The organism is Nocardia sp. NBC_01388 (assembly GCF_045040085.1).
Lineage (GTDB): Bacteria > Actinomycetota > Actinomycetes > Mycobacteriales > Mycobacteriaceae > Nocardia.
In genome coordinates this window covers 4,154,037-4,210,166 of record NZ_CP109553.1, presented here as the reverse complement: position 1 = coordinate 4,210,166, position 56,130 = coordinate 4,154,037, and the positions used below count along the sequence as shown (strand labels likewise).

General features: G+C 65.5%; 54 protein-coding genes and 4 pseudogenes (2 of these 58 running past the window's edge). 26 read left to right on the top strand and 32 right to left on the bottom strand.

Annotated features, from left to right (window positions below; all coding sequences use genetic code 11):
* From tsf to OG716_RS20785, 4 genes are all read left to right on the top strand, one after another.
* Window positions 1–518, top strand: partial view of a translation elongation factor Ts gene (gene tsf / locus OG716_RS20800; RefSeq protein ID WP_327144815.1) — the 3' portion only. It extends 307 nt beyond the left edge of the window; only the last 518 of its 825 coding nucleotides appear in the window; the start codon falls outside the window, past its left edge; it ends in the stop codon at window positions 516–518.
* Between the two features lie 442 nt (window positions 519–960).
* A complete protein-coding gene (gene pyrH / locus OG716_RS20795; RefSeq protein WP_327144820.1) occupies window positions 961–1,695 on the top strand; it encodes a UMP kinase in 735 nt (244 codons plus the stop codon).
* Between the two features lie 37 nt (window positions 1,696–1,732).
* Window positions 1,733–2,290, top strand: coding sequence for a ribosome recycling factor (gene frr, locus OG716_RS20790; RefSeq protein ID WP_355129894.1), 558 nt, complete (start codon window positions 1,733–1,735; stop codon window positions 2,288–2,290).
* Between the two features lie 112 nt (window positions 2,291–2,402).
* Window positions 2,403–3,335: a phosphatidate cytidylyltransferase gene (locus OG716_RS20785; RefSeq protein ID WP_405139807.1), complete on the top strand. Its 933-nt coding sequence runs from the start codon at window positions 2,403–2,405 to the stop codon at window positions 3,333–3,335.
* Between the two features lie 11 nt (window positions 3,336–3,346).
* On the opposite strand, the gene OG716_RS20780 is transcribed toward OG716_RS20785, so the two are convergent.
* The gene (locus tag OG716_RS20780) at window positions 3,347–3,796 is read right to left on the bottom strand and encodes a pyridoxamine 5'-phosphate oxidase family protein (protein ID WP_405139149.1); all 450 of its coding nucleotides are present in this window, start codon (window positions 3,794–3,796) and stop codon (window positions 3,347–3,349) included.
* A 123-nt stretch (window positions 3,797–3,919) separates the two neighbouring features.
* Here OG716_RS20780 and OG716_RS20775 point away from each other — a divergent pair, with 123 nt between their 5' ends.
* Window positions 3,920–4,834: an AraC family transcriptional regulator gene (locus OG716_RS20775; protein ID WP_405139148.1), complete on the top strand. Its 915-nt coding sequence runs from the start codon at window positions 3,920–3,922 to the stop codon at window positions 4,832–4,834.
* Here the strand turns inward: OG716_RS20775 and OG716_RS20770 are convergent.
* Window positions 4,761–5,096 carry an ester cyclase gene (locus tag OG716_RS20770; RefSeq protein ID WP_405139147.1) on the bottom strand — a complete coding sequence of 112 codons (336 nt, stop codon included), beginning with the start codon at window positions 5,094–5,096 and terminating at the stop codon, window positions 4,761–4,763. The genes OG716_RS20775 and OG716_RS20770 overlap by 74 nt on opposite strands.
* 134 nt (window positions 5,097–5,230) lie before the next feature.
* Complete coding sequence (locus tag OG716_RS20765; protein WP_355129890.1) at window positions 5,231–5,542, bottom strand: lipopolysaccharide assembly protein LapA domain-containing protein; 312 nt, start codon at window positions 5,540–5,542, stop codon at window positions 5,231–5,233.
* Between the two features lie 175 nt (window positions 5,543–5,717).
* Here OG716_RS20765 and rlmN point away from each other — a divergent pair, with 175 nt between their 5' ends.
* Entirely contained in the window at window positions 5,718–6,830 is a 1,113-nt protein-coding gene (rlmN, locus tag OG716_RS20760) for a 23S rRNA (adenine(2503)-C(2))-methyltransferase RlmN (RefSeq protein WP_405139146.1), read from the top strand.
* Between the two features lie 335 nt (window positions 6,831–7,165).
* On the opposite strand, the gene OG716_RS20755 is transcribed toward rlmN, so the two are convergent.
* The 5 genes from OG716_RS20755 to OG716_RS20735 all read right to left on the bottom strand — a co-directional run bounded on the left by OG716_RS20755 (window position 7,166) and on the right by OG716_RS20735 (window position 14,409).
* Window positions 7,166–9,943 carry an AAA domain-containing protein gene (locus OG716_RS20755; protein ID WP_405139145.1) on the bottom strand — a complete coding sequence of 926 codons (2,778 nt, stop codon included), beginning with the start codon at window positions 9,941–9,943 and terminating at the stop codon, window positions 7,166–7,168.
* Between the two features lie 73 nt (window positions 9,944–10,016).
* On the bottom strand, window positions 10,017–12,158 hold the full coding sequence (locus OG716_RS20750) for a hypothetical protein (protein ID WP_405139144.1): 2,142 nt from the start codon (window positions 12,156–12,158) through the stop codon (window positions 10,017–10,019).
* A 5-nt stretch (window positions 12,159–12,163) separates the two neighbouring features.
* Complete coding sequence (locus OG716_RS20745; RefSeq protein ID WP_405139143.1) at window positions 12,164–12,982, bottom strand: hypothetical protein; 819 nt, start codon at window positions 12,980–12,982, stop codon at window positions 12,164–12,166.
* Window positions 12,982–13,818 carry a vWA domain-containing protein gene (locus tag OG716_RS20740; protein ID WP_405139142.1) on the bottom strand — a complete coding sequence of 279 codons (837 nt, stop codon included), beginning with the start codon at window positions 13,816–13,818 and terminating at the stop codon, window positions 12,982–12,984. Before OG716_RS20740 ends, OG716_RS20745 begins: the two co-directional genes overlap by 1 nt.
* A 144-nt stretch (window positions 13,819–13,962) precedes the next feature.
* Entirely contained in the window at window positions 13,963–14,409 is a 447-nt protein-coding gene (locus OG716_RS20735; RefSeq protein WP_405139141.1) for a DUF4236 domain-containing protein, read from the bottom strand.
* Between the two features lie 238 nt (window positions 14,410–14,647).
* Here OG716_RS20735 and OG716_RS20730 point away from each other — a divergent pair.
* Window positions 14,648–14,838, top strand: a pseudogene (locus OG716_RS20730) (23S rRNA (adenine(2503)-C(2))-methyltransferase RlmN); the annotation flags it as partial.
* Window positions 14,839–15,082: 244 nt separating this feature from the next.
* Here the strand turns inward: OG716_RS20730 and OG716_RS20725 are convergent.
* A complete protein-coding gene (locus OG716_RS20725; protein ID WP_405139140.1) occupies window positions 15,083–16,354 on the bottom strand; it encodes an ATP-binding protein in 1,272 nt (423 codons plus the stop codon).
* A 277-nt stretch (window positions 16,355–16,631) separates the two neighbouring features.
* Here OG716_RS20725 and OG716_RS20720 point away from each other — a divergent pair.
* Window positions 16,632–17,207 (top strand): annotated as a pseudogene (locus tag OG716_RS20720) (23S rRNA (adenine(2503)-C(2))-methyltransferase RlmN); the annotation flags it as partial.
* 181 nt (window positions 17,208–17,388) lie between these two features.
* On the opposite strand, the gene OG716_RS20715 reads toward OG716_RS20720, so the two are convergent.
* Window positions 17,389–17,679, bottom strand: coding sequence for a hypothetical protein (locus OG716_RS20715; RefSeq protein ID WP_405139139.1), 291 nt, complete (start codon window positions 17,677–17,679; stop codon window positions 17,389–17,391).
* 88 nt (window positions 17,680–17,767) lie between these two features.
* Between OG716_RS20715 and OG716_RS20710 the strand changes: the two genes are divergently transcribed.
* The gene (locus OG716_RS20710) at window positions 17,768–18,652 is read left to right on the top strand and encodes a LysR family transcriptional regulator (protein WP_405139138.1); all 885 of its coding nucleotides are present in this window, start codon (window positions 17,768–17,770) and stop codon (window positions 18,650–18,652) included.
* A gap of 195 nt (window positions 18,653–18,847) precedes the next feature.
* On the opposite strand, the gene OG716_RS20705 is transcribed toward OG716_RS20710, so the two are convergent.
* Together OG716_RS20705 and OG716_RS20700 are read right to left on the bottom strand one after the other, a co-directional pair.
* Entirely contained in the window at window positions 18,848–19,252 is a 405-nt protein-coding gene (locus OG716_RS20705) for a type II toxin-antitoxin system VapC family toxin (protein ID WP_405139137.1), read from the bottom strand.
* Window positions 19,237–19,485 (bottom strand): type II toxin-antitoxin system Phd/YefM family antitoxin, encoded by a 249-nt coding sequence (locus OG716_RS20700; protein ID WP_405139136.1) that lies wholly within the window; start codon window positions 19,483–19,485, stop codon window positions 19,237–19,239. The genes OG716_RS20705 and OG716_RS20700 overlap by 16 nt, the downstream gene beginning before the upstream one ends.
* Window positions 19,486–19,542: 57 nt before the next feature.
* Between OG716_RS20700 and OG716_RS20695 the strand changes: the two are divergent.
* A pseudogene (locus tag OG716_RS20695) lies at window positions 19,543–20,115 on the top strand (23S rRNA (adenine(2503)-C(2))-methyltransferase RlmN); the annotation flags it as partial.
* A gap of 39 nt (window positions 20,116–20,154) precedes the next feature.
* Here the strand turns inward: OG716_RS20695 and OG716_RS20690 are convergent.
* From OG716_RS20690 to OG716_RS20680, 3 genes and pseudogenes are all read right to left on the bottom strand, one after another.
* Window positions 20,155–20,433, bottom strand: a pseudogene (locus OG716_RS20690) (DUF2397 family protein); the annotation flags it as partial.
* Between the two features lie 96 nt (window positions 20,434–20,529).
* Window positions 20,530–20,937 carry a hypothetical protein gene (locus OG716_RS20685; RefSeq protein WP_405139135.1) on the bottom strand — a complete coding sequence of 136 codons (408 nt, stop codon included), beginning with the start codon at window positions 20,935–20,937 and terminating at the stop codon, window positions 20,530–20,532.
* Window positions 20,938–21,175: 238 nt separating this feature from the next.
* A complete protein-coding gene (locus OG716_RS20680; RefSeq protein WP_405139134.1) occupies window positions 21,176–21,745 on the bottom strand; it encodes a TetR/AcrR family transcriptional regulator in 570 nt (189 codons plus the stop codon).
* 167 nt (window positions 21,746–21,912) lie between these two features.
* Here OG716_RS20680 and OG716_RS20675 point away from each other — a divergent pair, with 167 nt between their 5' ends.
* A complete protein-coding gene (locus tag OG716_RS20675) occupies window positions 21,913–22,740 on the top strand; it encodes a class I SAM-dependent methyltransferase (RefSeq protein ID WP_405139133.1) in 828 nt (275 codons plus the stop codon).
* On the opposite strand, the gene OG716_RS20670 is transcribed toward OG716_RS20675, so the two are convergent.
* From OG716_RS20670 to OG716_RS20650, 5 genes are read right to left on the bottom strand one after another with little or no spacing between them, the layout of a single operon-like run.
* Window positions 22,725–23,294, bottom strand: coding sequence for a YbhB/YbcL family Raf kinase inhibitor-like protein (locus OG716_RS20670; protein ID WP_405139132.1), 570 nt, complete (start codon window positions 23,292–23,294; stop codon window positions 22,725–22,727). The genes OG716_RS20675 and OG716_RS20670 overlap by 16 nt on opposite strands.
* Before the next feature lie 19 nt (window positions 23,295–23,313).
* Window positions 23,314–23,859 carry a 3-isopropylmalate dehydratase gene (locus tag OG716_RS20665; RefSeq protein ID WP_405139805.1) on the bottom strand — a complete coding sequence of 182 codons (546 nt, stop codon included), beginning with the start codon at window positions 23,857–23,859 and terminating at the stop codon, window positions 23,314–23,316.
* 8 nt (window positions 23,860–23,867) lie between these two features.
* Window positions 23,868–25,115, bottom strand: coding sequence for an aconitase/3-isopropylmalate dehydratase large subunit family protein (locus tag OG716_RS20660; RefSeq protein ID WP_405139131.1), 1,248 nt, complete (start codon window positions 25,113–25,115; stop codon window positions 23,868–23,870).
* Between the two features lie 3 nt (window positions 25,116–25,118).
* On the bottom strand, window positions 25,119–25,994 hold the full coding sequence (locus tag OG716_RS20655; protein WP_405139130.1) for an oxaloacetate decarboxylase: 876 nt from the start codon (window positions 25,992–25,994) through the stop codon (window positions 25,119–25,121).
* A 3-nt stretch (window positions 25,995–25,997) separates the two neighbouring features.
* Window positions 25,998–27,422 (bottom strand): MmgE/PrpD family protein, encoded by a 1,425-nt coding sequence (locus OG716_RS20650; RefSeq protein WP_405139129.1) that lies wholly within the window; start codon window positions 27,420–27,422, stop codon window positions 25,998–26,000.
* A 163-nt stretch (window positions 27,423–27,585) separates the two neighbouring features.
* Between OG716_RS20650 and OG716_RS20645 the strand changes: the two genes are divergently transcribed.
* Complete coding sequence (locus OG716_RS20645; RefSeq protein ID WP_405139128.1) at window positions 27,586–28,656, top strand: Lrp/AsnC family transcriptional regulator; 1,071 nt, start codon at window positions 27,586–27,588, stop codon at window positions 28,654–28,656.
* Here the strand turns inward: OG716_RS20645 and OG716_RS20640 are convergent.
* Entirely contained in the window at window positions 28,619–29,152 is a 534-nt protein-coding gene (locus OG716_RS20640) for a helix-turn-helix domain-containing protein (RefSeq protein ID WP_405139127.1), read from the bottom strand. The genes OG716_RS20645 and OG716_RS20640 overlap by 38 nt on opposite strands.
* A 59-nt stretch (window positions 29,153–29,211) precedes the next feature.
* On the opposite strand from OG716_RS20640, the gene OG716_RS20635 reads away from it, so the two are divergent.
* The gene (locus OG716_RS20635) at window positions 29,212–30,519 is read left to right on the top strand and encodes an alpha/beta fold hydrolase (RefSeq protein ID WP_405139126.1); all 1,308 of its coding nucleotides are present in this window, start codon (window positions 29,212–29,214) and stop codon (window positions 30,517–30,519) included.
* Between the two features lie 7 nt (window positions 30,520–30,526).
* On the opposite strand, the gene OG716_RS20630 is transcribed toward OG716_RS20635, so the two are convergent.
* From OG716_RS20630 to OG716_RS20595, 8 genes are all read right to left on the bottom strand, one after another.
* Entirely contained in the window at window positions 30,527–31,438 is a 912-nt protein-coding gene (locus tag OG716_RS20630; RefSeq protein ID WP_405139125.1) for an SDR family NAD(P)-dependent oxidoreductase, read from the bottom strand.
* Between the two features lie 57 nt (window positions 31,439–31,495).
* Window positions 31,496–32,497, bottom strand: coding sequence for a Gfo/Idh/MocA family protein (locus OG716_RS20625; RefSeq protein WP_405139124.1), 1,002 nt, complete (start codon window positions 32,495–32,497; stop codon window positions 31,496–31,498).
* 96 nt (window positions 32,498–32,593) lie between these two features.
* A complete protein-coding gene (locus OG716_RS20620; RefSeq protein WP_405139123.1) occupies window positions 32,594–35,749 on the bottom strand; it encodes an ATP-binding protein in 3,156 nt (1,051 codons plus the stop codon).
* Complete coding sequence (locus tag OG716_RS20615; RefSeq protein ID WP_405139122.1) at window positions 35,746–36,354, bottom strand: hypothetical protein; 609 nt, start codon at window positions 36,352–36,354, stop codon at window positions 35,746–35,748. The genes OG716_RS20620 and OG716_RS20615 overlap by 4 nt, the downstream gene beginning before the upstream one ends.
* Window positions 36,330–37,436, bottom strand: a complete 1,107-nt coding sequence (locus OG716_RS20610; protein WP_405139121.1) for a hypothetical protein — start codon at window positions 37,434–37,436, stop codon at window positions 36,330–36,332. The genes OG716_RS20615 and OG716_RS20610 overlap by 25 nt, the downstream gene beginning before the upstream one ends.
* A gap of 7 nt (window positions 37,437–37,443) precedes the next feature.
* Window positions 37,444–38,061, bottom strand: a complete 618-nt coding sequence (locus OG716_RS20605) for a DUF4365 domain-containing protein (RefSeq protein WP_405139120.1) — start codon at window positions 38,059–38,061, stop codon at window positions 37,444–37,446.
* 62 nt (window positions 38,062–38,123) lie between these two features.
* Window positions 38,124–39,776: a sulfatase-like hydrolase/transferase gene (locus OG716_RS20600; protein WP_405139119.1), complete on the bottom strand. Its 1,653-nt coding sequence runs from the start codon at window positions 39,774–39,776 to the stop codon at window positions 38,124–38,126.
* A gap of 93 nt (window positions 39,777–39,869) precedes the next feature.
* Complete coding sequence (locus OG716_RS20595; protein WP_405139118.1) at window positions 39,870–41,312, bottom strand: MFS transporter; 1,443 nt, start codon at window positions 41,310–41,312, stop codon at window positions 39,870–39,872.
* Between the two features lie 65 nt (window positions 41,313–41,377).
* Here OG716_RS20595 and OG716_RS20590 point away from each other — a divergent pair, with 65 nt between their 5' ends.
* Window positions 41,378–42,142 carry an ArsR/SmtB family transcription factor gene (locus tag OG716_RS20590; protein ID WP_405139117.1) on the top strand — a complete coding sequence of 255 codons (765 nt, stop codon included), beginning with the start codon at window positions 41,378–41,380 and terminating at the stop codon, window positions 42,140–42,142.
* Between the two features lie 335 nt (window positions 42,143–42,477).
* Here OG716_RS20590 and OG716_RS20585 read toward each other — a convergent pair whose 3' ends face one another.
* Window positions 42,478–42,816, bottom strand: coding sequence for a DUF1707 domain-containing protein (locus OG716_RS20585; protein ID WP_405139116.1), 339 nt, complete (start codon window positions 42,814–42,816; stop codon window positions 42,478–42,480).
* 145 nt (window positions 42,817–42,961) lie between these two features.
* Complete coding sequence (locus OG716_RS20580; RefSeq protein WP_405139115.1) at window positions 42,962–43,426, bottom strand: heavy metal-responsive transcriptional regulator; 465 nt, start codon at window positions 43,424–43,426, stop codon at window positions 42,962–42,964.
* 83 nt (window positions 43,427–43,509) lie between these two features.
* Here OG716_RS20580 and OG716_RS20575 point away from each other — a divergent pair, with 83 nt between their 5' ends.
* The 8 genes from OG716_RS20575 to OG716_RS20540 all read left to right on the top strand — a co-directional run bounded on the left by OG716_RS20575 (window position 43,510) and on the right by OG716_RS20540 (window position 51,789).
* Window positions 43,510–43,716 (top strand): heavy-metal-associated domain-containing protein, encoded by a 207-nt coding sequence (locus OG716_RS20575; protein ID WP_405139114.1) that lies wholly within the window; start codon window positions 43,510–43,512, stop codon window positions 43,714–43,716.
* A gap of 751 nt (window positions 43,717–44,467) precedes the next feature.
* The gene (locus tag OG716_RS20570; protein WP_405139113.1) at window positions 44,468–46,936 is read left to right on the top strand and encodes a heavy metal translocating P-type ATPase; all 2,469 of its coding nucleotides are present in this window, start codon (window positions 44,468–44,470) and stop codon (window positions 46,934–46,936) included.
* A gap of 236 nt (window positions 46,937–47,172) precedes the next feature.
* Window positions 47,173–47,502, top strand: coding sequence for a hypothetical protein (locus tag OG716_RS20565; protein WP_405139112.1), 330 nt, complete (start codon window positions 47,173–47,175; stop codon window positions 47,500–47,502).
* A gap of 59 nt (window positions 47,503–47,561) precedes the next feature.
* Window positions 47,562–48,053, top strand: a complete 492-nt coding sequence (locus OG716_RS20560) for a hypothetical protein (RefSeq protein WP_405139111.1) — start codon at window positions 47,562–47,564, stop codon at window positions 48,051–48,053.
* Window positions 48,054–48,177: 124 nt separating this feature from the next.
* The gene (locus tag OG716_RS20555; protein WP_405139110.1) at window positions 48,178–49,263 is read left to right on the top strand and encodes a sulfite exporter TauE/SafE family protein; all 1,086 of its coding nucleotides are present in this window, start codon (window positions 48,178–48,180) and stop codon (window positions 49,261–49,263) included.
* Between the two features lie 14 nt (window positions 49,264–49,277).
* The gene (locus tag OG716_RS20550) at window positions 49,278–49,490 is read left to right on the top strand and encodes a heavy-metal-associated domain-containing protein (RefSeq protein WP_405139109.1); all 213 of its coding nucleotides are present in this window, start codon (window positions 49,278–49,280) and stop codon (window positions 49,488–49,490) included.
* Window positions 49,491–49,581: 91 nt separating this feature from the next.
* Window positions 49,582–49,911 (top strand): DUF1707 domain-containing protein, encoded by a 330-nt coding sequence (locus OG716_RS20545; RefSeq protein WP_405139108.1) that lies wholly within the window; start codon window positions 49,582–49,584, stop codon window positions 49,909–49,911.
* A gap of 216 nt (window positions 49,912–50,127) precedes the next feature.
* Window positions 50,128–51,789: an amidohydrolase gene (locus tag OG716_RS20540; protein ID WP_405139107.1), complete on the top strand. Its 1,662-nt coding sequence runs from the start codon at window positions 50,128–50,130 to the stop codon at window positions 51,787–51,789.
* Between the two features lie 320 nt (window positions 51,790–52,109).
* Here the strand turns inward: OG716_RS20540 and OG716_RS20535 are convergent, their stop codons facing one another.
* Entirely contained in the window at window positions 52,110–53,654 is a 1,545-nt protein-coding gene (locus tag OG716_RS20535) for an acyl-CoA synthetase (protein ID WP_405139106.1), read from the bottom strand.
* Window positions 53,655–53,870: 216 nt separating this feature from the next.
* On the opposite strand from OG716_RS20535, the gene OG716_RS20530 reads away from it, so the two are divergent.
* The 4 genes in view from OG716_RS20530 to OG716_RS20515 are tightly spaced (at most 33 nt apart) and all read left to right on the top strand, a layout consistent with a single transcriptional unit that may run on beyond the window.
* Window positions 53,871–55,055, top strand: coding sequence for a lipid-transfer protein (locus OG716_RS20530; protein ID WP_405139105.1), 1,185 nt, complete (start codon window positions 53,871–53,873; stop codon window positions 55,053–55,055).
* 2 nt (window positions 55,056–55,057) lie between these two features.
* Window positions 55,058–55,516, top strand: a complete 459-nt coding sequence (locus tag OG716_RS20525) for a MaoC family dehydratase N-terminal domain-containing protein (RefSeq protein WP_405139104.1) — start codon at window positions 55,058–55,060, stop codon at window positions 55,514–55,516.
* A complete protein-coding gene (locus OG716_RS20520; RefSeq protein ID WP_405139103.1) occupies window positions 55,513–55,923 on the top strand; it encodes a MaoC/PaaZ C-terminal domain-containing protein in 411 nt (136 codons plus the stop codon). Before OG716_RS20525 ends, OG716_RS20520 begins: the two co-directional genes overlap by 4 nt.
* 33 nt (window positions 55,924–55,956) lie before the next feature.
* On the top strand, window positions 55,957–56,130 hold the start of the coding sequence (locus tag OG716_RS20515) for an SDR family NAD(P)-dependent oxidoreductase (RefSeq protein WP_405139102.1). 657 nt of this gene lie beyond the right edge of the window; only the first 174 of its 831 coding nucleotides appear in the window; its start codon is at window positions 55,957–55,959; its stop codon lies off the right edge, out of view.

The following is a 56,130-nucleotide window of genomic DNA, read 5'->3' as shown; positions in this document are numbered from 1 at the left end:
ACCTGGATGCGCTCAAGGCTGTCGACCTGGGCGGCAAGACCGCCGACCAGGCCGTGCAGGAGCTGGCCGCCCGTATCGGCGAGAAGCTCGAGCTGCGCCGCGCCGTCGCTTTCGACGGCCCGGTCGCGACCTACCTGCACAAGCGCGCCACCGACCTGCCGCCCGCCGTCGGCGTGCTGGTCCAGTACACCGGTGACAGCGAAGCTGCCGCCGAGGCCGCCCGCGCCGCCGCCATGCAGGTCGCCGCGCTCAAGGCCAAGTACGTCACCCGCGACCAGGTCCCCGCCGACCTCGTCGAGAAGGAGCGTTCGATCGCCGAGGCGACCGCGCGCGAAGAGGGCAAGCCCGAGGCCGCCCTCGCCAAGATCACCGAAGGCCGCGTCAACGGCTTCTACAAGGACGTTGTCCTGCTGGAGCAGTCGTCGGTCACCGACAGCAAGAAGACCGTGAAGCAGCAGCTCGACGAGGCCGGTGCCACCATCACCGCCTTCGCTCGCTTCGAGGTCGGCCAGGCCTGATCGCCTGACACACCCCAAAGGGCCTCTTGCTCATCGATATTCGATGAGCAAGAGGCCCTTGTTGTGGTGATGGGTGGGCACGTTCTCAGGCCGGGCCGCCGGAGGCGGTCTCGCAACCGGCTGCGGTCCGTCCGGGCGGTGCCGCCTTGCGAGGAACCTGTTACGCGGATCCTGCTTCCGCTTGCCTATTTCCACGGTCGCCGGGGTCTGGTCGCGGTGCTGCCACCTGATCAGGTCGCTGCCGGCCGGTTTGCCGTAGTGTTGACCCGCGCGCGGCATGCGCCGGATATCGCGAAATCGGGCGCCGTATAGAGGGTCGCCGCACTGTCGTGACCGCCCGTGGTGCAGGATAGAACAAGTTTGTTGCCGTCCCGTGCGATGCATGCGCCGGGGTGGCCTTTTCATGTGCGTGGCTGCGCGACTGCCGAGGACAAGGAGACCGATGACGGACCCCGATACGGCCCCCGACCGCAAGGGCTATCGCCGAGTGCTCCTCAAGCTGGGCGGCGAGATGTTCGGCGGTGGCCGGGTCGGTCTCGACCCGGATGTGGTGCAGGCGGTCGCCGAGCAGATCGCGGAGGTCGTCGAGGACGGTGTCCAGGTGGCCGTGGTCATCGGCGGCGGCAATTTCTTCCGTGGCGCCGAGCTCGAGGAGCGCGGTATGGAACGCGCCCGCTCCGATTACATGGGCATGCTCGGTACCGTGATGAACAGCCTTGCGCTGCAAGACTTTCTACAGAAGCAGGGCATCGACACCCGGGTGCAGACCGCCATCACCATGGGCCAGGTCGCCGAACCGTATCTCCCATTGCGCGCCAAGCGGCATCTGGAGAAGGGCCGGGTCGTGATCTTCGGCGCCGGAATGGGCATGCCGTACTTCTCCACCGACACCACTGCCGCGCAGCGCGCGCTGGAGATCGGTGCGGAGGTCGTGCTGATGGCCAAGGGCGTCGACGGTGTCTTCAATGCGGACCCGCGCGAGGACCCGGACGCCGTGATGTTCACCGAGATCACGCATAAAGAGGTCCTGGAACGTGGCCTGAAGGTGGCCGACGCCACCGCGTTCAGCCTGTGTATGGACAACCAGATGCCGATGCTGGTGTTCAATTTGTTGACGAAGGGCAATATTGCCCGTGCCGTCGCCGGTGAGAAGATCGGCACGCTGGTCCGTTCGTGACCAGTGGAAAGAACGATGACGCTGTGGAGGAAACGCCGTGATTGAAGAAGCGCTCTTCGACGCCGAGGAAAAGATGGAGAAGGCAGTCTCGGTGGCGAAGGACGATCTGGGTTCCATTCGGACCGGTCGCGCGAATCCGGGCATGTTCTCCCGGGTTGTCGTGGACTACTACGGGTCGCCCACGCCTATCACCCAGATCGCCGGAATCAGCACGCCCGAGCCGCGCATGCTGATCATCAAGCCGTACGAGCAGAGCCAGTTGCAGCCGATCGAGACCGCGATCCGCAATTCGGATCTGGGTGTGAACCCGACCAACAATGGCGACATCATCCGCGTGTCCGTCCCGCAGCTGACCGAGGAGCGGCGCCGCGAGATGGTCAAGCAGGCCAAGTCCAAGGGTGAGGACGCCAAGATCTCCATCCGCAATGTGCGGCGCAAGACCATGGAAGAGCTCGGCCGCATCCAGAAGGACGGTGAGGCCGGCGAGGACGAGGTCGGTCGCGCCGAGAAGGAATTGGACAAGACCACCGCGCGGTACGTCAGCTCCATCGACGAACTGGTGAAGCACAAGGAATCTGAGCTGCTCGAGGTCTGAGTCGCTCGAATCTGACACGGACGGCCGGCACTGCCGGCCGGGGGTAGGGACGAACGGACGACAAGTGAGCGACAGGACAATCGTGGCCGAAGAAACTGCCGCCTCCGGCGCGGTGACGCCGCCCGGCGAGGACACCGCGGGGGCGGTGCCGTCGCCTCCCGAGTGGGTTCCGCCGGCTCCCGAGCCGGAGTCACCGGCGGCAGAACAGTCGGCTCCGGCCGCGCCCGCCTCGAAGGCCGGGCGCAATCTGCCTGCCGCACTGGCGGTCGGCATGGGTCTGGGCCTGTCGCTCATCGCGATCCTGCTGTTCGCGCCCAAGGTGCTCGTCGGCGTGATCGCCGCGGCCATCGCGGTCGCCACCTGGGAGGTGGCCAAGCGACTGCGTGAGGCCGATGTCCTGGTGCCGCGGATTCCGCTGCTGGCAGGTGGTCAGGCGATCGTCTGGCTGGCGTGGCCGTGGGGTCCGCAGGGCGTGCTCGGGGCCTTCGGCGCGACGGCGCTGGCGATCATGGTGTGGCGGCTGTTCGATCACGGTCTGCGGGCGACGCCCCGAAACTATCTGCGCGACACCGCGATCAGCGTTTTCGTACTGGCCTGGATCCCACTGCTGGCGTCCTTCGCGGTGCTGATGCTGCAGCAGGACGACGGCAATCTGCGGGTGCTGACCTTCATGATTCTGGTGGTCTGCTCGGATGTCGGCGGTTATGTCGCCGGTGTGCTTTTCGGTAAGCATCCGATGGTTCCGCACATCAGCCCGAAGAAGTCCTGGGAGGGTTTCGGCGGTTCGCTGGTCTTCTGCGTCATCGGCGGCCTGCTGACCGTGACCCTGCTGCTGCAGGCCAATTCGATGATCGGTGTACTGCTCGGTGTCGGCCTGGTGCTGATCGCCACCACCGGCGACCTCATCGAATCCCAGGTCAAGCGCGAACTCGGCATCAAGGACATGGGCACCCTGCTCCCCGGCCACGGCGGCATCATGGATCGCCTGGACTCCATGCTCCCCTCCGCCTTCGTAGCCTGGCTGGTGCTGACCGCCCTGCTCTGACCTGCTGCGGTTCACGAAACATCAAGTGCGGTGCCGTAAATCCGCGCCACTTCTATGGTGATCACCACTCGCCCCTCGGCCCGCTGCTCGGCCAGGAACGCCGCCGCATCTTCCGGGTACCCCGCGTGGGCGGCGGGATACCCGGCGTAGGCGAGCAGTTCCTCGGGACGATCCGATACCTCGGCATCGCCTTCGGCGACCGCGAACGACCACACGTCGGGTCCGCTGACATGCAATGCGACCCGGGAATTGGTGCGCACCTGTTTGGCTTTGAGCCGCTCGGCCGTCGTCGAGATGCGGATGACGCGCTCGGTGGGAACCCAGCGGTACAGGACGGTGGACATCGCCGGATGCCCGGAGCGCTGCACGGTCGCCAGCACGCCGAACTGCTGCGCAGCGATCAGCGCGCCGAGTTCCTGTTCGGTCAGTGAGCGCGGAGCGGGACCCTGGTTCTTGCTCATATGGAATCTCCTGTGAGGGGCGATCTCGGTGTTGAAGTCACTGTATGAGCAGAGGCGAAGACGATAAATCATCGAGAATCTTTTCTCGATGTCCAATCGTCTTGCCGACATATCCTTTTCGGCATGGACGTTCTCAGTGAGGTGCTGGCCACCGCGCGCACCGGCAGTCCGGCGTCGGGCCTGTTCGTGCGGCATGCGCCGTGGGGCCGGGCGTATCCGAAAATCGAGGGGGCCGGATTTCATATCGTGCTGCAGGGCACCTGCCGGCTGACCCGTCCGGACACCGATCCGATCGCACTGGGGGTGGGTGATGTGGTGTTCATGCTGCGTGGTGTCGCGCACGGTCTGGTCGATCAGCCCGGCACCCCGCTCACCGAAACTGCCGGTCCCGCAGACCTTCGTGTCATCGAGGGTCCGGGCCCGGCGGCGACCCTGCTGTGCGGCTCGTACCAGCTGGCCGCGGATCGCACCCACCCACTGCTGACCGAACTGCCTGAGGTCGTGCACATTCCGGCTCGTCTGGGTACGCACGCCGCTCTGCGCGCCGCCGTCGATCTGCTCGCCGCCGAACTCGACGACCCGCGTCCCGGCGGTGATGCTGCGGTGCCCGCGCTGCTGGACCTCCTGCTGCTCTACATCCTGCGCGCCTGGTTCACCGAGGCCGAGGCCGAAATCTCCGGTTGGGCAGCGGCTTTCGCCGATCCCGGTATCTCCGCCGCATTGCGTGGCATTCACGAGAACCCGGAACACGGCTGGACGGTGGAGTCGCTGGGGGAGCGGGCCGGTCTGAGCCGCGCGGCCTTCGCGAAGCGCTTCACCCTCATGCTCGGTGAGCCGCCGCTGGCCTATCTGACGCGCTGGCGCATGATCACCGCCGCAAGACTGTTGCGCGAGACCGATTCTCCGTTGTCGAGCGTGGCCCGCCGCGCTGGATACGGCTCGGAGTACGCCTTCGGCAAAGCCTTCAAACGTGAATACGGCACCGCGCCCGGTCAATATCGCAAGGCAGGGGCCGATCCGGTGCTGGCGGGTGTCTGACGGAATCGCTCTGATCCGCAGCTGCTGTCTTACCGGACGTCGCCCGATCGGCCGAACGGAAGGGTTCCGCGAGCATCCGGTGCTCGGCAAGCCGGCCGTCGCGTACGCGAATCATGTCCATGCCCACGGTTTCGAACGGCGGACCGGTCGGCGGAAGCCCGAGGAAGTCGCCGATATGCGTGCCGCGCACTGGGAATCGGTGTGCGACCCACTCGCCACTTTCGATGGGTCGTTTCGGTGACAACCTGTAGGTCCGGTGCACCGGACCACATCGATTGCCATTTTCGCCGCCAGGCTCGCAGCCTGCTCAACCGCACACTCGAGGGCCTCACTTCGGCGAGATGATCAAGCTAGTGGCGAGTCCGGCCGCATCGCCTATCGACGGCTGGTGACCCGCTAGACGTGCTTCTTGGCGGCGCGGCGCAGCTGCAGGATGCGGTAGCCGCCGACCAGCGCTGTGACCAGCGCGCCGGAGATTACCGAGAGCAGGACGAGCACGCCGATGGGCAGGTTCCAATTCCACCCGAACATGGAGACCTGGGCCTGGTCCAGGTTCTGCAGGATGAAGATCAGCAGGATGATTCCCAGGATGGCGGCGATGACGAGGCCGATCCACGCGTAACCGGCGCGGGTCTTGAGGACGCGCGGGTTCTGGCCTGTGCTGGGGGTCGGTTCCGACCCGGCGGTCGGTACGGCGTCGGTGGTCATTGCTTGATCATTGCCGATTGCTATGAGCGGTGCACGCATATAGCCCCTTATCTGCGGTATGTCGTCTGTGCCCGGTATTAACTGGGTCACTGTCGGCGAGCTCACGGCGACTGTGACGAGCGCATCGCACCCCGCACGCCCGAAACAGCGGCTCGGATGGAACACTGGAAGGGTTATGACTGCCACCCCCTTGCCCCTCGTGTTCGACGCCCCTCGCCGTGGCCTGCCGCCGAGGCATCTCGCCGACCTCGATCCGCAGGAACGCCGGGCGGCCGTCGAGGAGCTCGGCCTCCCCAAATTCCGCGCCGATCAGATCGCCCGCCAGTACTACGGCCGCCTGGTGGCCGACCCGGCGCTGATGACCGATCTGCCGGAGGCCATGCGCGCGAAGGTGGGCGAGGCGCTCTTCCCGCCGCTGCTCACCGAGGTCCGCAATGTGGTCTGCGATGACGGCAGCACCCGCAAGACGCTGTGGCGCGCCGGCGACGGCACGCTGCTCGAGAGCGTGCTCATGCGGTACACCGACCGCAATACCCTCTGCATCTCCAGTCAGGCCGGCTGCGGTATGGCCTGCCCGTTCTGCGCGACCGGCCAGGCGGGCCTGACCCGCAATCTGTCGACCGCTGAAATCGTCGACCAGGTGCGCGCCGCTGCGGCCGCCCTGCGTGACGGTGAGGTCGCCGGTGGTCCCGGCCGCCTCTCGAACATCGTCTTCATGGGTATGGGCGAGCCGCTGGCCAATTACAAGCGCGTCGTCGCCGCGGTCCGCCGCATCACCTCTCCCGCCCCGGACGGCCTGGGCATTTCTCAGCGCAGCGTTGTGGTCTCCACAGTCGGCCTGGCCCCCGCCATCCGCAAGCTCGCCGACGAGGACATGTCGGTGACCCTCGCGGTCTCCCTGCACACCCCCGACGACGAACTCCGCGACACCCTGGTCCCGGTCAACAATCGCTGGCCCATCGCCGAAGTCCTCGATGCCGCAAGGTATTACGCCGACAAGTCCGGCCGCCGTGTCTCGATCGAGTACGCCCTGATCCGCGATATCAACGACCAGCCCTGGCGCGCAGACCTTCTCGGTAAGAAGCTGCACAAGGCCCTCGGCTCCCGCGTCCATGTGAATCTCATCCCGCTGAACCCGACCCCGGGCAGCAAATGGGACGCGAGCCCGAAAGCCGTTCAGTACGAATTCGTTCGCCGCGTAGTGGCCCAGGGCGTCCCCTGCACCGTCCGCGACACCCGAGGCCAGGAAATCGCCGCCGCCTGCGGCCAACTCGCCGCCGAAGGCTGATAGGTCGAAGGGGCATCGCCGTTACCGTCGGCGGGTCTGCAGCGCGTCCGGCGATCGCAGTCGTGCTGGCGGACGGAATCGCCGAGGCTGCTCTGCTGCTCATGCAGTCCGCGACGGTCATCTCGGAGCGGGTCGAGCAGCGACTGCGCGATCGCCGGCGTCACCTCCAACCTCGTCGACGGCCGAACCAAGCTGGACAGCGTATTCGGCAATATCGGCGAGCTCGCGGTGCAGGATGTCTTGGGCGAGAGCTGATCTGTCACGCCGATCACAGAGCCTGGAACACCCAACGGGTGCCAAGTTTCACCCCCGGCACCAGCGCTGCGGTATGTGTGTCAGCGAATCAGTGCGGCGAGTTCGGTGCGGAGGCGGCCGAGTTCTGCGCTTCCGGTGGTGGGGAAGCGCAGGATGGGGATGCTGTAGGCGGCGCAGATGGCGTTCTTGACGGCGTCGAGGGCGAGTTGGTGTGGTTTGTTTTCGTGATGGTTGAAACCGTCGACCTCTATCACGCACAGGCGTTGCTTTGTGATCCGGTTGTAGAGGTCGAAATCCACTGAGGCGGAACGAGACTGGGTGAATTGTTTTTGCCGCTGGTCGAGCCGGTCGGTGTCGGGCAGGAGGTGCTTGATGTGGACCTGCTCGTTGTACCAGAATCCCTGGAAGTCGGATTCGCCCAGAATCTGTTCCAGGGCGGCTCGCATGATGTTCTCCGAGGGATGTTCCGACTCATCCCGTACGTGCCTGGCGAGCGTTCGTAGAACCGCTGAATAGTCTTTGTACAGCAGATCGAAAATTGACACGACGGGGCTGTCGAAGAACTCTTTGTCCGGAAACTGGTAGCGGATGTAGCCGATCAGATCACGCAGGTTCCGACTCTTCGGCAGCATGTCGTGGTGGGTGACCAGGATGAAGCGCTTCCGCGCACGGGATACGGCCACATTGATCAGTTCCGGGGAGTCTGCGAATTTCAGCGCCTTGTCGATGCCCGGTCTATTGTCCAACACCGTGGTCATGATGATCGCCTCCTTCTCCCGGCCCTGAAATTTGTGGACGGTATCGGACTCGATGCTCAAGATCAGGGCGTCGGTGACCCGGTCCGCCTGCGGTCGGTACGGCGTGGTGACACCGACCTGATCAGTGGGGAATTCGGCACAGTACCGCGGTAGGACGTCCTGCTGGATGATATCGATCTCGCGCTGATTGACTCGCCCGCCGGGCTTGCCTGTTCTTTCCTCGAGCCAGCGCATGTGGTCGCCGGGTGGCGTACGAACAACCACCATGGACTGGTAGCCCGGGGTGCTGCGAGTGAAGGGAATGAGATTGTCCTGGTAGAACTTCTGGTTGCAGAAGCCGATGATAGCGGGGTCGGAACGGTAGTGCTCGCGCAGCAGGACGCGTGGCAGCGCGGTTCTGTAGATATCGGTCAGCGACGAGAGAATGCTTTGCCGCTGATAGTCGTACGCGGGATCGGGGGCGGATCCGGTGGCTGATTCCGGAATTGTCACGACGGGCTGCAGCTGCCGGAGATCGCCGACGACGATCAGATTGCGGCAGCATGCCAGTGCCACGGCTGCGGCGACCAGGTCGACCTGCGAGGCCTCATCGATAATGAGGTAGTCGACGAGTCGCCCTGTGCCGATGCTGCTTTCGAGTGAATGGCAGGTGCTCAGGATGACAGGGTAGTCGCGGGCGAAGTCCTGCCAGTGCTGCCGATATCGGAAGTCGTACAACTGCGTGGCGCGTCCCGCATAGCGCTGACGCATGCTCTCGATGAGCCAGGCCACCGAGAGCTGTTGTTGCTGGGCGGCGAGGTCGTCGAAGTTCGATTTGTCCAACGACTTTCGCGCCTGTTCGATCTTGCGCTCGAGTTCGGCGATCTTGGTGTCGTAATAGAGCTGATGCAGCCGGAACACGATATCGATATCCTGTGCGTCGGCATGGCGCATAGATCGGTATTTGAAGTATTTGCTGATCCGGTCCACCACGCCCGCGATTCCGGTGGCCCGCGCAAGTTCCGGATCGGTATCGGCGATGAAGGCGAGGATCTTGGCCGGCCGCCACCGCAGTACGGGTAGCTTTTCCTGGTCGGGCAGTTCGTGCCGATCCAGGTAGGCTCGGAAGTGCACGCGTTCCAACTCGTAGGCGGCATGCTCGGTATATAGGTCCGCGAGGTCGCGTTCCGTTTCACGCAGCCTCAGCAGACGCTGATCCCGCGCGGTCATTTCCTCGGCACGGGGTAGGGTCACCGGAGTTGTCGAGCCCAGTTGCTCGACAATCAGATTCCGACCCCCTTGTTCCTGAAAGAACCTTTCCTTCTTCGCCTTCCGGCCGAGATTCGCGGTGACATAACCGAATCCGGCTTTGACGAGTTTGGTGTGCACATTGTCCACGGCTGCATTGTTCGAGGAGACGACCGCTACCGTTTTGGTTTCATCGACAATGATATTGGCGATCAGATTGAGGATGGTCTGTGTTTTGCCGGTACCGGGCGGGCCGTCGATCACTGAAATCGGGTGGCGCAGAGAGTTATCGATGGCGGCGCGCTGGCTGAGATTTGTGTCGAAGGGGTATAGCGGCGGCGACGCCGGACGCTCGACCTGCTCGATCGGCGATCGATGGAGATAGCGATGCAGGGCGCTGTCCGGATGAACGAACAACGGCCGCTCGTGTGCCTCACGGAGTGCACGCCCTTCCTCCGGTAGCCGCCTCGCGGCGGCGCACCAGTAGGCCAGCACCCGGGCGACCTTCGGATGCGGCGCCCCGGTCCGTACGACCTCGACCCGGTCCCCGTGATACGCCGAGAAGTCGTGACCATCGCCGGGAAAGATATGCCACCAGTCCTGACCCATCTCGCAGAAGCGGTAGGCCCCGGTCAGATCGTCGCGAGGTCTGCCATCGACCAAGATGCGCTGCTGTGGACCGAAGGGCACGGCTTGCGGATGCCGCAATACGAGCACCCGCTGATGGCCGTAGGGAAAGGTGCTGCCTGTGCGGAAGGTGACATTCATGCGAGTCGCCGTGGGCTGCACCGCCGCAACCTCCGCGGTGAGATCCTGATACGGCCCATCTGCGGGATTTCGAATCAGCACGGCCAGCTGACGTGGATCAACCATCGGGCCCCCTCTCGATTACCGGCACATCGAGGTTACCGTGAGGAAAACCGTTGTGCCGCAGTATTTCTGGTTGCTAGCGGCCGATCAGGGCGAAACGTATATAGTTGAGGTGGGATAGGCGCCTGCGATGGCCGATCGCCGCCGCGATCCGCTGATCGAGTGCGGCGAGTGAGGCCGGGGCGTTCTGCAATGCCAGTAGGCGTTGGGCGAATTCCTGCCGCTTGTTCGCGGCGAACGCCGTCGCGTTGGCGGCATGGGACGACAGCTGAGCTGATTCAGCCTCAGACCGCTGTTTGGCCCGATCCTGTTTCGGCCCGACTTCACTTTCCGTCGTTCGCTGCTGCTGAGTCAGCCTGCTCATCTCACGCTCGTAGTCGGATCGTATGGCGGCGGCGTTGGACGGATCGGTGCGCGTGAATCGCGCTTGGATCCTGGCGACGCGTGTGCCGCGCCAGTTCTCCAACGCGGTGGCCTTGACCTCGCCGATACCCTTGACGTAGATCGGTCCCCGGGCGGTGTGAATGTAGGCGGTCACCGAATTGTAGGCACCGCCGCGCGCACTCAGGCCGATACCGGTGAAGTCGGCTGCTGTTCGAATTCCTTGTGCGGCAAGGTCATTCGTGAGATGGAGGCCGATACCAGAGATACCCGCCTCCGAAATCTGGAATCGCACCAGCTGCTGTTGGACGAAGGCGGCCCGCTCTGCGGCCAAGGCCTGATCGAGCCGATCCCGCAGCTTTTGCCGAAGATCGTTTCGTTCTCCGTCGATGGCGGCGAGCGTGCGGAGTTTGTGTTGCTCGATCGCCGCGAGTTCCGTTTTGTACCTGTCCTGCAGGTACTTTCGCTGGATGGGGAGTTGCTGTAGTCGCTGGTACTCGGACTGATCCAGCTGTGTTTGTTCACCGCGCACCACCACCGCGGCCCCGGCGACGTCTGCGGCTTCATCACGCCGCTCCCGGAGTTCGCCGAGATGTCGGCGCAACTCGGCGGTTTCGGGTCTGGCGCGCCGTGCTGTCGATACCATGACCGCGGTCACCAGCAGCGGAAGCAATGCCAGAGGGGGAACGATGACGATGAGGGCGGGCAGCGCGATGACGATCAGCAGGATCAGCAGGATCGCGGTCGCGACATCCCGGGCCCCGCGTCCGGCGAATCGCGGTAGCGTCGCGGGCGCGGATATGGCTGGATGCGGCGGTGATAGCGCCCCTGGCACCCGCCCCGTCATCCAGCCCGGCAGCCCCTGGGCGGTGGTAGTCGCGGATGTCGCGATCGGGGCGGCAACCGCGCCGCTCATGGCGGTCGCCAATGCGGGCAGGGCGGCCAGCGGCTGTGTGGCGAGCGAGCGCAGCTGATCCGCCAACTGCCGGACCTCCCGGTCGGCGTGCGCGAGCAATGCCGGAAAACGTTGCGAGAAATGGGGATTCGTGAAATCGTCCTCGGCGAGCAAGAGATACTCGCCTTGCGGTTCGTGTAACTGCCGCCACAGGCCCGGATCGATGGCGACGGCCTTGAGCGCCCCATAGATGACCCAGGCGGAGAAGCGATCCAGGTCGGTGCCGAAGTCATTGTTTCCGCGGTGTGGCGACTGATAATTGCGGTGCCCGCGTTCGGTTCCGCCCGTTCCGCCCAACGTGGGTACGTACATTCCGTCGTAGTCCAGTAGTCGGAGCGTGCCGTCCCCTGTGACCAGGAGATTGCCGTGCTGCAGATCACCGTGCGCGATACTGTGCGCTTCGAGATCGGACATCAGGCCCGCGAATCGTTCGGCGAGGCGATTGACGCCCGACCGGTCGCCATGATGGATGTCCAGCCACGCCGACAGGGTCAGGCCCTGCGCCCACTCCATTTTCAGGATGGGATATCTGGTCCCGCCGACCAGGACCGCGTCGGGTAGGTACTCGAAACCGATTTTCCACGGCTGGGACAGGTCGGCGGGCGAAAGTGTGGCCAACTGATCGCTGATCGCGCCGTATCGAGCTTGCTGATCGGGGATGTAGCGGGTGAAACATTTGATGGCGTACCGGGTTCCGGTGGCCTGATGGGTAACCGGGAAGACGCTGGCGAAGGCACCGGAGATCGCACGGGGTTGACGTAGTTTGGTGAGCTCGGGGACCGAGGTTCTCAGCTCGGCGTCGGTGAAACAGATACCCGGATGCTGAAGGGCTTCCTGATAGGCGCCGGCGGTCGGGAACTCTCGGGGTGTGGTCGTGACCATTGGCGCTACCGCCCCTCGAAATCGATTCGAATCAGGGCGACATCGTCGTTTCGCAGTTCTTGTCGGTCTCGGCGGGCATCCAGCCAATCGGTGAATCGGCTCGAGTCGTGCGGACCGCCGAACTCCAAGAGTTCGTGTAGCGCGGCAGTGGGATCGGATGCCGCCAGGAACCAGGCCGCCAATGCGTCGGACACGAGTAGTAGCCGGTCACCGGGAATGCATACGCCCTCGGTGAATTCGGTGCGCTCCGACAGCAGCGCGGTGTCATGATTGCGGCTGCCGAAGAGGTTCGGATTCGTCCCGAACTCCTCGGCGCTCTGTATCGGAAACGCGCTGAGTGGCAGTTCATCGCGGATGTGAAATACGCAGGTGTCGCCCAAAGCGGCGGCTTGCCAGCGCCATTCGGAGACGCGGTCCGGCGTGACCAGCACACAGAGCATGGTCGCGAAAGTGCTGCCCGCCAGTTTCGACTGCTCATACCACGCCAGCGGACGGCCTGCCGCGGCCCGGTCGGACGAGTACTCGGCCAGCCACGGATCCCATCGGGCCACCACCTCGGCGGCGAAGTCCTCGAATGCCGCGCCGGTTCCGAAGAACTTCGGATCAGACAGGGCTCTTGTGGCCGACGCGGCGGCGAGCAGCGCGGCCCAATCCTTCGACAGCACACTCTCGGTCGCTCCGTCGCAAACACTCGCGGCGACCGGACCCGAGGCGAGTTCGTCGAAGGGTGTCTGTGGCAGTACGCACACCGCGTCCTCGCACTCCGTCGCGGTGGAGCCGCGTTTGGGCACGACCAGATGGGTGACGTACAGGCCCGGTGTCATCACCGCAGTTCGGTCGCGCGGGTCCCGATGTCCAGGAATTGGACGACCGAGGTGATATCCGCGTTGTAGACGAATCCCCTTGTGGTGTCGCCGATCTGGTGTCCCTGCCCCGCGGCGTAGGCCCGCATGTGGCTGGGCAGCACACTGGACATCGCGAACAGTGTTTGCGCGTAGGCGTCGGGCAGGCGGGCGTCGGAGTTGGGGAAGGTCACCGGTGAGCCGCCCGTTGCGGAGACATGCAGGTTGAACAGCAGGACGGCACCGTCGGCGGTTGCCTGCGAGGTGATGGCGGTGGCGGCTTCGGTGGGGACGCCGTCGGTCGATTCGCCATCGGTGAGATTGATGACGATGGGTGGAAAGCCGCCGGGGTGTTGCGCGATCCAGCCTCGCACCAGGGTCTCGGCGTATCGGAGCGCTCGATTCATGAGTGTGGCGCCGCCGATGACGGGGTCCATCCACACGGGGAAATGCACCGTGGACTCGACCAGTCCGCCCGCGCCGTCGGGGATCTTCTTCGACCGTTCCTCCACGCGCGCCGGGTTATCGGCAACTTCGCTCAGCGGCACCAGGTCACGGCCGGTGAGCGCGCCGGAGAAGGCCGATCCGACCGTCGCGCCGTACCCGATCACCGCGACGTGGAAGTAGTCCCGGACCCCTTCCTCCTTGGCGCATTTGACGGCCAGTTCGGTCAATAGTCGGTTGATCGCGTCGGCGACGACATCGGCCTTCTTCTGCGGGACTTCGCCGCCGATCAGGTCACCCATGGAGGTCGACTGATCGACGAGAAAGATGAAGCAGGTCGGATTGGTGCGGCTGATCTCCGTTGTGTACGGCATGTGTGCTCCCCAGTGTGTGAACCCCGGACACGCCTGGCGTGCCCCGAAACCTCAGCGATCGTAATGAAATCGAACCGCTGGGATGGTGTCGATCGGACTGCTCTCGGCCCCTGGTAGCGACTCAGTTGCCAACCTATGATTTGATCAATGACGTTGTGCGTGGACGACTTTCGCGAACCGTAGCGCGATCGCCAGCAGCGGTACCAAGACGATGACGCCGTGGGCCGCTGCCGCTATCGCGGCGATCGAGCACAGGATGGCCAACAGCACCAGCAGCACCTCACCGCCGACGGGCCCGGCGCTGGGTGGGGGCGGTTGTGCGAGTGCAGGTTTGGGCGCCACCGCAGGGCCGAAAGTCTGCGGCGATGAGTAGGAAGGAGGCACCTGTGCCGGCATGGGACGGTCCGGTGGCCGCCGACCGCCGATCACCTTGGTGTCGTAGATGCCGGTGCCGGGTATTCGCATTGTTCGTTGCACGTGGCCGTCGGCGCGCTTGGTGACGCGGAACGGACCGCCGCCCGCGCTGTAGCCGACGCCTGATTTGGAGACCGTAATCCGTACCGGGCCGAATCTCTTGTGTATTCGAACCATCGCAGGTCCTAACGGGGTCGGAATTTCGGTGCTCACTTCAGTAGAGCACCGGGCACCGACAGGCTGGGTGCGAATCACGATCGTGGTAGTGCGGTTACGGGAACCTCAGGGGTGGGCGGGCGCTGCCCATCGGGTGTTCTTGGTGCACAAGCTCTTCGGGCAAACGGCATTAGGTTCTCAAATTGCCTGGTTCGGTTGTAGCCCTCGCTGGTGCGACTGGGTTGGGAGGAGGCCTGCCCTGGGCTCCCGAGTCCACGTCAATCTCATCCCCTGAACTCGACCCCGGGCAGCAAGTGGGATGCTTCCCCGAAACCCGTTGAGCGCGAATTCGTTCGCCGCGTCGAGGCCCAAGGCGTCACCTGCACCGTCCGCGACGCCCATGGCCAGGAAATCGCCGCCGCCTGCGGTCAGCTCGCCGCCGAGGGGTAGTCGCGCCCGATTTTTCGATGCGCGGCTCGGAGGGATTCAACCCACGACGAGTGTTCCCTGGCAGCCGGCACCAGCGTTGCCGGTAGTGTTCACCGTGACACCCTGTGTCACATGGATGTTGCGCCTGGGTGGAAGGCCCGGCGACCATCCAGCCACTTGGTTTGCTGTCGATTTCCCCCTCGACGATGCACTTCGCCAGCTCGCTCCGGGACCGCCCGAGAAGTAGATCCACAGCGCTCCAGGTTCATTCGTTCGGCTGCCAGCCTTGGAGTAGATCTGCGGGGGTGAATGCGGCGTCGAGGCCTTCGGTAGCTATTCCGGATCGGGTGACGGCAATCAGGGGGATCGGTTGGTCGGTGACGCGGTGGCGGTGGCGCTGGAGGGCGCTCAGGTCGTGGTTGTCGAAGGGGGAGTTTTCCAGCCATTTGATCGATCCGAGGAAGGCCAGTTCGTGCGCGATGGGCTCGCGGTCCGCGCCGACTATGTCGATTTCGACGTCGTTGCTGCGAGTCCAGTAGCCGCCGATCGCTGGGACGGCAGGGATGCCGTGTTCGGGCAGCAGGCGTGCCAATGATTCTCGGACGAGTGGCTCCACGGCGCGTCCGCGCCAGCTGGTCCATCCACGGTGAATTCGTTCAAGTGTGAGGTCGGAGCGCATTCGGTCCAACTCGGCGAGGTTCGGGCCGAGAAAGGTAAGCCAGAAGCGGAGATACGGGTCGGTGATCCGGTACCGGCGTTCCTTGGATGGTGCGAGGCTGATCGGCAGTTCGGCGGCCACGATGCCCTTATCCGTCAAGCGCTCCGTAGCGCGCGACAGGGTGGAGTGCGAGATTCCCCCTGCGGCCCGGGCGATATTGATGAAAGTACGTTCGCCGCTGCCGATCGCCGTCAGGACCTGGCGGGCTTGGGTTTGATCCGGAAACTCGGCGGCGAGCGACAGTTGTGCCGAAACGACCAGTGGGCTCACCGGATCTGCCAGTTCTCGGGTGAGGAATGCAGGCAGGTCCTCGCCGCGGTGCCATCGTGCGCAGATGATGGGCAATCCGCCCGTCACCAGTGTCGCGTCGAAGGCCGCAGCTGGATTCAGGCCGGTCATCGTGGCGACATCGGCAGGGTTGAGGGGTCCGAGGCGCATCTCGGTGCCGCGCTGGTGGAACGGCCGCCCGTAGGAGGTGAGTGCCTGCATCATGGCGAGGTCGGAGCCGATGAGGATCAGCAGCACTGGTTTACGTGACAGCTCGCGATCCCAGGCTCGCTGCAGAACGCTCTCGAACGCTCCGGCGGGATCCATGAGATAAGGCAGTTCGTCGAGCACCACGACGCTCGGCTGGTCCTCGGGCAGGATGCTTGCGAGCTGGCGGAACGCCGCTGTCCAGTTGCCGGGCACAGCATCAGTGAAGATGTCGGCCTCGGGTAGGGATGAGCTGCGTACCGCATCGATGAACTCGGTCAGTGGATCTGTGCCGAAGCCGATCTCACTGGTATGAAAGACGTTCGGCACCTGGCTCCGGTGCACGAACTCCTCGACGAGCGCAGATTTACCGATCCTGCGTCGCCCGCGCAGGATCAGACAACGTCCCGGCCTCGCTGTTCCGATTTCAGTCTGTACCCCGCCCAGCGCAGCCTCGAGCGTGTTCAGTTCGCGCTGTCGGCCGATAAAGTCGACCAAGTCATACCTCCCATATCGAAATACAGATACTGTCGAAAGCGATACTATCTCTCAAGATAGTATCCCATCTGGTACCGTATTGCAGTTAGCTTGGCGTGTATGCGCTGGTCGCGGCGTTTGTAAGTGGGTAGCGATCGGCGAGCCGCTGGCCAATTACAAGCGCGTGGTGAATGCGGTGCGCCGCATCGCTTCTCCGGCTCCCGACGGCCTGGGCATCTCCCAGCGCAGCGTGGTGGTCTCCACGGTCGGCCTGGCTCCGGCGATCCGTAAGCTCGCCGATGAGGATATGTCGGTGACCCTCGCGGTCTCCCTGCATACCTCCGACGACGAGTTGCGCGACACCCTGGTCCCGGTCAACAACCGCTGGCCGATCGCCGAAGTCCTCGATGCCGCAAGGTATTACGCTGACAAGTCCGGCCGCCGCGTCTCCATCGAGTACGCCCTGATCCGCGATATCAACGACCAGCCCTGGCGCGCCGATCTGCTCGGCAAGAAGCTGCACAAGGCTTTGGGTTCGCGGGTCCATGTGAATCTCATCCCTCTGAACCCGACCCCGGGCAGCAAGTGGGACGCTTCCCCGAAACCCGCTGAGCGCGAATTCGTTCGGCGAGTAGAGGCCCAAGGCGTCCCCTGCACCGTCCGCGATACCCGCGGCCAGGAAATCGCCGCAGCCTGCGGCCAGCTCGCCGCCGAAGGTTAAGCGGAAGACCGCTCTGAGAGTCTCGCGCACGCGTTCGTAACTGTGGCTGCCGAGTTGAAGCGGGCTTCGGCTGCGGTGCAACGGATTATGTCGCCGCCTGATGGGGTCGGGATCTTCCTCGGCCGAGGTAAGATCCGCCGGCGACGTCGTCTGCGTGTCCGGTCGGGTGGCGTAGCTGAATTCATTTGCTGTCTCGGTGCTTTTTGAGGGAGTGCAGCCAGCGGCCGGCATGCCGGTGCATGGTGGGGGTAACGAGGTAGGTCATGATCGGCACCACAAGGACGATCACCAGCAGGGTACGCGCCGGCAATGCCCATTGCGGCACGGTGCGTGCGACCGCCCAAGAGGCGAGGGTGACCAACGGGTAAAGCCCCGCGAAGGCCGATACGGCCAACTTCCATTTCGCCGGACCGGCGGGTTGTGTGATGGAAATAGACTGTGTGGCAACGGGTTCTCGTTCTACGGCGCTCAATCTTCCTCCTCGTAGCCGAGGTCGATGGTAGGTGCGGAAGGGGTCTGGGGGGAAAGACCAAACATCGAGGATTTAGTAACCTGCCGTTATGAATCTCGAGCTGCGTCATCTGCGCTACGTCATGGCGGTGGCTGACACGCTCAACTTCACCCGCGCCGCCCAGCAACTGCACATGTCCCAACCGGCATTGTCGGCGCGGATCAGGTCGATCGAGCGGCATCTGGGTGCAGCACTGTTCCGGCGCACGACCCGCGCGGTAGCGCTGACCGAGTCCGGTGTCGAGTTCACCGAGCGGGCCCGGGAGATTCTGCGACTGCTCGAAGAAGCCGAAAGTGAAGTGCGGAAGTCGGTGCACGGCACGGTACTTCGCATCGGCTTCTATGGAGCCGCGGCCCGCGAGTCCACCACGGCCATCATCGACCGTTTCCGCGCGAGCCACCCGCAGGTGGAAGTCGAGCTTTGTCGTTACGGCTGGGAAGACCCCACCGCCGGACTTCGCGTCCGCGCAGTGCCGCTGGCATTCGTGCGACCGCCATTCGACGAGCATGGGCTGAAACTGCTGCCCCTCCATGCCGAACCGCGGCTGGCAGGTTTGCCTGCCAGCCACCCGCTCGCCACCAGAACGACGATCGAGGTTGCCGAATTGCTCGGCGATCCTGTCGTTTACCGGGTGACATCCGATCAGCGGTGGGCCGACTTCTGGTACGGAGCCGAGGCTCGTACGAATACCCCGCCTCCGCGCCGGGTCGAGGTCCGCAATCTGGACGACGAGCTACAGGCCGTCGCCGCGGGCCGTGCGATCACCATGACCACCGCCGCCGCCGCGGCCTACTTCCCGCGCCCCGGAGTTGTCTACGTGCCGCTCACCGGTTTGCCGCGCAGTCGAATCGCATTGGCCTGGAACACCGACGAGAGCGATCCGCTCTGCCATGCCTTCATCGACGCCGCGCGCGCCCACATCGAGAGGGAATGACCCACACCGGAATCGCGGTGCGGTGGATCTTCTCCGTCTTCACCAGCGATTCTTTTCATTGGGATGGCCTGCGATCGGTGAACGGCTCCTCCTACGACCTTTGTGCAGGCGATGACTGCAGGGGAGGCGGTGGGGATGGGCGGCTGCCGCACGCGGGATGCCGCGCCGAGTCCGGTTCGCGGAATCGGGCGCAGCTCAGATGGGTACTACTTCGACGAGATCTTCGAGTCCGAGAAAGTCATCGACGTTGCGGGTGTAGAGGCGCGCATTGTGGGCGTGTGCGGTTGCGGCGATGATGAGGTCCATGGTGCGGGCCCGTGGTTGGCGCCCGACTTTCACCACGGCTGCGGCCAGCAGGCCGTAGCTTGCCGCGACAGCGTCGTCGAGGGGAAGAGGGTCGAATCGTCGTTGAAGAGCCGAGAGTCGGCGCAGTCGTTCTGCTCGGATCGAGTCTGTACGGGCGACGAGGACACCGAAATGGAGTTCGGCGACTGTGGCCGCGCTGATGGTCAGCAGCCCTGGTATGGGTGTGATGTGATCTGCGATGACGACGTTGGTGTCGAGTATTGCTCGACCTTCGTCGGTCACGTCGTCGCCCATGGGTCGCGGAACTCCTGGTCGATGAGGTTGCGGTCGTGCTCCCAGTCTGGATCGGCTTTGCCGGACCATAGGTCGGATATTTCATCGAAACGCCGCCAGGTTTTGGGGCTGACAGGCACTAGGCGGGCGCTCGGACGGCCGGCGACGGTGATGGTCACCTCTTCGCCGGCCTCTGCGCGGCGGACCAGTTCAGACGCCTGTTGCCGCAGTTCACGTAGACCGACTGTGCTCATGCCCTATGGTAGCACTTGTGCTACAGCCCGTGAGCTGGTTGTAGTCTTTGTAAAACAGTAGCGATCGGCGAGCCGCTGGCCAATTACAAGCGCGTGGTGAATGCGGTGCGCCGCATCGCTTCTCCGGCTCCCGACGGCCTGGGCATCTCCCAGCGCAGCGTGGTGGTCTCCACGGTCGGCCTGGCTCCGGCGATCCGTAAGCTCGCCGATGAGGATATGTCGGTGACCCTCGCGGTCTCCCTGCATACCTCCGACGACGAGTTGCGCGACACCCTGGTCCCGGTCAACAACCGCTGGCCGATCGCCGAAGTCCTCGATGCCGCAAGGTATTACGCTGACAAGTCCGGCCGCCGCGTCTCCATCGAGTACGCCCTGATCCGCGATATCAACGACCAGCCCTGGCGCGCCGATCTGCTCGGCAAGAAGCTGCACAAGGCTTTGGGTTCGCGGGTCCATGTGAATCTCATCCCTCTGAACCCGACCCCGGGCAGCAAGTGGGATGCCTCCCCGAAACCTGTTGAGCGCGAATTCGTTCGGCGAGTAGAGGCCCAAGGTGTCCCCTGCACGGTCCGCGATACCCGCGGCCAGGAAATCGCCGCCGCCTGCGGACAACTCGCGGCCGAAGGATAGATTTCCTTTCATATGTTCAGGCCAGGTGCGCGTCGCACCCCGGACACATGCCCGCCACACTGATTCGGTGAGCTGAGGTTCCAGCTCGGTGATGACCTGCGCGACCGCGGGAGTGTAGATGTCGACCTGTTCGCCCCACATCCCCACATAGGACTGCAAGGTGAGCCACAGGATCTCTTGCTTATCCGGGTCGGGGCCGCCAGAGAGCGCATGCGCCAGACTGCGCTGCCACGACCGTGCCGCTACCGCCATACCGTGGTGGAGCGCGATGATCTGCTGATATTCCGAGGCCGCGACAGGAAACCGACGCTCGTCGATCGCGCCGGATGCGTCGGAGACGATTGTCGAGAATCAGACGCAGCGGTGGGTGCGTAAGCCGTTGCCGGTCGAGTGGCCGCCGGTCGCTTTCCTGGCTCAGCAGGACCCAGGTGTTGTCGCGGCACCGACCTGAACGGTGACCGGGCCGTTGTGCCCGGCCGCGTCGGTGGAGCCGATCATGTACACGCCGTACACCGAATGTGTGCCGACGACGGTCGGCGTCCAGTTCGCGGTGACCTTCCCGGTGGCGGACGCGCTGCTGATGCCGAGGATCGGCACGATCGAGGTGAGCCGGCCGGTGCTGTTGGGGTCCGCCGGATCGGTGAATTCGACGAGGTTCGACGGTCCGGACAGGGTGTACGTGCAGCCGGCCTTGTAGTTGGATCCGCTGATGGTGACGCCGTCCGCGGTGGTGTCCGCGGCGGCGATAGTTCCGGTAGCGGCGACGGCGGCGACCGCGGCCCCCAGTGTGGTGAGCCCCAGTGTGCGAGCGGTGAAAGCCATTGTCGGCCTCTCGGTTACGTGTATCGACAAGTCTGTGAAACGCTAGCGCTTCTGACTTGCGGTGGCAATGAGCTTCACCCGCTAAAGGGGCAGACTCCGCGATTCGTGGAGTAGGAACGCGTCGCCGTGCGTATCGAACACCGCGCACTCCGTGCACTGGCCACACAGCCGTGGTGCGGACTGTGCGGCCGGGAGGCAGGCTGTGTGATTCGCCGCGGGTCGGGCGACCTCGCAACGGTCAGGTTTGGGTTCCGCGGGTGGCCAGGTGGCGGAAGTCGCTGGTCAGGTGCGTGGGTGCGCGGGCGAAGTCGGTGTCGATCCACCAGGCCAGGAGACCGACTGTGGCGGCGGCGTAGAACTCGGCGATGACCTCGGGAGGTGGGGTATGGCCGTGGTCGGCGTCGGGGTGTTGCGGCAGGTGGTTCGAGAGGAGTTGGACGATGAAGTCGTGCAGGTGGCGGGTGACGACGGTGCCGCCCTGTTTGCCGCAGAGGGCGCGGTAGACGCGCTGGTTGCGGTGGGCGTGGTCGAAGAGGAGGGCGGCGGGGCGGTCCACCTCGATGGGGAGGCCGGCGGAGTTCATCTGGTCGAAGTCGGCTTCGAGTTGTGCGCGCATACTGTCGAAGGTGGCGGTGAGCAGCGCTTCTTTATCGCGGTAGTGGACGTAGAAGGTGGAGCGGCCGATATCGGCGCGGTCGAGGATGTCCTGCACGGTCATCTGTTCGTAGCCCTTGTCCAGGACGAGGGCGATGAAGGCTTCGTGCAGGGTTTTTCGCGTGCGGCGAACCCGGCGGTCCTGCTCGGCCACGGCTGCCTCCTCGACTTTCCGGACAACCTCCCGGGTGCTGTCCGGTAGTGAACGAATGCCCGGAACTGGTTGTTGACCAGCGGCTCCTCTCCGACAGCATAATCGAACATGTTGTTCAGAAACATATTCGGTGTTCGGCAGGCCGGTCGGGGCGAAGGAGCTCGGGCATGAAAGACACAGTGATCGATACCCAGTACTCGACCGGCGTCTCGCGGCGCAATATCGAGCGGGCCCTGCTGGCCGCGGGCAAGGATCTCGACCACCTCCGGCCCGAGGATCTCGCGCTGCTCGAGGACTTCCATACGATGGGGCGTTATGCCACAGGGCAATTGGTCGATATGGCCGGGATCACCGCGGCGGACGACGTGCTGGACGCGGGCAGCGGCATCGGCGGCACCGCCCGTTTCGTCGCCGACCACTGCCGGTGCCGGGTGACCGCAGTGGACCTGACCGAGGAGTACTGCGATACGGCGCGCTGGCTCAATCAGCTTGTCGGACTGGATGATCGGATCTCGGTGCAGCGCGCCGACGTCACCGAACTGCCGTTCGCCGACGCCACCTTCCAGGTTGCCTTCAGTCAGCACGTGCAGATGAACGTGGCCGACAAGCCGCGCCTCTACCGGGAAGCACGCCGGGTTCTGATGGATGGCGGCCGACTTGCCATGTGGGACATCACCTCTGGCGAGCACGGCGAGCTGGACTATCCACTGCCGTGGGCCGATCGCCCCGACCTCGGCCACCTGGTCGGCTCCGGCGAGCTGCGCGCCATCGTCGAATCCGCGGGATTCGAGATCGACCATTGGAGCGATCTGACCGACCAGGCAGCCACGCTGATGCAGGCGATACTGGCACTGCCGCCCACGCCACTCGGGCTGCATGCCTTCGTCACCGACTTCGCGCAGAAAGCGGCGAACCTGACCCGCGCCCTCACCGACGGACGCCTTCGAGTCATCCAGGGCGTGGCGCGAGCAGTCGCCCCTCAGTCGCGTTCGTAGGTGCCCGTCAGCTTTCCGCGCGCGATGACATGCCCATCGATGGCCGCGAGTGTCTCGGCGAGCGTCGCCGCGCCGCCGAGTCCACTCGGGGCATCGAGCGCGAAGAGCTGAAAGATGTACCGGTGCGGCCCATGACCGGGAATCGGACGCGGCCCGGCATATCCACGCCGGGTGAACGAGCCGACGCCGATAGTGAACCCGGGGCCAGCCGAATACTCCAGTGCGAGAGCGCCTTCGGGAATCCCTCCGGCGCTGGGATCAATGCCGGAGAAGAGGCCGTGCACAATCGGCCGCGGCAGCGGTGCATCGGGATCCTCGATGATGAGGACGAGCTCCACCGCCGCAGCGGGCACACCGGACCAGTGCAGCGCCGGTGAAACATCCGCACCGACCCCCTTGCCGGCATGCCGCCGCGGTATGGCCGCCCCCTCGGCGAAGGTGCTCGTCACCGTAATCAGCTCCGGCGCAACAGCGTTGGCGCTGTGATGCCAGGCGATCTTGCTGATACCCGCGCGCACCGGCCGCAGCAGCCGAGCAATCGGATGCTTGATCATCAGAACTCCATCGCTGTCGTCATGCGCTGGTCCCGCTGTCGACCGGGACGGCGCCCGAGCGGAATACGTCGAGTAGTTCGATCGGCAGGAATCCCTGCTCGGCCAGCCTCGCCAGAACACCGCCGCTGGCCAGGATTTCCAGGATGAGCGGCGGCAGTGCGGGCGCCTGGCCCGAAGCACCTGTGGTGTCGTTTCCGAAAGCGCCGCTGGCGAAGTCGAAGCTGCCGCGGTCACCGTCTGAGAACATCGCGGTGACCCCGGGCACGGTCAGAGCGGGCAGGCCCGCATTGATGGCATTGCGGAAGAACAGCGAATTGAATTCCTCCGCGATGAGTGCCGCCACGCCCAGGTTGCGGAACAACGAGGCCACCGGTCGCGAGGATCCGACACCGAAGTTCTTGCCCGCGAGGACAATATCGCCCGGTGCGACGAGATCGGTCCAGCCCGGCCGGATTTGATGGAAGACATGTTTCGCCGCTTCGGGGATATCCACCTTCATGGCGAACGCCGGATACATGGCATCGGTGTCGAGCGAGTCGCCGAATACCCAGACTCGGCCGGAAATGCTGGTGCTCATGCGGTCACGCTCCGGGGATCGGTGATGTAGCCGGCCACCGCCGAGGCGGCCACGGTGGCGGGGGAGGCCATATAGATCTCGGCCTCGGTACTGCCCATCCGGCCGGTGAAATTGCGGGTGCTGGAGGTGAGGCAGACTTCGCCGGCGCCGATGACGCCCATGTGGTACCCGAAGCAGGCCCCGCAGGTCGAATTGGTCACCACGCCACCGGCATCGGCGATGTCCTGCAGATAGCCCAGGCGCATGGCGTCGCGATACACCTGCTGCGAAGCCGGTGTCACCAGCAGCCGCACCCCGGGCGCGACGGCGTTGCCCCGCAGGATCTGCGCGGTTATGCGCAGATCCTCGAGCTGACCATTGGCGCAGGACCCGATGAAGGCCTGATCAATCGTGCGCCGCTCGATCTGCGATACGGGTAATCCATTGCGGCTCACCGTGCCCGGCCGCGCGATATAGGGTTCGAGACCGCTCAGATCGACCTCGCGAACCGCGAAGTACTCGGCATCCGCATCGGCGTCGGCGGGCTCGAAATCGTGGACGCCGCGCTCGTGCAGGAACTCCCGCAGCATCTCGTCGACACCGAAAGTCGCGAAATCAGCGGAGATTTCGGCCGCCTGCGTGGCGATGGTGCGCCGGTCGTTGAGTGGAATGCTCGCCATGCCGGACCCGCCGAACTCCAGATTCATATTGGTGGCGTCACCGTAGGCATCGGCGATGTAGAGGAACACGTCCTTGCCGCTGATCCCTTCGGGCAGTTCACCATTGAGCTCGTAGCGAATGGTGGGCGCGACCTGGAACCAGGTGGACCCGGTGCACATGATGGAGTACAGCTCGGCGGGTCCGAGACCCCGCGCGGCGGTGTTGTACGCACCACCCGCGCAGGTGTGCGAGTCGGTACAGGCCAGCACTTCACCGGGCCGGGCCAGACCGTTCTCCGCGATCACCTGATGGCAGATGCCGTGCCGCCCGACGTCGAAGAACTTCTCGATGCCGAAGTCCGCGACGAACTTTCGCGCCTTCGGGCCACCCTCGGCATCCTTGAGCGTCGGCGCCGGGACCGCGTGGTCCATGATGACGGCCACCTTGTCCGGATCGTGGATCCGGCTGGGCGGGATCCACAGCGTCGCGAACTGCAGGTCGATCATGACGCACATATCGACGTCGACGGTGACGATGTCACCCGGGCGCACCTGTGCGACACCGGCTTTGCGGGCCAGCAGATTCTCGATCATGGTCATGCCCATGGTTCAGGCTCCTTCGAAACGGTAGCGCTCGCCGAGCTCGGACCATTCGGCCGAGCCGACGAGAGTGAAGAATTCGCCGGGACTGCCCGGCAGCAGGGGCGCGGGATCACGCCCGAGCAGCCCGGTGAGACCGGTCAGCATGGCGAATGCGGCCGCCCCCAGGGGATTCGAAGGGTGAATGATGATCGAGTAGCCCAGCTCCTGCAGGCGCGCGGTCGATTCGATCGGTGTCAGGCCGCCGATCACGAGATTGATCAGGAGCGGCGCGGACACCTCCTTCGCGATCCGCTCGATCTCGTCGATGCCCTGTGGCGCTTCGACGAAGAGGACATCGGCGCCTGCCTCGGCGTACGCATTGGCGCGTTCGATCGCGGCATCGATCCCCAGCGGCCCGCGCGCGTCGGTGCGGGCGATCACCACGAGTTCGGGATCGGTGCGCGCGTCGATCGCTGCCTGGAGTTTGACCACGAACTCACCGGTGCTGACGAGTTCCTTATCCGGCAGATGCCCGCACTTCTTCGGAAAAGCCTGATCCTCCAACTGAATTGCGGCAACCCCGGCGGCCTCGTACTCGCGGACCGTTCGAATGACATTCAGGGGTGCGCCGTATCCCGTGTCGGCATCGGCGATGAGCGGGATATCGCCGAGCACACCGACCAGAACCCTGGCGCGTTCGACCATTTCGGTCTGGGTGACCAGCCCGATATCCGGCAGCCCGAATCCGGAGGCGGCGACACCGGCGCCGGTCAGATAGGCCGCGGTGAACCCGATCCGGCTCACCAGCGATGCCGATATGCCGTCGAAAACGCCTGGTGCGATGACGATCTCGTCGCCGGCGATGGCCGCGCGCAGGCGGGTCCGGGCCTCGTGTGGACTCATGACCTATTCCTCTCCGTCGAGAGCGCCCGCGACCGGCGCGGCCAGCAGTGCGGCCAGCACGCGAATATCGTCGAGTTCATCGATGTGCAGGACCGCGTCCTGAATGGCATCGAGCCGGTCGGCGTCGAGCAACGGCTCGGCCAGCGACCGGTATTTGGCAATCAGTTCGTCATTGGTCACCGGGTCGGCGGGCCCGCCGTGCGGCTGCTCGATCCGCTTGTGCAGTGCGGTGCCGTCCTGCAGCGTGATTGTCAGCTCGGTGGCGAAACGTCCTGTGATCGGCCCGCTCTGGATCTTCTCGTCCAGCTCGACCTGTACCTTGCCGAGCAGATCCCACACATCGTCGGCATCCAGGCGTGCCTCGGTGAACTGCGCGGTCAGCGCGGCGCCGTCGAGTAGCGCCACTGCTGCGGCATAACCCAGATTCATCTGCGCGCCGATCGGCGTCAGCGGGCGCTCGAGCTTCCACCAGCCGTGGTGGTAGACGGTGTGGCCGACCCGAATCTCTATGTGCGCGATGGACTTCGGATCGATGTCGTATTCGGCGCGCAATTCCAGCGCGGCCTGGATCGTCCCGTGCAGCCCACCCTGTGCGGCATAGGATTTCACCATGATCACTTCGGTGTGCCACCCCTCGCCGAGTCCCGCGATGACCTGCGCGGGGTCGGGATGGTGGCCCTCGCCGAACACCGACAGATAGCCGCCGTACGGGCGATCGAAGACCCGCTTGATCCCGGTGTAGCCGCCCGCTGCCAGCCCGGCCGCGTAATAGCCGTTGCGCGCGGCGAATCCGTGCTGCATGCGCTTGGACATCGCCTCGTACTGCGCGGCCATCAGCCCGGCCGACTGCGTACCCGCCATACCGAGGGCGTCCTCGAGTTGCGCGGTGTCGAGGCCGCGCAGCTTGCCCGCGGTCATAGCGGCGGTGTGCGTGCCGAAGACCGGCCCGCTGTGCCAGCCCCGCGAGAGCATCTCGGATCCGTGCAGCGCCAACCCGACTCGCGGTCCGACCTCGAAGCCGGCAATGGCCGCCGTGAGGGCATCCGCACCGGAGACTCCGCCGAACTGCTGCGCCGCGGCCAGAAGTACCGGCAGCACCAGCGAATTGCTGTGCAGCGGTGCCAGCGGATGGAAATCGTCCAGCTCGAAACCCTGAATGAAGGTGCTGTTCAACAGCACTGCCGCCGGACCGCTGGTGGTCGCGCCGGTGCCGATCACCGTCACCTCGCCCGTGCCCTCGAGTCTCAGCACCGAGTCCGTCGCCACCCGCGACCAGGGCAGCTGCGCGCCGACCAGCGCACAGGCCACCCCGTCGAGCAGCAGATGCCTGGCGCGGGTGCGCACCCGTTCCGGAATCGAGTCGAGCGTCAGCTGCTCGACCCAGGTGGCAAGCGGAACGGTGACATCGGAGATTGTCGTATCGCTCATGCAGATAGTGAACAGCCGGTATTGCGGGTGCTCGCAGATCTGAAGGTAAATGCCTGTTCGAGGCGTTTGATTGGTGGAAAACGTGTGCCAGAGCTGCTTCATGTAGGAAATGTGCGATATCGTCCGTACTCGGTACCTGCTGAATTCGACACTCCGGAACGGGGTGACCGTGCCCGAGAACCGCTCGCGCAAGTCCGGTGTGGACGAGCTCGACGTGACCCTGCTCGATGCGCTGCACGTGAATCCCCGGGTCAGCTTCGAGCGGCTCGGCGCCGCCCTGAATATCTCCGCCGTGACCGCGGCCCGCCGCTGGCAGCGACTCTCGGATTCCGGCCGCGCCTGGGTTTCCGCCGTGCCCGGTGCGCGGCTGGCACTGTCCGCGGCGGTCTTCGAGGTCGAAGCCGAGCCCGGCCGGCTGCTCGAGGTGGGGCAGACGCTGGCCGGCATCCCTCAGGTCGGCAGTGTGTACTTCACCGCCGGTGAGTTCGATGTGCTCGCCCTGGTATTCGCCGCGGATATGAAGTCGCTCACCGCCCTGCTGCTGGAGCGCCTGGCGCAGCTTCCGGGAATCGCCCGCACCCGAGCCCATATCGGGCTGCGCTGGCACAGCGGAGTCCAGTGGCGGCTGGGCGCGATCGACATCGGTCAGCAGCGCTCGGTGATCGACGAGTCCGAGTCCGGAACTCGGCGCACCGCCCGCGACAGCTCCCTCGACCCCGCCGATCGCGCCCTGTTCCTGGCGCTGCAGCGCGACGGCCGGGCCCGATACCGGGACCTCGCAAGGGATCTCGGTGCAACGGAGGCGCAGGTTCGGCGGCAGCTCGCCGCACTCACCCGCCGCGGCATGCTGAACTTCCGCACCGATTTCACGCGCAGCGAAGGCGGCTGGCCCGCCGAACTCGTGCTCTGGCTTACTGTTCCGCATCATGAGCTCGACACTGCCGGTGCGGATATCGCACTCTGGCCGGAGACGAGAATCTGTGTCTCCACTATCGGAGCCGCCAACCTGCTGGTGATGGCCCAGGTTCACCAAATCACCGACCTGTCGGAGATTTTGGACCGAATCCACCGCGCATTTCCCACGGTGGTGGTGGCCGATCAGCGACTCGTGCTGCGCCCCTGCAAATCCTGGGGCCGCATGCTCGACAGTGACGGGCACGGGCACGCGGTCATCCCGGTCGACCCGTGGGCGCCGATCACCGATCGTCCTCGATCGGAAACAGCACCGGACTGAGCAGGTACTGGGCGCGATCGGGGGTCGGCGTATTGGCCAACTGCGGTGCGATCGCGGCGCGCATGCCGTCGATCATCGTCTCGAGTTCACTCGGGCTGAGCCAGAGTGCGTGCTGACGGTAGCCGACCAGATCCGTCAGCGGATTCGCCCGGTCCCGATCGAGATAGGCATTGAACTCGGCCAGCAGTGCCGCCATGGCCACGGCGAACGCCCGCCGATGATCGTCGGCCGATGCCGCCGCGAGCGTGTCCGCATCGATCGAGGCGTGTTCCTGGCGCAGCACGTAGCGGCGCTCCACCGCGCCGCGCACCCGCTGCTCATCGGCCACCTCCAGGATTCCACCTTCGGCGAGCACGTCGACCTGCCGATAGACGGTGGCCTTCGACGCATCCGGAATCCGGGCGCACAGCTGCGAGGTTGTCAGCGTCCGGCCGCCGCGCAGGGCGTGGACGATGCGCAACCGCACCGGATGCGCCAGGAGTTCGAGGGTGTCCATGGTTCAACGATCTCATATGTGCTACCTTTCTCATAAATGAGAAAGGTTAGGGGATTCCGATGAGCGTCGAACCGGGTGCGATCGCTACCGCAGTTGTCGAGATGGCCCGCGAGGGCCGATTCGCCGAGATCGAGAAGTTGTTCGCGCCGAGGCTTCGCGCGGTGGTCTCCGCGGAGTCGTTGCGGGTGGCGTGGGTGGCCGAGGCCGAACGGTTCGGAGCGATCCGCGGCGTCGGTGAGCCGTCCAGCGAGCCGATCGATGCGGCGCTGGTGCGCGTGAGTGTTCCGGTGACCGGGGAACGCGGCGGAATGACCGTGGTCATGTCGGTCGACGCGGCCGGACTGCTCAACGGTTTTCGGCTCGCGCCGCCACCCGGCTCGACATGGGAAGCGCCCTCCTACGCCGAATCCGGACGGTTCACCGAATATGAGATCACCCTCGGGGAAGACCTGCTCGCGGTGTCCGGCACGGTCAGCGTGCCGCGCGGGCGCGGGGCCAAGCCCGGTGTCGTATTGCTCAGTGGCGGTGGGCCTTTCGATCGTGACGAGACCAGCGGGCCGAACAAGCCGCTGAAGGATCTGGCCTGGGGGCTGGCGAGCCGCGGCATTGCGGTGGTGCGGTTCGACCTCGTCACCCATACGCATCCGGGCCTCGTCGCCGATCTGCCCGAGTTCACCATGACCGACGAATATGTGCCGTATGCGGTCGCCGCTATCCAACTGCTGCAACAGCATCCGGCTGTCGATCCGGCCCGGGTCTTCGTGCTCGGGCACAGTATGGGAGGCAAAGTCGCCCCACGGGTCGCCGCCGCCGAACCGTCGGTCGCCGGGTTGGTGCTGCTGGCCGCCGACGCCTCTCCCATGCAGCGTTCGGCCGTCCGCGTGGCGCGCTACCTGGCGGCGCTGAATCCCGGTGCGGCAACCGAATCGGCCGTCGCGACGATTTCCGAACAGGCCGAGCGCGTGGACAGTCCCGGGCTGTCGGCCTCGACGCCCGCGGCCGACCTACCATTCGGCCTGCCCGGCGCGTACTGGCTGGATCTGCGCGGCTACGACCCGGTTTCGACGGCGGCGGCGCTGAACAAACCGATGCTCATCCTCCAGGGGGCTCGCGACTACCAGGTGACGGTCGAAGACGACCTCGCCCTGTGGCAGGCCGGTCTCGGCGAGCGGCCGGAGGTCACCATCGGCATTCATGACGCCGGCGATCATCTGTTCTTCCCCGGCTCGGGTGCTTCGAGTCCCGCGGAATACGAACCGGCACAACACATCGACCCCGCCGTGATCGCGCAGATCGCAGACTGGCTGGCTCCGGCACCGGTCCGGGGGAGGGTCGGGCGGCTCCTGTCGAGTCTCTCCTGCAGATGACCGCGAGTCAGTGCCGAACCTTCTCGATGAGTTCGACGCTGGTATTCCACAGATCCGCGGCGAGGTCGAGATCGTAGGATTCGTCCGAGGATCGGATCTCCCGCCGTCCCGAGAAGTACCGCCCGGTGGTCTCCGCCAGCGCGGGATCGAGCACCAGCCGGGCGAGTGCGGCGGCGGAGCGCTTCGGTGTATGAATATTGAGCCCCGGCGCCAATGTCATTGCGGGCAAAAGGAATCGCCATGCCAGTCGTTGAATGCCGGGATAGTCGCGCCCCAGCCCCGTGCCCGGCATGAGTCCGGGATCGAAGGCATTGACTGTGATCGGCGGCATGTCATTCCCTCTCCGCCGCGCCAGCTCATAGGTGGTCAATACATTGCAGAGCTTCGAGGTGGTGTACCGCCGCCGGCCTGCCGCTGCGACCGCAGCCCCATCATCCTCGGGATAGGCCAGTGCCATCGCTGTGCTGTAGTTCGGCGCGGGCATGCCTGTCGGCTTCTTCGGATCGTGAGTATCGCTGGCGACGAAGACAACTCGTCCGGGCGTCGCCAGCCGCGGTAGCAATTCCTGCACCAGCAGAAAGTGCGCCAGATGATTCACCCCGAAGGTCTGCTCGAACCCGTCCGCGGTGAACGTGATCCCCGAAACAACCTGCATCCCCGCATTGCAGACAATCGCATGCAGCGGCGGCAACCCCGACCGCGTAATCGAGTCCGCAAACCGCCGCACACTGTCCAGCGACCCCAGATCCAACGGCAACCCCACCGCCTTCTCCCCGAGCCGATGCGCCGCCGCCGCAACCGTTTTCGAATCCCGCCCGGTGATCACCACATGCCACCCCGCATCGAGAATCGCCGCGGCAGTCCGGTAACCGAGGCTCCCGGTGCCACCGGTGATCAGGACAGTCTGTTGGTCGGTCATCAGATCTCCTGAGGGACTTGAGCATTCAGTTGTGGTGCGGGATCGATCGTACCGGCGTCAGCCCGGCAGGCGCAGGGGCAGGCCTGCGGCCTGGTAGATGGCGTCGATGACGGCCATATTGTCGACCGAGTCCTGGGGGGCGGTTTTCACAGGTTCGCCGTGCAGGACCGCGCCGGCGAAGGCGTCGAGTTGGAAGGCGTAGCTGGGGCGGCGGGTGAAGCGTTCGCGGCGTCTGCCGCGCTGGGTGCGGACTGTCAGCCAGTGGGGGAGTTGTGGCGCAATGGGATTGACGATGTGCAACTCGCCGTGTTCGCCTATTACCTTGACGCTCATTCGCAGCAGGTCCGACGACCACAGTGAACAGCGGATCAGGCCGGTGTGCCCGGACGGGAAGCGGAGTTCGGCGGTCATGGCCCGATCGACCTTCGGATCGCGCAATTTCGCTGTCGCCGAGACCACTTCGGGATTCTCGCCACCGAATACGCGCGCCATGTGCACGGCGTAGCAACCGGCATCCATCAGCGATCCACCGGCCAGCGCGTAGTCGTATCGAATATCGGAGAACTTCGGCAGCGGGAAGCATATGGAGGCCTCCACCCGCACCAGCTTGCCCAATTCCCCCGAGGCGATGATCTGCTCGGCCATCAGATTCATCGGGTGATACCGGTAATGGAACGCCTCCATCACCACCCGCCCCGAATCCGCGGCCAGCCCCGCGATCTCCCGAGCCTCATCCGCATTGGCCGTGAACGGCTTCTCACACAGCACATGCTTTCCGGCTGCCAGCGCCGCCCGAGTCCACCGCCCGTGCAACCCATTCGGCAGCGGAATATAAACCGCGTCCACCCCCGGATCCGCGATCAGCGCCTCATAACTGTCGAACGAGGTCTCGATCCCATACTTATGAGCGAACGCCGCCGCGCGCCCACCATCCCGGGCCGCCACCGCGCCGACCATCACATCGGGATGCGCCTTGGCCGGATTGACCATCGCCATGGGCGCGATCCGCGCCGCGCCGAGTATGCCGATACGCAGCGGTGATCCCGCACCCTCATTCATCGTCGCACCATAACACTCGGCGAGCTGCCGCTATCGGAACCACTGATCATATTGAGCCGCAACGATTTCCATCGAGTCCGGGAGATAGACCGTGACCTAAGCCTCGCCGCGCGCTCGCCGCAATACCTCTTCCTCGGTCAATGCGCTGGAGGGATGATGGCTCAGGCACATAGGTACGTTCACCTTGTTGAAGCCGAGGCCTTCCACGGCGCCGTAGAACCTGCCCGCGGTCAAGCGGGAGATATCGTCGACGCGGCCGCCTTTCGCCCGGGCCAGTTCCTTGGCGGCCTGGATCTGCACCGCGGCATTGAGCAACCCGTAGAACTGCGTGGCCGCATTACCGGTGACCAGGTTGTGCAGTGCCTTGGGCGCCTGCGTCGCGTACACCAGGCCGAGTCCGTATTTGCGCGCCTGAGTGGCGAGCTTGATGGTGCTCTCACTCGAAACCGTCGAACCATTCGACGGGACGAAGGTCTGCGCCTCATCGAGCACCAGCAGACCGCCGAGCGGCCGATCTCCTGCCGGGTTGCGCTTGATCCACGCGAACAGTGCCAATTCGAGTTGATTGACGAATGTCTGACGTTGCTTCTCGGTGGGCAGCCCGATACAGCTGATGACCGAGATGCGGGCTCGCTTCCCAGCAGCTGGGGTAAGAAGTACGCCAGGATCGAGTCGTTCTCCCGCGCCGCCGAACACCGGGTCATTGATCATGGCCGCACTGAGCTCGTCGGCCATATCCGCTGCGAGCCGCCCGGCGTCCCGGATCTTGCTGACACTCTCCGGCAGGTTACCGAGCAGTGTGACGAAGGCGTTCAGTTCGCTCCCACCGTTTTTGGCGAAGTGCCCCAGTGCCTCGGTCAGAACGGCGGTGCCTTTCGCGGCCTTCCCCCGGGTCAGACCGGTTCGGGGAATCAGACTGGCGACCGAGGCATCGATCGAGGTCCGGAATTCGTCGGGATCGTCCAGCACGCCGCTGAAATCGGGCAGTGGATTCAAGGCGATCGGGCGGCCTGCTTCACGCCGGGGTGTCCAGATGACGACTTCGGTATCGGTGAAATACCTTTCGGCTCGCTCCGGATCATGATTGCCCCAGGTAGCCGGAGGTGACGGCCAACGGTCGCCGAGCCTGGCCAGATCATTGTTGGTATCGACCAGAATGGAGGACACCCCCTGGAGCGCGGCTTCTTCGACCAGTCGCCGCAGCAGCACCGTCTTACCGGATCCGCTGCCCGCGAATACCGCTGTGTGTTTGCGCAATTGGACCAGCGGGACCCGCAAACCTGCGCCGGTCTCGACGCTGCGTCCCAGCAGAATCGACGATGAATCCTCCCGATCCACCTCGGTGACCACCGGTTCGGGGTCGGTGACCACAATGTCTTCGGTCGCTACAACGTCCTCGGTGACTACGGCGGGCGCCGGGTGCTCGTCCACCACAACCGCCGAGTGCTGTTCCTCGGCAATGACTCCGGAGCCGAGATCTGCCAATACCCGGCTGAGCAATTGCGATCTGCTCGCGGGCCGCCGGACCGCGAGCCAGCCGAGGAATCTCGGATCTGCGTCGGCCAGCATTGCTTCGAGCGCCGCGAACGTACGCAGATCGTCGCTGGAGATCGGTACCGCAATTCCATGCGCGGCCTCGAATTCGGCGACAGCCGCCGTGGTCACCGGCCCCGGTGAGAACGGTGTGTTCCGCAGGATCACCAAGTGTCGTTTGGCGACCCCGGGCTGGACGCCGGCCTCCAGACAAGCCGACCGCAGCCGGGTCAGTACCGCGCGGGGATGGCCGTGCGCGATGGCCCGGAAGCCCCACTGCTCTTCGTCCTCGGTAGCTTCGTCGAGAGTGCGACGTAGTCGAGCGTGCAGTGTCTGCCGGACAACAGTCGGCGGATCGACGGTCAGCTCCCTGCCACTGTCTCCCCGCTCCAGCACGTAGCAGCGCAGCGCGGCATTCAGCAGTGAATACATTCGGTTGTCTTCGTATTGCGGGTCCAGGGGCGCTACCACATCCGCCGCCGCACGGAGCTTTGCGAAATGGTCGTCCAGGACTGCCAAATCGGCCGGGGCCGGCGTGGTGGAGGCCGCCGCAATGTGCTGAGCCGGTCGGCCGAAATCCCCGAGTTCGCTGATCACATTCTCGGCCAGACATAGTCGGACGTGCTCCTCGATCTGCTGAAGCAGGCGGCGCGGAGTGTAACTGGCGACCAGCGGGCCATCGAACGCACACGGGAGCACCGGCCATGTCGGGTACGGCGGCTCGAAACCTTCTTCCCCGTACAGACTTCCGAGATGTCGTTCGACGATTGCCGTTGCGACTGCGGCGGAAGGCATGGCAGTCGAGAGCTCGAGTACTGTGAATCGGTCGGCGGCCGAATTCACGGCGCGGTGGGCGATCAGTTCCCATGACTTGGGAATGCAGGCGGCAACGATCAGGGTTCGGGTGGTCTCCTCGCGAAGTCGCATCAGTCCGTCCGCGAGTCGATCTGCCAGGCTGCCTTCGTCGGGAGCTTGCGTGGATTGCGCTATGACGCTGTCGATCTGGTCGATAGCCAGTACGACAGGGCCGGTGAGCGCGAACAATCGGCAGATATCGTGGAATACCAGCTGTGCGACCCGATTGCGGCGGCGAAAACCCCAGGCCAACTGATCTGCCTGGTCTATCCCGTCCTCCAGGGTGAGAAAGATATCCCCGATTTCCTGCAGATTCCGCTTGGCCTGGAAGAGCACCAGCGCCCGCAGCGTATCTTGGCAATCCAGCGCCACCTGCGGGTCGAAAGCCGCTACCAGGTCGATGAATTCCTCGAGATCCGGTTTGCCCACCGCGAGTGTGCCACGCAGGCGCATACGCAATTCCTTGCTGCAGCCGGTCAGCTCGGCGAGAGTGCCGAGCATGCGGCCCAATTGTCCGCCGTCGGATCCCAGCAACTGGCTGACCAGACCGTGCACCGCCCCGGACCAGAACGACTGGCCGTCGATCAATTTCGGCATGAAGAACGCGCCGCCCTCGTGCTGCACGTGATGTCGAAGCCAGCCGAGCATATGCGTCTTGCCGACACCTCGTTCACCGCTCAGCACAAGACCCGTCGGCGTGCTGTTGGGCCTGTTCTTGGCCGCGCGCACGGCACGGGTTATCTCATCGGCCGCCCGCGGGTGCAGGCCGTCGACGTGATAGTTCAGTGGACCCCACACCTCGTCCGGGCCGAGCACACTGCCGAACTGGATCGAAGCCAGCGCGTGCTGCTGCTCCTCGTTCACCGCGAAACCTCGATGGCGAGCAGATGTCGCGGTGTACCGCCGAGCAGGATCGCGGCGTTCCGGTCGTCATCGGTGAGAGTCTTCTGGTCCGACTCGGCACGAACGTGGACGCCCTCCCGGCGTGCCAGCAGTTCGATCGCCCGGTCGACCTCGTCTCGCGGTACGCCACCCAGCCGTTCACGCAGCAGGGTGAGTCGGATCGGTGTGCCGCTGCCTCGGGTCAGCTCCGCATACGCGGCCTCGACCTGACTTTCCACGTCGGGCCGGAAGATATCGGCGAGGGCATGGCCGGTATCATCGAGATGCCTTCGCAGACCGGCCAATACGGCATACAGTGCACCACCGGCGCAACCGGACCTGGCGGGGCGGCATGCCGACAGCTCCCGGGTGCACCACACCGCTCCTCGATCGGTGAGCTCGTGCATGAAGGCCCGATTCACCATGGTGCTGGCTACCAGATCGAGTTCATTGAGATGCCGGCGGTACTTTCCGTCGAGCTTGATGCCCGCGATCGCGGTCAGTTCGGCATTGGTGAGCTCGCGTGCCTCGGCCATGAGGACGAGCAGCACACAGCGCTCACTCAGGGTAAGCCGATCATCGGACATGTCGATCCTCGCTTCTTTCCATGGAATTCATCGCTGGACGCATCGGTGACGGTGAATCCGTCTGCCGCGATGATGATCTCGGAGGTGCGGCCCGTGAAAGTTCCCGATGCGCGCACTCTGCGGCCGCTCAGATGTGCGGCGAGGGCGGCTTCGTAGTTCTCGCTGTTGCCGAGCCGCACGGCTATCAGGCGTTGTTTGCCGACGGCGGTTCCGTCGACCTCTGGCACTCCGCGTATACGGATGCGCCAGCGGCTTCCGCCGGGATCGTCGGACAGATTGATCACGGGCCCTTCGACAATGCCGTTGCCGGACAACGGCGCCGGATCGGCGCGCCTGCCCCGCAGTCGATTGATGCGCGAGCGGGTTCCGGGCGGGAATTTCACTGTTTCGTCCGTGCGCGGAGACAGCCAGGACCAGTGGAAGAATAGTTCGAACGAGGAGGAGTCCGGGCCGGCCAGCGCCGCCAGAGCGATGCACTCGGCTTCGGAGATGCCTTGCCGGGCAAAGTCATCGAGGTCGACCGCGCCGATCGAGCTCGCCGTCCGAAGGGAATTCGCGCTGTGCAGTATGCGTAGCACCGTTCGGCGGCCCAGGGAATTCGAGTCGCCGTACTCGGCAGGGAACGAAACGTCGAGCCCGAACGACTCTCTGCTCGGTGCCAGCAGGGTGTGCTCCAGTAGTTCGTGAACGGGCGCCGATACGGTGCGACGACGTGGCCGGGATTCACCGAGGACTTCGCGCGCGCTCGCCGTGATGAGGTCGCGCATCGCGAGCACGGTCCGGGCGCCCGTCGACAAGCTCACCGCCCCGGGATCGGCCTGCGGCCGATAACAGAGCAAATCCATTGCAGGAACGGTCATATCGTGCCGCACGGCCTCCGGCGAGCGGCCTTCGGCATCGGCGACGCAGATCAGCAGTTCGTGCAGCCGGCTGGACGCATCGGCCATAATGTCGGTGGGCGGTACGAGTACATCGAATGCCTGCCAGGTCCACACACTCGCGTCGTGCCAGTTGCCGGTGACGGCCCAGCCGTGCACGCGTAGATATTCGGTCACCTGCGCTATGGCGGGCATCGGGGTCATCAGCGAGTCATCCGGTGGGGAGCGCGGAGCTTTCGGTCACAAGCGCTCGCAGCGTCATCGCTGTCAGGACGTTGCTGATCGGGATTTTTACCCGCAGGTGCCGACTGCGGTGAGGTTCGGATACGGGCTCGCGATCACCGAGCGACACGTAGTACCCGATGTGGCGGAGCAGCAGCCCCGCCGTCAGGAGATCGGCGTACGAGGTTGCGCTGCGCGGGACATGAATGACGAACAGGTAGCGCGGCACTGTGAAGTCCACGCCCGCGAGCTTGTTGAACTGCACCTGGTCGAGTCCGTCGAAGTTGATGATTCCCTTTCGCGGCTCGAGCGTCGAGACGGTCTTCACCTGTACATCGATCCGCGGTGAGAAGCCTCGAGGCGTGCGCCCCGGCATCTTCAAGCAAAGATCGACGCCGTCGAGGTCCACGTCGTCCTGCGACCAATTCAAACCCGCGGCCGACGCGAGGACCCTGATGTAGTCGGCCCCGAACTTTCCCTGGTGATTACGTGCGTCGAGCACCGAGCCCCTCCCGAACAGCAACTCCCTGCTGACCAACCCCACTGTAGCCAGCGACCGACTGGAAACCGGGGTTTCTGCGGAATTGCCATTCAGCCTCTGCTTCAACGACTTTCGAACAAACCTGTCGGTAGGAGCCAGAGCCTGTGGGGGAGGGGACCGATCACCGGTCAGCGCGGGGTCGCGAAATCGTCGAGGAAGTCGCCCAGGCGTTCGGCCTTGGTGGCGAGGTTGCGCTGGGAGTCGAGGTAGTCGCCTATGCCCTGGTCTTGGGCGTCCTTCAGGTAGGTGGGGAGGGGTTGCTGGATTTCGGTCTGGATTACGTGCTCGAGGAGTTGGGAGGTGGTGGTGCGCAGGGGGTTTGCGGTGGCGGCCTGGTTGTCGAGTTCGAGTTTGCCGTTGTCGGTGGAGTAGTCGTAGAGCTCGAATTCCTGCTCTTGGGTTGGGTCGATCTGGATTCGGCCGTCCACCCAGGTCGAATAGGAGGCGAATTTGGCGTCGGGGGTGCGGACCATGGCGACGTGGCCGGGGGCATTGCGGTCGAACAGGATTGCGGCCTCTTCGATGGTCGCCTCATCGGTGGTGTGCGCGATCCAGGGGCGGCCGGCCGCGCCGGAATCGCGGCACAGGGCGGCCAGGTCGAGGCGGTCGCGCAGGTGTTCGTAGCGGCCGTCGCCGCGCCAGCCGTTGCCGCCGGTGGCGATGGACAGCAGCAGCGGGGCGAGATCGACGCTGGAGGTCAGCTGATTGCGGAGACCGGTTCCGGCGGTGGGGCTGTAGTAGCCGCGCGGATCGTGCACATACAGCGGGACGCGGATCGCCTCGTCGTACGCGCCGCCGCCCTTACCGTGCAGACCGTGCGAACCGGCGTAATCACCGTGGTCGGAGGTGAACACGATGACGGTATTGGCCGCGACATCCGGTCGCGAATACAAGGTGTCGAGTACCCGGCCGATCTGGATATCGACCTGCTGCTGCAGCCACAGATACAGATTGCGCATATCGATCCAGGCCTGCCGGGCCTCCGGCGTGCCGTACGGCGCGAGCCCGAACGCGGCGGTCGACACCTGCACCAGCGCCGTTTGCAGACGCGGTTTCCCGGCGAGCTGCTCGGGGGACTCGAAATTCGGCGGCAGCTCGGTCACCCACTGCGGGATATTCAGATTGGCCTGGTCGCGACGCGTCCAGCGCGGCCAGTACTGGATATCGTGCGGATTCACCAGCGATACCGTGGTGCACCACGGTGCGGTACCGGCATCGTGTTCGAACCAATCCGCGAATTGATCGACGATCTTCGGATCCATTTGCAGCCCTTGGCCCGGCGCACCGTTCGGGGACGGATAGGTGCCGCCGCCGAATCCGTAGGCGTCCAGCGCGCCCGGCGTGCGATCCGGATAGTGCCCGAGATGCCATTTTCCCCACCAGGTCGACTCGTAACCGTGATCGCGCAGCATCGAACCCCAGGTCGGGAATTTCGGCGACAGCGTCGATTCGGAGACCACCATGCATCCGGTCTGATGGGTGTACAGCCCGGTCACCAGGGCTCCCCGTGATGCGGTGCAATCGTTCGCGGCGGTGTAGTGCTGTTCGAAGGACACCCCGCCCTGCCGGATCCGGGCGAGATTGGGCAGCAGCCCGTCCAGCGCCTGCTGATCCGGGAACCAGACCGGTGCGCGCATCTCATCGACGAGCACCACGAGAATATTGGGCTTGTCCCGGTTCACATCGGCACGAGCGCGACCCGGCGCGGCCGCGGTCGCCGCGGCCGCGGCGGTGGTCGCCGCACCTGCCAGGAATCCTCTTCTGCTGACAGAACCGAGCACTGTGCCTCCCAGGACGATCGGGCGGGCGGCCGAATGGAATCGCTGATGGCGGCCCGACGCAGAGCAGCCTAGGTTCGGCAGCGGGTGAAACAATCACTCCGCAGAGGGAACTCGTGTCCCTCGTACGGGGGACCTGCCGGCCGCCGAGCCTTGTCGCCGTCCGATTCCATTCAGCGTCACGGCGAATGCCACAGCCCAGAGCATCGCGGCGACAACCGCGAGCACGGGTATCGCGTGCAGGAAGCCGGGCGTGCCGGGCGATCCGGCAATAGCGCCGAAAAGTGCCACCCCACAGGCGGTTCCGATCTGCCTCGCGGTATTCGACACGCCCGTCGCCAATCCGGATCGGTCCGGCGGCGTGGCACGGACCACGGCGGCGACCACGGAGGTGGTCACCAGCCCCGCGCCGACGCCGAGCAGCGCGAATCCGGCCAGCAGCCAGCCGATTCCGGAGGACGGATGGACCTGTGTCAACAGCAGTGAGCCGAATACCGCAGCGCCGCAGCCGATGGCAATGGCGGTGCGGGGCCCGCGCCGCGCGGTGAGACGTCCGGACACCGGGGCCAGCGCGACCAGCGGAACGGCGAGCGGCAGCATCGCACACCCCGCCGCGAACGGCGAATAGTGCAGCGCGTCCTGTAGATACAGCATGCTGACGAACAGCAGTCCGTTGAACACCAGATTCATGGTCAGCGCCACCACATTGGGACTCAGAAAGTCTCTGCGCCGCAGCAGATCCCACGGCAGAATCGGATGCGCACTGTGTCGTGCCGACCGCAGCGCGATACCGAGAGCGGCCACCGTCACGAGCGCCGATGCCGCCGAGAGCACCGGGTCCGAATGATGCCCAGCCGAGATGACCGTGAACACCAGTCCGCTCAGGCCGACGACAAATCCCGTCAATCCGAGGATATCGATCCCGCCCGCCTGCCGATTGGCGGGCCGCGCGGGCACCACGACCGGAATCGCCACCAGCGCAAGGACTATCAGCGGCACATTGATCCAGAACACCGGTCGCCAGCCCAGACCGCTGACCAGCAGTCCGCCCAGCAGCGGACCCGCCGGCAGCGCCAGCGACGAGATGGCGGCCCAGGTCCCGAGGGCCTTCGCCTGCGCGGCCCGATCCGGAAACGCGTCGACCAGCGCCGCCATGGTGCCGGGCAGCAGCAGCGCGCCGCCGATGCCCTGCAGCACCCGGCCGCCGATCAGCACCCCGATGGCAGGCGCCAGCGCGCAGATCAGCGAGGCCACCCCGAACACCGCGAATCCGATCAGCAGAATGCGGCGGTGCCCGAAGCGGTCGCCCAGGGTGCCGCCCGCCAGCAGCAATCCGCCGATGGCGACCGCATAACCGTCCACCACCCACTGCAGCGTGGCGGAGTCCGCGTGTAGTTGACGGCCGATGCTCGGCAGCGCGACATTCACAATGGTCACGTCCAGCAGGACCAGGAACATGCCGGCGCACAGCACCGTCAGTAGCCATCCGGGCCGCACTGGCGGGTCCGTTTTTGTCATCGCGCGAGTCGATGTACTCATATCTCCAGTGTTTCCCCGAAACACTTCGTCCCCCGTCGAAGTGTGGTCGCGGCAGACTGGAGAGTATGAACGCACAGACTGCTGAACTCGGCTTCGCCGATATCGCCGGTGTGGGCGAGCTACTGGCCGATGCGAGCCGCGCCCGCGTCCTGATGGCACTGCTCGACGGCCGCGCGCTGCCCGCCTCGGTACTGGCCGCGGAGGCGGGCGTCTCGGCGTCCACGGCCAGCGCCCACCTGTCCCGGCTCGTCGCGGGCGGGCTGCTCACCGTGCGGCCGTCTGGCCGGCATCGCTACTACCGGCTGGCCGGGCCCGAGGTCGCGACGGTCCTGGAGGCGGTGGCCGCGCTCGCGCCCATCCGCCCGGTGCGTTCGCTGCGCGAATCGACCCGAGCCGCCGCCATGCGCAACGCCCGCAGCTGCTACGACCACCTGGCCGGAAAACTGGGCGTCGCCGTCACCGCCGCACTCCTCGAGCGAAATGCGCTGACCCGCAACGATGGTGGCGTCGACACAGAACGCGCACCCGAAGACCCGCTCGCCGCGCCACTGCACGAGCACCCCTACGAACTGGGCCCGGCCGCCGAGCCGATATTCACCGAACTCGGCGTCGATCTGGACCAATTGCGTTCCCGCCGAAGGCCACTGCTGCGCTTCTGCGTCGACTGGAGCGAACAGCAGCATCACCTGGGCGGCGCGCTGGGTGCGGCGGTGCTGATCCGCATGGAATCCGCCGACTGGCTGGAGCGCCACAATTCGCGCCGGGCGCTGCGAGTCACGCCCGCCGGCACCCGGGCACTCGACCGGATTCTCGGCGTCGGAGTCGAATGACGACTGTCCCGGGACTGTCGCTACCGGGCCGGTGGCGATGGATTCCCGGTGTCGCCGTCGAATGAGTGCCCGGGACGATCACTGCTGGGCCGGTGGTGGCTGGATTCCGGTGTGGTGCAACAGGGTCTCGATGTCGAAGCCCGTGCCGCCGGTGTGCTGGGATTCGCTGAGCAGGGCTCGGACAGGCCCCGTTCGGGGAGCAGCCTGCCCGACCTGCCGAGCCCGCGATGTCGGGTGCTCAAGGGTTTAATGATTCGGTTGAGCTTCGACAGCCGGTATTCGCTGATAGCCCGGTGGGATTGGCCATCGGCGACGGACAACCGAAGTCGGCGAGATCAGTGGCCCATCATCGGACCCATGTGCTGCATCGCGGTGTTCATCCAGATCAGCACGGTCACCGAGAGCATGATCAGCAGTGCGATGGCCGCGATCAGTGCGACGGGTACCGCAGGGATCGAGGGGTGGGCCGCCGCGCCGGCAGCGGTCCGCAACGACACCGGCAGATCACGCGTCAATGACTCGAGATCACCGACCGTCTGCGCACCATAGGCGCGTGAGCTGCGCTCGGAGAACTCATCGAGTGTCAGCCGTCCGGTACTCACCTCCGCGCTCAGTGTTTCGACGACCCGTTCGCGATCGGCATCGGATGCGCGCACCCCGAGATTATGTTCCATATCGATTTCACCTGTCCGATCGGAAGGCGAACCGCGCCATGCGGTCGAGCCCTTCTACGTACAGCAATCGTAGGTCCGTGCCGGGATTTCATCCACCATGCACGCGACACCGGCAGGGCGAGCGAATACGTTCGCGTGTGGGCGATCACCCGATCGTGAGTCCTGCGGCGGCGGGGACGCTCGGCAGCACGGATTGCGTTGGCGGCTCGGCTGATTCGGATTCCAAGATCCAGCAGACGGTGGAGCCGTCGTGGGCGCTCGGTTGTCCGTCTCGGGCGGTAGCCAGGAGGGATTCCAGATGCGCTTCGAGGGTGACGAGTTCGGCGATCTGCGCTCGAATCTGATCCAGGCGCTGCTCGAGTACGCCCTGTACGTGGCCGCAGGGGCGTTCGCCGCGGTCGTAGACGGCCAGGATCTGCCGGGCCTCGCGCAGGGACAAACCGGCCGCCTGAGCGCGGCGAATGAATTGCAGCCGGGTGATGTGCTCGGGCCCGTAATCCCGGTAGCCGGCGGGCGTCCGGTCAGGCTCGGGCATGAGCCCTTCCTGCTCGTAGAACCGGATCGTTTTCGTGGTGAGGCCGCTCGCGGCAGCCAGTTCGCCGATTTTCATCACACGCTCCTTGACATTCCAGGGTACTGGAAGGTTCATGCTGTGGTCAGCACGCGCAGGCGTGCTGGATTTCGGAGGTCAGGATGAGCGAGCACATCTACACGGTGAGCGGGATGACGTGCGGGCATTGCGCCGATGCGGTCACCCGAGGATTGCAGGCCATCGACGGCGTGAGCTCGGTCGAGGTCGATGTCGCCTCCGGCCGCGTTGTCGTGGGAAGCGCGCGGCCCTTGACGACGGCGGAGGTCGGCGCGGCGATCACCGAGGCCGGCTACGAGCTGGTCGGATGAGGGTCGCCGCACGGTTGGCCGCTTACGCGCTGGCGCTGACGCTGGTTGGCACGGCGGCGTGGGTGACCGGCCGGGTCGTCGGGCCACAGGGCTCGGACTCCCGTCCGGGTGAGGTGACGCACCATCACCCGGACGAACACGTTCACGCTCTCGGCGGCGCCCCCGCGGCTGACCGCTCGCTCCCCTCGATCGGCCCCGCGGGGTCCGCGCCACCGGTGGCTTCGGCCCCCGACGTCGAATGGGTCGCGCCGACCACATACCCGGATCCTGGTGCGGCTGTGATCCTTTCGCCATCGGTGGCCGGATCGCTGATCGGAGCGGATGCGAATCCGCGCCCGGCGCACGAGGCCCGCGCACAGGACCCACGATCTGTTCTCGCCGTCACGGCTCCTCCTTCGCCAATCGGAATGCCTGCGATATCGGCAGTAGGGATGCCGGGCAGCGCAGTGATGGACGGCCCGGCCGCATCCGGCACAAACGGCCCCGCAACAGTGTTGTCCGGGAGCCCCGCAGGACAGCCCGCGGGCGGACCGAACAGTAAAGCGTCCGGCGGGTCAGCGGGTCAGTCCGGCGGCAATCCTGCTCCCGCCGTCGGCATACCGGCGGGACCCGGAAAGCCCAGCGGATTCGACCCCATGCCCATCAAGCCCGGTGATGGCACGGCATCGAGCCCCAGCGCCCCGGATGTCCATGCCGGAACTCACGCCGCGGGCAACCAAACCGGTGCGGGCAAGCAGAACGGACGAGGCCGATGAGCGGCATCCTCGACGGCGGCTACGAGATCGCGCCGAAACACATCGAATTGGCGATCGGTGGGATGACCTGCGCGTCGTGCGCGGCCCGGATCGAACGCCGACTCAACAAGCTCGACGGCGTCGTCGCGACCGTCAACTACGCGACAGAGAAGGCACGCGTCGACCTTCCCGCCGATATGCCGGAAGCGGACGTGATCCGGGTGATCGAAGACATCGGATACACTGCGCGACTGCCACACCCGGACCCCAGTGACGACGAAACTACCTCGGACACAGCGGAATACGACGAACACACCCGATCCCTTCGGCAACGTATGCAGGTGTCGGTGGTACTCGCGATCCCAGTCGTGCTGCTGGCCATGGTGCCGCCATTGCAGTTCACCAACTGGCAATGGCTGTCCCTGACCTTGGCGGCACCGGTGGTGGTGTGGGGTGCGCTGCCGTTCCATCGCGCAGCCTGGACGAACCTGCGCCACGGTGCCGCGACCATGGACACACTCATCTCGGTGGGAGTCCTGGCGGCGTTCGGCTGGTCGCTGTTTGCGCTTTTCCTGGGAGGGGCGGGCAAACCCGGTCTGCACCACAGCTTCTCGCTGACCGTCGAGCGCGGCATGGCCGGGCACAACATCTACCTGGAAGTCGCGACGGTGCTGACCGCCGCGATCCTGGCGGGCCGGTTCTTCGAGGCCCGTGCCAAACGCCGCGCCGGTGCCGCGCTGCAGGCACTGCTGGAGTTGGGGGCCAAGGAGGTGGCGGTGCTGACCGACGGCCGCGAGCGGCGGATCCAGATCGATCGGCTCGGTGTCGGTGACCTGTTCGTGGTGCGGCCGGGGGAGAAGATCGCCACCGACGGCGTGGTCGCAGAGGGTAATTCCGCCGTCGACGCCAGCATGCTCACCGGGGAATCGGTGCCCGTGGAGGTCGGCCCCGGTGATGGCGTGGTCGGTGCCACGGTCAACGCGGGCGGCCGATTGGTGGTGCGCGCCACCAGGATCGGCGCGGACACCCAGCTGGCGCAGATGGCGCGGCTGGTGGAGGACGCGCAGAACGGCAAGGCCGAGATCCAACGGCTCGCCGACCGTGTCTCAGGAGTGTTCGTGCCGGTGGTGATCGCGTTCTCGGTCGGCACCCTGTTCTTCTGGCTGGGTGCGGGCGCCGCTCCGGCGTTCGCGTTCAGTACCGCCGTGGCGGTGTTGATCATCGCGTGCCCGTGCGGTCTCGGATTGGCCACGCCCACAGCGCTTCTCGTCGGCACCGGGCGCGGCGCGCAGCTGGGCATTCTCATCAAGGGTCCCGAGGTTCTCGAGTCGACCCGCCGCATCGACACGGTGGTGCTCGACAAGACCGGGACCGTGACCACCGGCAAGATGACCCTGCTCGGCGTGCACACCGCCGACGGCGTCGACGACACCGAGGTATTGCGACTGGCAGGGGCGCTCGAGGACGCCTCCGAGCACCCCATCGCCCGCGCGATCAGCAACGGTGCGGTCGAACGCGTCGGCGAGCTGCCCGCGATGTCGGACTTCCGCAACCTCGAAGGTCTCGGCGTCCAGGGCATCGTCGACGACCGGACCGTACTGATCGGCCGGACATCATTGCTGGCGCAGCACGGTATCGATTTGCCGGAAGAGTTGCGCGTACACAAACAGCGCGCCGAGGCATTGGGCCGCACCGCGGTAGTAGTCGCCTGGGACGGTGGCGCACGGGCGGTGCTGGTGGTCGCCGACACCGTCAAACCCACGTCGGCGCAAGCGATCCGGCATCTGCGCGAGATGGGCCTGCGGCCGGTGCTGCTGACCGGAGACAACGAATCCGCCGCCCGCGCCATCGCGGCCGAGGTCGGCATCATCGAGGTCATCGCGGAAGTCCTGCCGGCCGACAAGGTCGAGGTGATCATCCGGCTGCAGAGTGAGGGCCGGGTGGTGGCGATGGTCGGCGACGGGGTCAACGATGCCGCCGCGCTCGCCCAGGCCGATCTGGGACTGGCCATGGGCACCGGCACCGACGTCGCCATCGAGGCCTCGGATCTGACGCTGGTGCGCGGGGATCTGATGGCGGCGGTCGACGCGATTCGGTTGGCGCGACGAACTCTGCGCACGATCAAGGGCAATCTGTTCTGGGCGTTCGCCTACAACATCGCCGCGGTGCCGCTGGCCGCGCTCGGGCTGTTGAACCCGATGATCGCCGGGGCGGCCATGGCGCTGTCGAGTGTGTTCGTGGTGTCGAACAGCCTGCGGCTGCGCGGTTTCCGCGCGACCGCCATCGATGAACCCCAGGAGAAAGCGGCCGGCACTGCCGCGGGGGCCCGGTTCCATGGGGCACCCGGAGCTGACAGCGGACCGCTCGACGCCTCCGAGCGTGCCGAGCTGACTCGACTGCGTGCCGAGAACGCGACCCTGACCGAGGAGCGCGACGTGCTCGAGCGGTCCGTCGCCCGGTGGGTCAGCAAGGCCGAGCGCGAATGACCTGCGCCATGAACAACACGAAAGGAGGTGAACATATGAACCCGCTGCAGATGATCTGCGACCTGCTCTGTCGTGCGATGGGCGCGTGCTGTCCGCCCATGTGACACAACCAGACACCGGCCAGCCGGTCCGGCGATCGCAGCTGGGCCGGTGGACCGGAACCACTGCGGTCCCGACGATCGCACTGCACGCCTCGTCGCCTGCGAGCCTTGTCTCGACCTGAACCCTGGAATGCCATGCCCAATGAGAAGACCACCTCCAACCCGCGCAAGCCTCCGACCCGATCCGGGTCGAAAGCGCTGGTGCGGGCCCGATCCGGTGAACGAGGCGGACGAGTGCTCCTCGCCGGAGGCGCTGCGCTCGTCGTCGCACTGCTCGTCGTCGTCATCGTCGCGGTGATTCAGGCGCGGAACACCCAACAGCACAACGTCGTCGCACTGAACCTGAACAACGCACCTGCGGCCGCCATCACCTTTCACGCCCACGACGAAATCGCTCTGATCTACGGCTCGTCCCAGCAAGAGGGCGCAATACCTGCCCACTACGATTTCCCGTCCGGAGAGTAGGTCGTTTCAGTGAGCGACCTCGGATGCCATCTACGGAGAGGGTTAGTAGTATCGCCGAGGTGAGCAGACCTCCGACCACCACACGGGCACGTGCCGCGTTCGCGCAGCTCGTCGTTGTGCTGGCCGGGCTGGTCGGGATCGCGCTGGTGCAGGGCGCGCTGTGTCAGGCTGCCATGTCCATGGGCGGCATGGACATGGCGATGGAACAGCCGGTCGCCGCTGTGGGTGTCGTGGTGCAGGACATCGGCTCGATACCGGTGGCGAGTGACCCGATACTGCACGTCGAGTCGGCCATGCAGCACGCCGACATCGGGGTACGCGAGGTCGTCGCCGCGGTCGACGTGATGGACGGGCGATCCGCACCGGCACCCGCTGGAATCGTGATGGCGTGTCTGGCGGTGTTTCTCGCGCTGCTCACTGTGCTGGCGATACCGCGCCGCGGTGGCGCGTCATACGTCATCCGCTCGAGGCGTCCAGGCCGGGCGGTCAGGCCGCGATCGGCATTGCCGCGCGCGCCCAGTCTCGCCGAACTCTGCGTGCTACGGACATAAGAGAGAGCAACTGCCCGACGGTTCGTCACCACTGATGCCGACCGTGGGCAGCCGGTGGCATACCCAAATGCCGCCGAATCCACCACGTCTGGATGCCCATCTCTCTTCCCGCAGGAGAACTTTCGTGAATCTTGTCCCTGTCCTTGCCACCGGCCTGTTCGCCGGGGGCGTGTCCTGTGCAGCCGTACAAGGCGGTTTGCTCACCGGCTTGATCACCCGGCAACGTGCAGCGAGCGCTGCGCAAGCCGCGCCGGCACTCTCGAAAACGAAGTCCGCCGGTAAAACTGCCGTTGTCTCCGACTCGCGGCGCTGGGGCCGGCGCCTCGGTGACGACCTCGCGCCGGTCGGCGGTTTCCTCACCGGAAAACTGGTGTCGCACACCATGGCCGGTGTCGCCCTCGGCGCGCTCGGCAGCGCGGTGCAACTGTCCACCGGCACCCGCACCTGGCTGCAGATCGGGGCCGGACTGCTGATCGTGGTGTTCGGACTCGCCCAGTTGGGTGTGCCGGGCTTTCGTGGCATCGTCATCGAACCACCCGCTTCCTGGATGCGGTTGGTACGCACTCGAGCCCGCTCGCAAGCCGCGCTGGCTCCCGCGATTCTTGGCCTGTTCACGATCCTCATTCCGTGCGGAGTGACACTGTCGGTGGAGGCGCTCGCACTCACCTCGGGTTCGGCATTCTGGGGCGGCGCGACGATGGCGGTATTCGTGCTCGGCACCGGCCCGCTGTTCGCGGTCCTGGGCTACGCCGCCCGCGTCGCCGCCACGGTATGGCGGGGTCGGCTAGCTCTGGCAACCGGGCTGGCGGTGCTGGTCATGGGTCTTTACACCCTCAACGGCGGTCTCGAGCTCGCCGGATCCCCCTTGTCCGCCAGCCGGATTGCCGAATCGATCGGGTTCAATCCGCCACCGGCCGACGCGTCTGCGGCGACGGTGGCCGACGGGGCGCAGACAGTGACCATCACCGCTCGCTCCAACTCGTACAGCCCGAAGAATGTCGAGGTGAGATCCGGGGTGGCGACCACGCTGGTGGTCAAGACCAACGGGACCCAGGGCTGCATCCGATCCATGGTCTTCCCCAGCCTCGGTGTCCAGAAGACGTTGCCCGCTACCGGTGAGACCCGTATCGACCTCGGAGTTCTGCAACCCGGCCGCCTGGATTACACCTGCGGCATGGGCATGTACTCCGGCATCATCACCATCGTCTGAAAGGCGCAGATCCTATGACCACACACGTTTTCCGCATCGAGGGCATGCACTGCGGCAGCTGTGCACTTCTGATCGATGACGCCCTCGAGGACCTGCACGGTGTCCGCAGTACGCAGACATCGATGAAGAAGGCGCGCAGCACAGTCGAACTCGACACCAGCCTCAGCACCCCCGCTGAGGTCATCGCCACCATCGCCGAGCTCGGTTACACCGCCACCCTCGCCTGACAAGGCTGGATGCGTCGGCGGGTTGTCTCGACCCGCCGACGCACCCTCGATCGCCCTTCCTGTAAATAGTTGCAATTGTGGAGGATTCGACATGGATCCAGCCGAAATCCGAGCCGCCGACAATGACCGCGAGCGGGTGATCGGCGTTCTCGAACAACACACGGTCGCCGGGCGGCTCTCGCTCGACGAGTACTCCGAACGCGCCGCAGCGGCGTACCGGGCGCGCACGATGGGCGAGCTGTCTCCGCTCATCGCCGACCTGCCCATGCTGTATCCACCGGCGTCCGATCGAGAACTGTTCTGGCACAGCATGACACGGACTTCAGTGCTGACGGCCGCGTTCGTCTCCGGTCTCATCGCGTTGTTCGTCTCGGTAGTCGCCTATGGCGGTCCGATGATGAATGGACTCGGCTGCGGCTGACTCCGTTCGCTCTTCGTTGGCATCGAGGACTCGCAGTCCCGTTCGGTCGTCGTCCTCTACGTGCTCTCAGTCAGCTGGTCTCGTCATGTGATGGCATACGAGTCGACGCCCGGACGGGCGCACTGGGTCCGATATTTCCTCCACAATCGTTCCGATCATGAGTGATTCGGGTGCACGATGGTGGACGGGGCGGTAAGTCGAGTGGAGATGACCGCAATGAGCCGCATATTGCTGACCGGCGCAACGGTGTGGGCCGAATCCGAATGTATCCCGACGCGAGCCTGGCTACTCATCGACAACGACCGGATCGCCGCAGTGGGCGACCAGGAACCGCCACCGGCCGACACCGTGGTCGATGTGACCGGCGCACACATTCTTCCGGGCTTCGTCGACGTCCATCTGCACATGTCGCACGCTGCGTGGATACCCCACGGCGGCGATGGCTCCGAGTGGCGCAGCACCGCCGATGCGGTGGCGGCGGTTCGTGCCGAGGCCGCCGCCATTCCCGATGCGCCCTGGCTGCTGTTCTGGAACGTAGCGCGCTGGAGGTGGCCGCAGGGCAGACTCCCCACCGCCACCGAGCTCGAGGAAGCAGCACCCGGGCGCCGGGTGTTGCTCTGCACCGACAATATGCATCGCGGCTCTGCGTCGCCCGCCGCACTCGAGGTGTTCGGTTCCAGGAGTGGCCAATTCGCCGGGTTCGGTGAGGATGTCACCCGAGACCGGCGCGGACGTGCGACCGGCGAGTTGTGGGAGTCCGCCTTCGGGGTCGTACTGCGGCATGCGCTGGCCGACAGCACAGCACACATCCACGACAGCGGGACCGCGGCAATGCTGGTCGCAGAAGCCGATCGCTATCTGGCATACGGCATCACCCACGCCCACGATCCCTATGTCTCCCCCGACGACCACGAACGAATGACCGCCCTGCACCGAGCCGGGCCACTGCATGTGTCCTGGGCTACCGGTTCACCCGGCGGTATGCACTCCCGCCCGGCGGGCCCCGCTGAAGCGCCCGACGGCCCCTATGGGGACTCCGGCCGTGAAGTGAAAGTGTTCGCCGACGGCGGTGACCGCCTGGCGATCCGGCTGCCGTCCCGGGCGATGGTCGGGATGCTGGCCGGAGCGCTCGGCGAGTCGCGGCGCCAAGGCGCACTCGGCCCGCTCCGAGAAGCCCTGCGCCGCAGGATCATTCCCGGCGCGCGGCACCTGCACACCCCGTACCTGCTCTACACCGACACCGAGCTCGCCGATCTGATCAGCGCCTACGTGAGCGCCGGAATCCGCCCGCGCATCCATGCGCTGGGCAATCTCGCCGCCGCGCAGACCGCCGCCGTCCTGCGGCAGCTGAAGGTGCCGCAGGATGCCGCGACGATCGATCACCTCATGCTGCTCGATCCCGCCACCACCGAACAGGTCGCCGCTACCGGGGTAGGTGTGTCCTATCAACCCGGATTCCTGCCCCGGTACGGCGGAATGCTCGACGCGTCCAACGCCGGTCGCTACGTCACCATGTTCGGTGCCCGAACCCTGATCGATGGTGGCGTCCGCGTCGCCATCAGCTCCGACCATCCCAGTGGTCCGGTCGACCCGCTGTGGAACCTTCGCGCGGCTGTCGACCGCCGAATCCCCGGCGGCGCAACACTGCAACCCGAACAGGCGTTGAGCCAACAGGAAGCCGTCCGCGCCTATACCATCACCGCTGCGGCTTCACTCGGTGGCCCCCGCAACGGGCTCGCCTCAGGAGAACCGGCTGATTTCGTTGTCTGCGACGGCCATCCGTTCGAATCCGACACCACGGTGACGCAGACGTGGATCGGCGGCAGGCGAGTCTGGCCCGCAACGAAGGAAACTCCAGAGGCTGCGGTGATCGGCTGACCGACAACAGAAGCAACGAAAAGGCGGTGACCGACTCGCTTGAACAGAAGCATTTGACAGGGAACCCAATCAAGTGCACGCACTACGTGGCGTGTGTCGCGCGAGAACATGCCTATGAGATGCCGTGCGCGATGGGCCATAACGGGGAGTTGCTGCACTACGTCCAGAACTCCGGTCCCGACCCGAGAAATCCCGCTGTGACTACCCCGAGGTCGCCGGTTGCATGTACTGAGGCCGCGTAATCGGGGCCGCGGGTTCCGGGAGGCTCGCGGGCGATAGCCGCCCGCGAGCTCGGCGAACGTATCCCCAATCTGTGTGCGTCAGTGCACCTGCCGGTCGCTCTCACCCCAATACTGTTTGCGCAGTTCGCGTTTGAGTATCTTTCCAGCGCCGGAAACGGGGAGCGCCTCGACTACCTCGACGCTGCGCGGAGCCTTGTAACCGGCGATCAGCGTCTTGGTGTGCTCGCGGATCTGCTCCGTGGTCACCGAAGCGCCCGGCACGCAGACGATCACGGCATGCACCCGCTCGCCCCACTCCGCATCGGGCACACCGATCACCGCGCACGCGGCCACATCCGGATGTGCGGCAACGGCATTCTCGACCTCGGCGGAATACACGTTCTCGCCGCCGCTGACGATCATGTCCTTGATCCGGTCGACCACGTAGAGATAGCCGCGATCGTCCAGATAGCCGCCGTCGCCGGTGTGCATCCAGCCGCCGCGCAGTGCGCCGGCGGTCTCCGCGGGCTTGTTCCAATAGCCGAGCATCACATGATCACCGCGCACCACGATCTCGCCGACCGTGCCACTGGGCACCGGGACATCGTCCGGATCGACAATGCGGATCTCCGAATGCGGCGCGCCCCGCCCGGCCGAACGCAGCAGTCCCGCGGCATGATCGGCCGGACCCAGTAGGGTCGCGACGGGCGCGACCTCGGTCATGCCGTACGCCTGGGTGAAGCTCGCATTGGGGAACACCTTCATCGCCCGCTCCAGCACCGCCTGGGCGATGGGCGAGGCGCCGTACATGATCGCGTCCAGGCTCGACAGATCGAACTCGGCCACCCGTGGATGATCGACGACCAGCTGGATCATCACCGGAACCAGAAGGGTATCGGTAACACGATGTGCCGCAATGGCATTCAGGGTCGACACCGGATCGAACGAGGGAATGATCACATGCGTGCCGCCGAGCAGCACCTCCGCCATCCAGCCCGCCAGATCGGCGAGATGGAACATGGGCGCGGTATGCAGGTAGATGCCGCCGGGCTTGAACAGATATCCACTGGCGATCGAACCGAGCGCCGAGGCATACATATTCGCGTGCGAGAGCATGACGCCCTTGGGGAATCCGGTGGTACCGCCGGTGTAGAAGATCCCCGCCAGCTCGGCACCGCCGCGCCGCGCGTCCTCGATCGGCGCGGAGTTCGCGATGAGGTCCTCATAGGACAGCGTGCCCTCGGGAGTGGGTCCGTTGCCGCAGTGGATGATCGTCGTCAGTCCGGGCGAGCCCTGTCGAATGGCGGGCAGCGCCGCCGCGAAGGCATCGTCGACGAACAGCACCGTGGTGCCGGAATCCTCGAAGCTGTAGACGATTTCGGGCACACTCCACCGGATATTGACCGGATTGACCACCGCGTTCGCCCACGGCACCGCCAATAGGTATTCGCTGTAGCGATCGGAGTTCAGCCCGAGCATCGCGACCCGATCACCGTCGCCGACCCCGAGCTCGCGCAGGGCTCCGGCCAGCCGGGCGACTCGATCGGCCACTTCCCGGAATGTCCGTGTCCGCTCCCCGTCGATGGTCATGATCCCGTCGGGGTTCTGCTGAACGGCCCGGTGCAGGCCCTGCGTGAGGTACATGGATGCGATCTCCGGATCCGGTGGGTTGCAGCCGTGACTGCGTATTGCGTTATGTGAACAGTAGGTAGTGTAACAACGATCACAGATGCTGGCACAACCCCCAGTTTTCCAGTGGCTATTCCTCAATAAACAGCTATATGTGACGGACGGCTTGTGTATGTAGTGCTGAGTGAGGTTCACTAAGTGAATTAGCACTAGTAAGTCCAGGAGGGCTTGATGAGTAGACGCGTAGTGGTGGCAGGTGTCGGGATGATTCCCTTCACCACACCCAGCCGGACCGAGCCTTACGACATCATGGGCGAGACGGCGGCCCGCAAGGCACTGGCCGACGCCGGCGTCGACTACAGCAAGGTGCAGCAGGCGTACGCCGGATACGTGTACGGCGACTCCACCTCGGGGCAGGCGGCGCTGTACGGGCTCGGGCAGACCGGGATTCCGATCGTCAATGTCAACAACAACTGCTCGACCGGATCGTCGGCACTGTTCCTGGCCCGCCAGGCGATCGAGACCGGTGCCGCGGAATGCGTGATCGCGCTCGGCTTCGAGCAGATGATGCGCGGTGCGCTCGGTTCGATGTGGAGCGACCGGCCGACCCCGTTCGGGCGCTTCGACACCCAGACCACGCAACTGCAGGGCTGGGACGAGCAGGCGCCCATGGCCGCACAGTACTTCGGCGGTGCGGGACAGGCGTACGCCGACAAGTACGGCATGGATCCCGCTGTGTTCGCACAGATCTCGGTGAAGGCGCGCAAGCACGCGGCCAACAACCCGTACGCCGTGTTCCGCGATCCGGTGACGGTCGAGGAGGTGCTGGGCTCGCCGCGGATCTTCGGCCCGCTGACCCGATTGCAGTGCTGCCCGCCGACCTGTGGCGCGGCCGCGGCGATCCTGTGTTCCGAGGAATTCGCGAAAGCCAACGGCCTCAACACTGCTGTCGTCATCAAGGCGCAGGCGATGACCACCGACTTCGAGTCGACCTTCACCACCGACATGATGCGGGTGGTCGGCTACGACATGGCCAAGGCCGCCGCCGATCAGGTGTACGAGGCAGCGGGAGTGAGCCCGGCGGACATTCGCGTCGTCGAACTGCACGACTGCTTCACCGCGAACGAATTGCTCACCTACGAGGGCCTGGGTCTCACACCCGAAGGCACCGCCGAGAAGTTCATCGCGGACGGTGACAACACCTACGGCGGCCGGGTGGTGACCAACCCGTCCGGCGGCCTGCTGTCCAAGGGGCACCCGCTGGGCGCGACAGGTCTGGCGCAGTGCGCGGAACTGGTGTGGCAGTTGCGCGGTCAGGCCGAGGCGCGTCAGGTCGAGGGTGTGAACCTGGCGCTGCAGCACAATATCGGGCTCGGCGGCGCGGCCGTGGTGACCCTGTACGAGAAGGTGAGCTGAGCATGGCCATCGATCCGGGCATTGTCGGTACCGAATTCCCGCCGACCACACTGACTCTCGATGCGGGGCGACTGCGCTTCTTCGCCAAGGCGATCGGCGAACAGAACCCGATCTACACCGATGCCGACGCCGCGAAGGCCGCCGGTTACGCCGATCTGCCTGCCCCGCCGACCTTCCTGTTCTCCATCGAACTCGAAGACCCGGACCCGTTCGCCTTCGTCGCCGCAGCGGGGATCGATATGCGATTCGTGCTGCACGGTGAGCAGACCTTCACCTACCACTCGACCGCCGTAGCCGGTGACGTCCTGACCGCCCGGCCGCGCATCACCGACGTCTACAGCAAGAAGGGCGGCGCGCTCGAATTCCTGGTCAAGGAAACCGCCGTCACCCGCGCGGACGGGTCCCCGGTGGCGGACCTGAGATCCGTGATCGTCATCCGGAATCCAGGAGCAGGAAAATGACCACACTGGAATCGGTCGAGGTCGGTACCGAACTGCCGCCCTTGCGGATTCGGCCCATCTCGCGCACCACGCTCGCGCTGTTCGCGGGCGCCTCGGGTGATCACAATCCGATGCACATCGATCTCGATGTCGCCAAGTCCGCGGGACTCGACGACGTCTTCGCGCACGGCATGCTGTCCATGGCGTACCTCGGCCGTCTGCTCACCAATTGGGTTCCGCAGCAGTCGATCCGGACCTACAGCGTACGCTTCGCCGCCATCACGCCGGTGCACGGTAAGCCCACCGCCACCGGCACCGTCACCGCGATCGAGGAGGTGGACGGCGAACGCCGCGCCACCCTCGCGCTCACCGTCACCCTCGACGACGGCACGGTCACCCTCGCCGGCGACGCCGTCGTCGCCCTCTGAGCTCTATCAATCACACTGAAAGGTTTGTCTCCCATGGGAACTCTTGACGGCAAGGTCGCCATTGTCTCCGGATCCGGCCGCGGCATCGGCCGTGAGATCGCGCTGAAGCTCGCCTCCGAGGGCGCCAGGGTCGTGGTCAACGACCTCGATGCCGATCCGGCCAAGGAAACCGTCGCGGCCATCGAAGCCGCAGGCGGCCAGGCGGTT

Excerpts from the sequence above, each read along its gene's own strand:
- OG716_RS20710 (WP_405139138.1), top strand. The coding sequence starts at position 17,768 with ATGAATCTCGAGCTGCGTCATCTGCGCTACGTCATGGCGGTGGCTGAC.
- OG716_RS20570 (WP_405139113.1), top strand. The coding sequence starts at position 44,468 with ATGAGCGGCATCCTCGACGGCGGCTACGAGATCGCGCCGAAACACATC.
- OG716_RS20635 (WP_405139126.1), top strand. The coding sequence starts at position 29,212 with ATGAGCGTCGAACCGGGTGCGATCGCTACCGCAGTTGTCGAGATGGCC.
- OG716_RS20670 (WP_405139132.1), bottom strand. The coding sequence starts at position 23,294 with ATGATCAAGCATCCGATTGCTCGGCTGCTGCGGCCGGTGCGCGCGGGT.
- OG716_RS20550 (WP_405139109.1), top strand. The coding sequence starts at position 49,278 with ATGACCACACACGTTTTCCGCATCGAGGGCATGCACTGCGGCAGCTGT.
- OG716_RS20575 (WP_405139114.1), top strand. The coding sequence starts at position 43,510 with ATGAGCGAGCACATCTACACGGTGAGCGGGATGACGTGCGGGCATTGC.
- OG716_RS20615 (WP_405139122.1), bottom strand. The coding sequence starts at position 36,354 with ATGTCCGATGATCGGCTTACCCTGAGTGAGCGCTGTGTGCTGCTCGTC.
- OG716_RS20745 (WP_405139143.1), bottom strand. The coding sequence starts at position 12,982 with ATGACACCGGGCCTGTACGTCACCCATCTGGTCGTGCCCAAACGCGGC.
- OG716_RS20685 (WP_405139135.1), bottom strand. The coding sequence starts at position 20,937 with ATGGCTTTCACCGCTCGCACACTGGGGCTCACCACACTGGGGGCCGCG.
- OG716_RS20580 (WP_405139115.1), bottom strand. The coding sequence starts at position 43,426 with ATGAAAATCGGCGAACTGGCTGCCGCGAGCGGCCTCACCACGAAAACG.
- OG716_RS20660 (WP_405139131.1), bottom strand. The coding sequence starts at position 25,115 with ATGGGCATGACCATGATCGAGAATCTGCTGGCCCGCAAAGCCGGTGTC.
- OG716_RS20610 (WP_405139121.1), bottom strand. The coding sequence starts at position 37,436 with ATGACCCCGATGCCCGCCATAGCGCAGGTGACCGAATATCTACGCGTG.
- OG716_RS20590 (WP_405139117.1), top strand. The coding sequence starts at position 41,378 with ATGAACGCACAGACTGCTGAACTCGGCTTCGCCGATATCGCCGGTGTG.
- OG716_RS20765 (WP_355129890.1), bottom strand. The coding sequence starts at position 5,542 with ATGACCACCGACGCCGTACCGACCGCCGGGTCGGAACCGACCCCCAGC.
- OG716_RS20675 (WP_405139133.1), top strand. The coding sequence starts at position 21,913 with ATGAAAGACACAGTGATCGATACCCAGTACTCGACCGGCGTCTCGCGG.
- OG716_RS20535 (WP_405139106.1), bottom strand. The coding sequence starts at position 53,654 with ATGTACCTCACGCAGGGCCTGCACCGGGCCGTTCAGCAGAACCCCGAC.
- OG716_RS20740 (WP_405139142.1), bottom strand. The coding sequence starts at position 13,818 with ATGCCGTACACAACGGAGATCAGCCGCACCAATCCGACCTGCTTCATC.
- OG716_RS20530 (WP_405139105.1), top strand. The coding sequence starts at position 53,871 with ATGAGTAGACGCGTAGTGGTGGCAGGTGTCGGGATGATTCCCTTCACC.
- OG716_RS20540 (WP_405139107.1), top strand. The coding sequence starts at position 50,128 with ATGAGCCGCATATTGCTGACCGGCGCAACGGTGTGGGCCGAATCCGAA.
- OG716_RS20780 (WP_405139149.1), bottom strand. The coding sequence starts at position 3,796 with ATGAGCAAGAACCAGGGTCCCGCTCCGCGCTCACTGACCGAACAGGAA.
- pyrH (WP_327144820.1), top strand. The coding sequence starts at position 961 with ATGACGGACCCCGATACGGCCCCCGACCGCAAGGGCTATCGCCGAGTG.
- OG716_RS20750 (WP_405139144.1), bottom strand. The coding sequence starts at position 12,158 with ATGGTCACGACCACACCCCGAGAGTTCCCGACCGCCGGCGCCTATCAG.
- OG716_RS20545 (WP_405139108.1), top strand. The coding sequence starts at position 49,582 with ATGGATCCAGCCGAAATCCGAGCCGCCGACAATGACCGCGAGCGGGTG.
- OG716_RS20520 (WP_405139103.1), top strand. The coding sequence starts at position 55,513 with ATGACCACACTGGAATCGGTCGAGGTCGGTACCGAACTGCCGCCCTTG.
- OG716_RS20700 (WP_405139136.1), bottom strand. The coding sequence starts at position 19,485 with ATGAGCACAGTCGGTCTACGTGAACTGCGGCAACAGGCGTCTGAACTG.
- OG716_RS20525 (WP_405139104.1), top strand. The coding sequence starts at position 55,058 with ATGGCCATCGATCCGGGCATTGTCGGTACCGAATTCCCGCCGACCACA.
- OG716_RS20755 (WP_405139145.1), bottom strand. The coding sequence starts at position 9,943 with ATGGTTGATCCACGTCAGCTGGCCGTGCTGATTCGAAATCCCGCAGAT.
- OG716_RS20565 (WP_405139112.1), top strand. The coding sequence starts at position 47,173 with ATGCCCAATGAGAAGACCACCTCCAACCCGCGCAAGCCTCCGACCCGA.
- OG716_RS20735 (WP_405139141.1), bottom strand. The coding sequence starts at position 14,409 with ATGGTTCGAATACACAAGAGATTCGGCCCGGTACGGATTACGGTCTCC.
- OG716_RS20775 (WP_405139148.1), top strand. The coding sequence starts at position 3,920 with ATGGACGTTCTCAGTGAGGTGCTGGCCACCGCGCGCACCGGCAGTCCG.
- OG716_RS20650 (WP_405139129.1), bottom strand. The coding sequence starts at position 27,422 with ATGAGCGATACGACAATCTCCGATGTCACCGTTCCGCTTGCCACCTGG.
- OG716_RS20705 (WP_405139137.1), bottom strand. The coding sequence starts at position 19,252 with ATGGGCGACGACGTGACCGACGAAGGTCGAGCAATACTCGACACCAAC.
- OG716_RS20585 (WP_405139116.1), bottom strand. The coding sequence starts at position 42,816 with ATGGAACATAATCTCGGGGTGCGCGCATCCGATGCCGATCGCGAACGG.
- OG716_RS20630 (WP_405139125.1), bottom strand. The coding sequence starts at position 31,438 with ATGACCGACCAACAGACTGTCCTGATCACCGGTGGCACCGGGAGCCTC.
- rlmN (WP_405139146.1), top strand. The coding sequence starts at position 5,718 with ATGACTGCCACCCCCTTGCCCCTCGTGTTCGACGCCCCTCGCCGTGGC.
- OG716_RS20625 (WP_405139124.1), bottom strand. The coding sequence starts at position 32,497 with ATGAATGAGGGTGCGGGATCACCGCTGCGTATCGGCATACTCGGCGCG.
- OG716_RS20595 (WP_405139118.1), bottom strand. The coding sequence starts at position 41,312 with ATGAGTACATCGACTCGCGCGATGACAAAAACGGACCCGCCAGTGCGG.
- OG716_RS20640 (WP_405139127.1), bottom strand. The coding sequence starts at position 29,152 with ATGGACACCCTCGAACTCCTGGCGCATCCGGTGCGGTTGCGCATCGTC.
- OG716_RS20655 (WP_405139130.1), bottom strand. The coding sequence starts at position 25,994 with ATGAGTCCACACGAGGCCCGGACCCGCCTGCGCGCGGCCATCGCCGGC.